Source organism: Paraferrimonas sedimenticola, assembly GCF_002282855.1.
Lineage (GTDB): Bacteria > Pseudomonadota > Gammaproteobacteria > Enterobacterales > Shewanellaceae > Paraferrimonas > Paraferrimonas sedimenticola.
In genome coordinates, this window is the sequence record NZ_NRIR01000013.1 from 1 (window position 1) to 57,671 (window position 57,671).

The following is a 57,671-nucleotide window of genomic DNA, read 5'->3' on the forward strand; positions in this document are numbered from 1 at the left end:
CAGCGAACAATGGCAGACCGCCATTACTGGCGGCCTAACTTCTACTTTTAACTTCGGTTAAAAATGGGAGGATTACCCAACCAAACCTATACTAACGGAAAGCCATTACTCCCCTCTTTATCTACCGAAGATTAAAAGAGGGGGCTACCGGACATCGAATAAACTTTGAAGCTTAAACTAACGTGTTATTTTGAGCAGAAAAGTTACCGGCAGCTATGGGCGTCGAACCTCTGAGCTCTATCCTCAACTCAGATGGAAGGGTTAGCCCCACCCTAACTTCTTTGTTGCGCGTCTGATTGCTCAGTTAGCTCTTTAAACTTTGCTTCAGACGAACACCACACAAAATGGCCGAACAGCATGCCGCCCAAGGGAAAGAGCACCAAGGCTATCAAGGGTCTTACCCACATTGGTTCGATTGGTTGAGCGAAATGCATGACGATTATCCAAAGGATTGCCGTCGACAAACCCCAGTTAAGAACTCCATGCTTAAATATGAAGTGGCGTTTGCCTTTTAATCTGTTAACTTTCCATTTTTCCGCGTTCATCTCGATTCCTTTCGTACCGAACTAAGTTATTTCCCTTAAAACCCCTGCTCTTTGCGAGTAAGCTGACAGCACCTAATTAGATTCGATGAGCAAGGTATAGCCTTTGACCCATCCGAAGAAGTGGCAACAAGGTGTCACAGTTAACACTCGCCACCCTTCGCTTTCCATCTCTTCAATCTGCTTGTTCAAAAGTTCTAAGTCGATACTGCCAAACAAAAATTTGGTTTTGTTAAATCGGACTACGCGTCTCATCAACTGATTTCCCTATTTTATTGAGTGTTTCCTTACTTGCTACCCTCACCATATCGTTAAAAGCATTCTGTTGCACTTCAGCAGAGAGACGACTTTAAGCCTGTTCGAATTTCAATAGGTATAACTCCCGCCAATATGTCAACTTCAATCGACATAATCTAGATTTCGCCAGCCAGATATTTCGAAAAGTCAGCGTCCTGCCGCAGCTTTAGGAGTGCATTAACTAACTCGATATCAAGAATCGATTCCCTCTCTTCGTACTCAACACCTTCGATATAGCTAACTGCGTTGTATCTTTCGATCGCGTTTACATCACGCTTAAACTCGGCTGCATTTGTGTCGTCAATGTCCCAAGAAATGGTTTTTCCATTGTCCACCCAGCCTGTGGAGCTTGTGTAGGTGTGGAATCGGACTTCGCATTTCCCAGGTACGAAATTACCTTCAGAGTCGATGCTTGATTTACACAGCTCATACGGCGTTAAATCCGGTGGCATCAGAATAATATTCATGCTTTTGTCAGTCCTGATCCATGCAGTTAAACCCGCCGTTGTTTCTCTCCATTCGTTTTCCCAAACATACTCGCCGATGACTGAAAAACGGACCGACCCCGTGTCTTTATTCTCTGGTCGACCAATTTCTAGTGCTCGACTTTTCACACCAGGCCAGTTTTGCATGTCGTACAGTGCTTGTGGGTCCACGCCCATTCGCTGCGCCGCCAACTCAGTGTTTTCCCAACTCTGCTGGTAGTATTCTTTTTGTGACTCTGAATCATCCAACTCAAGTTCGCATCCCGCCAAAGCGAAAACACAACTAAAGGCGACCAAGGCTCTTTTTGTTTTTCTCATAACCCGTTGTCTTAAAGTTAAAAACGTGTAGCAGAGAATAACTTTGATACCGGATTAAGCAGTGCGCAGAATCACAGTTCCTCATATGCAACCGAAGGGATCGTAGATTCGGTGAACTAGGTAGAATTTAAACCGCGCCACATCGCAAAATACCTTGTCTATCCGCGCAACAATGCTGAATTTGCAGCTATCACTCGTCAATCAGACGTAACTGGATTTAGCTCAGATGTTAAATTACCTCTCGTTTTTCAACGGACAGCTGAGTACCGTCTGCACCAGTTACAACTATGGTATTAGTCCCGGGCTGCACGAAGACAGATGTAGGTTCGCTATTTCCATTTAGGATAATTCTATCGGTCGGAGTCTCGTCCAGTTGATATTGAGAGAAAACTTCGACTAGACAAGGCGCTTTGCTTTTGCACGCTGTGGAATCTAACTCTATGGACTGACGGCCTAAGCCCGCCCACTCCGGTCGCCCATTCACCAAGCGAGTTCTTGGCCAGAAAACTGATACATCGCAGGCTTTGTCTTGGGCACACCAAAGCTCACTGCCTTTTGCGAGCACCATGGGCTCACCAAACGATTTCTGCGCAACATACTGATAGATTGGGCTTTCTAGGCCTTGACGACTTCTTTCGATGTAAGAGGTTTGGTTAATAGTAAGAGTTTCTAGACCTGTGGTTTTGGTCAACTTTGCTGCGAGCCAATCCTTTTCATTAATGTGCGCAAAGCCAACGTGAATAATGACCTTAGCGTTAGGGTTTTCCAGAAATACCTTACGTTGAATGACCGAAGCCGCGTTGGTTTCTCGCTCATTTGTGGTGTTGGTGATATTTGGTAAATCCGAGTCATAGGATAAGACTTTAAATCCCATATCCAAGGCTTTGCCAATGAGGTTCGCAAATATAGGCTCTTGCGGGTAAAGCCCACAGTTAGCCGTGACATAGCCTTTATTCAGCTCTTGTTCGCACTCTGGGGTTAACGCCTCCGCCGCGAAAAATCTGAACCCTTTCGCCCAAAGTTCGTCAAGCAATCGATAGGTCAGCACTCGGTGTTGTGCATTATGATGGGCTTCATTCACCATCACTATATGATAGTCGCCGGCAAGCTCTAGCAGCATAGGGACCGCTGGTTTCGCGACATAGTCTTTTAGTTGGCTGATCTCTCCCTTGTCTTGACCAAACGTTGCATCCATTGCCTTTATCGCTTTGTGGTGAAGGCCCGCGCGTGAATAACGCCAACTCAGATCTTGGGTTAGCATGCTGAAGACAAAAAAGTCATTCTCGTGCTGCTTTGATAGATTTTCAACAATCGAGATTTGCTCGACCAAGCTCTTATCTTTGGTCAACTGGTGAGTTTTAACGAATAGCTCATTAGCCTGCTTTAGACGCGAGCTTCTATCACTTTCGTCACTGTCCTTTTGTTCGACACTTTTGCTAAAGGCGATTGAAGTACCAATTAACGCAAATGCCAAAAGCGCTGCGCCTAGCTTGAATAGTCTCATCGAAAACATCCTTGTCTTAGTCACATATTCCAAAAGCGTACCAGCGGCGTAAGTGACTGAAAAAGCGAAGAACATGACGCGCCGCGGCCTTCTCCCCCACTGCTTGTAACTAGCCTGCCATTTTCATTAGAAAGGCGATAAAACTCACCACCAACACCAAACCCACAAGTATCATGATGGTCAGAGTTTTTGATTGCATCATCGACTTTACGAGCTCGACGATGGTCAGTGACTGAGCCGCCATGAGAGCATTGTTTTTTAGTTCGTCTTTCTTTTTGTTATCCACGCTAACTACTCCTTGTTAGTTGTAGAGTGATCGCGGTCCTGTAATAAAAGGAGCCAACACGGTAAAGCCAAGAGGTTGCACGTCAGAATTAATACCGATGGCGTAATTCCTTCACTTGAGTTTTCTGTGGTACTACTCTTTTGGCTCAGGTTGGCCAATAACATTAACCACTAAAACGTTATCGTGAAGTAGCAATTCAACGGCCTCAGAGGCTTTGAAGTAACTCTCTTTTTGCGCAGAGTTCATTTTGGTGGGGTGGCCATTGGCTAGGAACTTAATGGTATTGAAGCTATTTTGAGTGAGATTGTTGTTATTCAAGTAATTCACAAGCAGGTCACTTAGCGATGCTAAATTCTGCGCTTTCAGTGTTGCTTGATCATACTTAGTAACGCCGCTAACAGCCTCTGTTGCACAAGCTCCATAAGTCGCGCCAAACAGCACAATAGCTGGTACAAAATTCTTCAAATCGAACTCCCTTCGTTTTGCCTGAAATTTTATGACTGAACTTAACAGTCTGTTTCCTCTAATATTCTTCAGAGGTTTAACGAAGTTACTTTATGGCCCGCTAATATTCAATAGCGTATTAAAATTCCTTCTAGCTACTTTTTATTTCACCGCCATCCCATAGGCTTTCGAGACGAGCTTTTTGTATTCCTCTAGCGCAGGCATTCCCAATTCAGCCCGTCGCTTGTCCACATTTTCAGGCTCAAGTAAAGGTTTAACCTCTATAATTCCGTCCAAAATATTCAATTGTGTTCCATAGAGCTGCTTCTCTCCACGATGAATCAAAATTCGGTCGGTAAGCAACGCAATATCTTGCCCTTCAATGCCCTCGCCTCTGAGGTAGGATTGCTTGAGAGTAGGAAGCATCTTTGCTTTAAACTCATAGTCTGGTGAGTGCTGAATGACTAAAAAGGCGGCAGAGACACCGCTGCTGCCAACTAACTGTCGAGTCGGCCAAGCATGCCTGTCTATGATTTGTTTTAGCTTTCTCGTATTTTCGGAATCAATACGATTCATTCGCTCTAAGAGGTCTTTGGGCGGATTGTGCCAGCCTAATTCACCAATCTTGCTCCTAATTTCCTGATCCACTCTCACCATTTGCTCGAGCTCCCTTTTTAGATCGGGGTTGGAAGCCGCAAGACTAGGATTGGAAATAAAAACTAAACAAATCACCGTATAAAAAAAGCGCATCGCGAAACTCCTTATTCTCCAAACTTAGTGACCCCTTTGGTGGGAGCCAGGACTCATATGCCTCTCCCAAATTAGCCAAGCGTTCAACCACTGCACGCCATTTTAGACTGTGCAACGCAGCGCGCTTTGGCCTCCTCCAAAGTGCTTCCACCCATACAAAAATCGAGTCGTATGAGTTTCTCTTCTGCCACAGGGGTTTTACCTGCAACAAGTTGCCAATCCCATTGTTTTATGACTTTTGTCGCCGGTCGTTTTACCGCTCGCTTTGGAATGGAGCTAACAAGCTCAATCGCTTCAGTTTTACCTTGTTCGTTGATCGTTAGTTTAAACACCCCACATCCTGCGGTTCCGGATTTAGCGAGTTCTAGAGGATAACGTGGTGTTACCTGCTTCGTTCTGACCCAGGTTGCTTCAGATACGGTCGGCTGTAGGTGAGTTAAGTGCACATCGGCGTAGAAGGTTTTGGCGTTCGCTTGAATTGACAATAGAGTGATGGCCGCTAACCCAGCCAACTTGATTGGATTGTTCATCGTTACCTTCCTTGGTGAATAGTACAAAACTATAGATGCTTCATTGTCTCCTAATTTGTTCTCGTTGCAAGTCTGCTGTTATCGACCGATCTCCATGACTTTCTGCAAAAAGAAATCGGCGGCCATGGATAGTTGGTCTTCATCTTGGTAAATACACTCGGCATTCCACTGATAACGCGAGCCACCTTCGATAGAAACTTCAACAACCTGGTCGGTGCTGGTCCAAAGATTGACCGAAAGGTCTGGCACCAAACTCCAACCCATACCTTGTTCTACCAGCCCTATGACCTGGGTTAAGTTATTGGTAATAACAACCTTGTCGCTGATGATATGCGGCTTATCCAAACTGATATCGTAAACGGTTTCATAAACCAGCTGGGGCAGTGGCTGTAATTGCTCTTCTGAGATGACCTCACCTACTCGAAACACTGAAGCTGGCGCGATATTCAGTAAATCAAAACTGAAAACCGTCACTATGATGGCGTTCTCTACCTGTTTTAACGTCGAGATCCTCAAGCCGATATCGACCTTACCCTGTTCTACCCAGTCGGTTACTTCTTTTGTGGTGCCAATGATAATTTGTATGTCTGTTGATGGATATTCTTCTGCCACCGCCCGACAACACGCATTCACCTCGCGGCTTTGCAGGTAATTGTCGATGCCTATCACCAGCTTGCGCGACAAGCCTGAATCGATACTTTTGAAAAGCGATTCAAGCTTAATTGAGTCGCTGAGAATTCGCTTGGCCGACCCCAACACTCGAGCGCCTTCGTCGGTTATTTTCAGGCTCTTAGCGGTTCGCTCAAACAAAACGACGTTACAGGAGTCTTCTAGCGCGGCAACCAACTTAGATACTGCTTGAGAGCGTTTGTTCAGCTTAACGGCCGCGGCTTTAAAACTACCGGTTTCGGCAGTAGTTACAAAAGCTTCGAGTTGAGGAAGGGAGAAATTCAACGATATAACTCTCTGACTTAATAATCGATTGATTATATAACTAAAAAGGCCATTCAAGAACTAACTTGAATGGCCTGCTACTTAAGAGTTTTATTCGAAACGAAAAAAGTCTTATTGCGAGAGCTTACATACCATCTCTGTGAGTAAACGCACCGCCAAGCACTGTGCCAACGACCTTGCCTTTCTCAACCAAAGAAGACGGGTCCTGTTCTGCGATTTCGCGTAAGTTGTTCTCAAAAATGGCCATATCCGCCAGTTTACCGACTTCTAGCGAACCCACTTTTTCTTCGATGTGCATTTGCCACGCCGCGATGGTGGTATGAGCTTTCATCACTTGGTCAAAAGTCATGTTCTGTCGCCAACTTGGGAAGGGATTACCGCCCGCCACTGGATCTACCCCTGTCATTGCCGCCTGCATATTGTATACAGGGTAGGATTTTTCAATTGGGAATCCCGGGCTGTCACCGGATAGCGACACATTGTCGTATTGATGAGCCAAATCTGGGTGTCCGCAGTACGCATCCTTTGAATAGCCCTCATCAATGGTCGAGAACAAGAGCTCACCACCCTCACCCGCATCAATCTCATTACAGAAACCCGGTGTCGCATTGACTGGGATATTGTATTGCACCATGCGATCACGGTCTGCCTTCATGGCAAACTGAAGGTGCTCAAAACGATTTCGCGCTTCAGGATAAAGCGCCTGCGCTTCCAAATAAACATCGGTCAACCGCTTCACGTTACGCGCGCCATCAACGTGGGTATACACGCTAAAGCCGGCCTTATTAGCGGCGTGAACCACCTTGTGAGAAAACTCAACTGGCAGGCCATACTGGCCAAAGTTGTCTAACCCGTCCTCGCCTTTGGTTTTATAAGGCACTAGCTGAGTTGCAGCACCCACCTGCCACCCTGCTTCTGTGTGCAGTTTAAAGCCGGCCACCCACTGCATATCACTATCGTACTTGTCAGACACCTCTTTACCGACAGCAATGTACTCGGCGATATCAGAGTCTGGCAGTTTGAAAATAGGCATGTGACCAAGACGCATCTTAGCTTCACCATTATCGATACGCTTTTGAAGAATCTCGGCGGTTAAGCGATATTCTGCAATAACAGCATCACCACTGATAATAACCGCTGGGGTCATCACCCCAGGTGCAACCGCTGCGGTAACGCCCTGGGTGGCCAAGTAGCCTTGCAAGTAGTCAGACGCTTCTGGAATATCTCGCTCGGATACCCAAGCCCCCATATCAACATAAGCTTGTGCCCACTGGCCTTCGATAGCTAAGCCGGTTGGTTTGCCAATCTCATCACGCTCCCAATAGATGAGGCCTGGCTGAAGATCTTCCACCGTATCTAAATCGACACCTGCCTTTTTCAAGCCCAACGAATTGAAAACAGCGTCATGACAGTAGTTACCGACAAGCACCATTGGCTTGTCAAAGCCCATGCTATCCATTAGCTCTGTGGTGAGTTCAAACTCTAAGTTGGGATACACCCAACCATTACCAATGATCAGTTCTTCTTCTGGGTGAGCATCAACGTGGGCTTTAATAGTGCTCTTGAGGTCTTCGATAGTGCGCACGGCGCTCAGGTCAATGCCTTTTGCCATCCAGGTCGAACCAATGACGTGGTTGTGGGTTTCAATGAAGCCTGGCGTGACGTACTTGCCTTGCAAGTCAATCACCTCGTCTGCATCGTTAATGAAATTTTTGGCGCCAGCCTGATTTCCTACGTAAACAATCTTGCCGTCTTTAACCGCTAGCACTTCAGCATTGGGTTGGGCGTCATTCATGGTTTCAAAAACACCATTGGTGAACACGCTATCGGCTAATTCGCCAGCTACTGCACCACCTGCACAGGTAGCGCCAAACGCGCTGGCTAAAGCTAATGCCAATACGGATTTTTTCATCTCATAACCTCATCTATAGAAAACAAAACTCATCCAAGAGCAAGTCGCTTTCCTTGCGTTCGGTGAATATTATTCTCGTACTTTAGAGGTATGTGGAATTGCTAAGGACAGCTTCAGCCTGTGCTAGTTCGAGTGGACATTTTTATGGTTAGAGTCAAGGGTGCAAAAGTTATGACAGCGCCATGATCCGCTGCAAAAATACGTCCGCTGGCAAAGATAAAGTGACTTCATCGCAATAGACACACTCCGCCATCCATCGGTCTCTTTGGCCGCCCTCCATGGATACTTCGACTAAATCTCGAGTGTCTAGGTTAGCTTGAACCGCAATGTCTGCCATCACACACCAACCCAGACCTTCTTCGATTAAGCTTATGTTTTGCATAACGTTATTCGTTACAATCAGCTGGTCGCTAACTAGGTAAGAATCGTCAAACTCAATGTCGTGAATAGCGTCGTAGACGATTTGAGGCAGTGATTGGAGCTGCTCTCTTGATACCACTTGGCCGTGACGAAAAAGGCTTGCTGGGGCTATATAAAGCAGATTAAAACTAAAAGCAGATACCAAGGTCAGTTGATTGGTCTCCGCAACTAAGGCTAAACGCAATCCGATGTCGGCTTTGCGCTCTTGCACCCACTGAGTGACTTCATGAGTGGTGCCCACAAGTACCGTTATTTCGATATCGGGATATTCGGCTTTGACCGCACTGCAACAGGCTATAACTTGCTTGCAGTGTAAAAAGCTATCGATGGCCAAGGTGAGTTTGCCAACCGAACAGGCGTCTATCGATTCAATCAAAGATGCCAGTTTTTCAGCGTCTCCCATCACTCGTTTAGCTGATGCGTACAATTGCCTTCCGACTTCAGTAATGCACAAACTCTTTGCTTTTCGCTCAAACAATACCTGGTCGCTACAATCTTCAAGGCTTGCCACCAAACTCGAGATAGTTTGCGAGCGTTTGTCGAGTTTAATCGCGGCACCTTTAAAACTGCCGCATTCTGCTGTAGCGACAAATGCTTCGAGCTGAGGGAGTGAAAAGTTCATCGCAGTGTCCTGCTTCTAGCCTATGTAGGGTTTGGCACGTTTGAATAGCTGCTGTCTGTCGCCCAGCTGACCCACATCCTTGTGGGCTAGCTAAAGCGCAAACATGCCCCTTAGTCGGGTGTGACTATTTTGGTGTTGGCAATAGAAAGGACTTTTTTCACTGTCTGTAGATACTCTTTGTTGATCAAGTCCAACGAGTTCTGTGACTGTTTAATCTCTTCCGATCGCAGACGAAAACGCTCCATTTCACCCTTGGTCTTTTCCACGGTATCGGTGGCGTAATTGGACTGCTCCAACACGTATTGGTTAGCGGCAATTTTGGCCGCTGAGACTTTCTGAGTGCGCTCCGCAATCGCATCCTGCTCCAACTTGCGCTTTTCCGCTGGCGCAATTTGCAGCTTGTCGAATTGAAGGCGGATGCTTCGCGGTGTTTCTAAGCGATGTACCAGAATCGAGGTGACATTCACACCAGCGTCAAACGCTTCAAGCTCAGCCTGAACCTTTTCACGCACTTCCTGTTGCAATAAGCTTCGACCCGAAGTCAACAAGGGTTCTAGCTCTTGCTGCGATACGTAATTGATCAGCTCCGAGGTAGTGATGTACTCAATCAAAGCTGGCATATCATCCGCCGAGTTAAGGTAGCTGGCAGGGTCTGAAATGCTGTATTGAATTTCAAACGCCATTTCCGCCAAGTCACCGCGGCGTGTGATCATCTCAGGTTGCAAACGACCATCCCGTCCCTGCTGTGAAAAAGCCACATCAGACGACTGCAACTCGACTTGCTCAACAATTGATACGCTATCCACCGGCCATGGAAAACGGTAGTGCATTCCCGGTGGTACATTGTTGTTTATCACAGCACCAAAGCGCGACAGCACACCGCGCTGCTCCATTTCGATCGAATAAAACCCGCTAGCCAGATACACCAATGGAATGCCGATAAGAGCTAACCACTTGGCTTTGGGCCAAAAATCTCGCCAAATGGCGCGCAAGTCTAGACTGACTGAAATACTCATTTCTTCACCTTTGGAGTCTCGAAGAACTGCTCAAACAGTGGCAAATCGGTCGGTAGAATAAGTGTCGCGTTATCCTTTAGAACTTTCTCGTAAGTCTCCATGTAGCGCGTGAAGGTAAAGTAATCGGCATTGCTTTGGTAAGCATCAGCATACGTGGCCGCTGCAAGCGCTTCACTTTCACCGCGAATGATTTGACCGTCGCGATAAGCTTTAGCCTCAATCTCACTGACCAAGCGGTCGGTCTCTGCGCGAATGCTGGCCGCTAGTTCTTCACCCTCAGCGATGTACTTCTTCTCTAAGTGCTGCCACTCAGACTCCATGCGGTTGTAAATCGACGCAAGGCTTTGAATCGGGAAACCCAGTCGTTTGGCTCGCAATGAAGTCACCTCGATACCAAGCTCTCGTTGCGCTTTGGCATCGACCTTCGTTGTGATCTCAGCGAACAGAGATTTAACGCTTTTGTCCTGCTCAGCCATGCCAAACAAGGTCGGCAAGTTCACTGAGCTAATGGCGATACCTACTTCGGCATTTACCAGCGCCGATAATCGGGTTGAGGCGACTTCTTTGTTACCTACCGACGTCAGGTAACGAATCGGGTCGGCAATCTTCCACACAATGAAGTTTTCAACCACCAAGTTACTGCGATCCGAGGTGCCGTATTCGTTGTGCGGCAAAGACAATACCTGAGCACGACTGTCAATATGAGTCACGGTTTGCACAGGCGTTGGCATCTTGACCACCAGCCCTGCTTGGTCGATAACTTTCACTGGACTGCCAAACTGACTGATAACCGCTTGTTGGCCTTCTTTTACGATGATCAAACTGTCAAATGCCAGAAACCCTAGCCCTACAACAGCTATCGCGGCCCATTTCACTTTGGTCGATAGTAGGTTTGTCATGCTCATGGTTTTGCGCTCCAAATTCGGTAGTCGTGTTTGTCAAATCTCGGATCAGTGATGGTGAGTGGCTGCCCTGCCAAAGTGCTCTGTACAGTTTCGTTCTGTCGTTTTAGCTTGAAGGCTTCCGGGTTGTTGGTGTAAGAATCGGCCAATAGATTCAGGCGTTTCACATCGCCCTGAGTTCTCGCGTCCACCGAGTGAGCGTAGGCGGTGTCTTGCGCCAAAATCTGCACCGCATTTGAGCGCGCTTCAGACAATTGAAACACCTTTTCAGTCGATGCTTGGTTGACTAAATCCTGCTTGCGCTGGCGTGCTTGGTGCAGCTTGCGATAGGCCTTAACCACAGGCCCAGGAGGTTGAATGCTGTCAAATGAAAATGACACCAACTCTACTGGGTAACTCATTCGAGTAACGTCGTTGCTAATGCTCATAAACAACTGGTCAGCTAGTACCTGACGATCCCCTTGAATGAGTTCTTGATAGGACTTTCTTCCCACCAGCTCCCACAAAGCGGCATTGGCCAGTTCGGTGATCATGACATCCAGTTCTGGATAGGCATTCATCGCCTGAGTTGGTGATGTAATTTTGTATAGCAGTTCACCGCTGGCAAAAATTAGATTTTGGTCGCCAGTGTGAAGGTATCCAGCGTTGTCTTGCCCGCGAGTACGTTCTGAAACGCCAAACCAAGCGCCGTCTGACACCCGTTGCGCTACCGCTGATGGCTCCAAGCCAACTTTAGCCAACTGTACTAGCCCTTCCCTGAGAAGTGTCATCTCGCCCATCGGCCAGGGAGCGTGCACATAAATACCTGTGGGTACATCCTCCGCAGTTTGCTTACCCAAAAAGGTTTGTTGCCCCACAAAACCCAAGGGGACTAGGGTTACCGCGGTGGACAAATAAGCGATGCCAGCGCCCACGGCAAACCAGTAGCGCAAGCAATAAAAGTACTGAGAAATAGCGCGAATAGCTTTCTTTAGACTCTCGGCAAATGGAATTTTCGCCAGTTTCGAGCCACACCACTCCACTAGAGACAATTGATCGAAGGCCTTGCTACTTAGCAAGCTTCTAAAGCCAGAAATCAGCAATTCGACACCAAGCAGAGCCACCATAGCAGCGATAATGACTGCAAGTACTCGGTCTAAATGAATACCGGCTAGAGTGCCAATCAGTGACACCAATACCGCACCCGAGGTAATCATGTCCGCTTTACTGTGGTAACCATCAGCTTCAAGGGTCACCGAATTGGTTTCACGACCTACCCTTTGCTTGAGCTTGGCCAGGAAATAAAGCACCACCATGACAATCGCAGTACCGACAATCGCGATCCACAGGTTCTCAATTTGCGGTGGCTCGCTTTTGTACAAACGATTAAAAATAGCGATGGCAGCGGCCAGTACGGCCACGGCGGAAAATATAACTGCGGAAGATTCGATGCGGTTGACAAAGCGCTCGCTAAATCTTTGTTTGTGGTCGTTCGATACTCGCAGCATGAGTACCAAAAACAGTACTAGCGAAATCCAAACATCACTTAGGGCGTGAACACCATCTGCGGTGAGCGCCAAACTGCCGGTTATCAGAGCGAGTGCAACGCGGAACGCACCGAGCGTCAACTCGGTAACGACACAAATCGCGGACGCTCTTAAACGTCTGTCTTTAAACATATCAATCTCTTTCAAAGAAACTGTTATCAATCAACCCTTTCGGTCAACTGACAAAAACAATGAAAATTTCAAAGTGACTGTATTCACTTTGAAATTGGTATCGTTCGACACTACTTTGAGATTGCGCGTTTTGAGACTGAAAAAAGAAACCTAACCCGCTCTATACAGCGCTAGACGCTATCTTGGGGACAGTGTCTTCTCTCAGACCGCAATTTATAGCGTCTCAAAGAAGCGATCGTCATTCGCTTGACGACTCTTTACGTCTTGAATCCCTTTGACGAGTGGTTGTTCTATCTTGAGAAAAAATACTGCCCTACAAAAAGCGCAAGACAGTGTTAATAACTAGAAGTCGATTGAAAGGCCATTCCAGGGGATGAATGGCCTTATTTATTACTCTAAAGCAGAAAGAGTAACTATCGACTAAGCGTGGTTACATGCCTTCGCGGTGAGTGAATTCACCACCTAGGACAGTACCCACAACCTTACCTTGCTCAACTAGAGAGCTTGGGTCTTGGGCAGCAACGTCACGTAGGTTGTTTTCGAAGATGGCCATATCCGCCAGTTTACCCACTTCAAGCGAGCCCACTTTTTCATCAATGTGCAGCTGCCATGCAGGGATAGTGGTGTGAGCCTTCATAACTTGGTCAAAAGTCATCGACTTACGCCATGTTGGGAATGGGTTACCACCAGCAGTCGGATCCATACGAGTCATAGCTGCTTGCATGTTGTATACCGGGTAAGCCTTTTCAATTGGCATACCTGGTGAGTCACCAGAGATAGAAACGTTGTCGTAACGGTGGGCTAGATCAGTGTAAGAACCGTAAGCGTTCTTGATGTAATCATTGTCCATCGCTTCAAACAACAACTCACCACCTGGGCTGGCATCGATTTCGTTAGCAAACGCAGGAGTTGCGTTGACACCGATGTTAGCTTCAACCATACGGTCACGGTCAGCTTTCATTGCAAAGTCTAAGTGCTCGAAACGGTTACGCGCTTCTGGGTACAAAGCTTGTGCTTCTAGGTATACGTCAAGTAGACGGTTAACCATACGTGCACCGTTTACGTGAGAGTAAACACTGTAGCCACGCTTGTTCGCTTCGTTCACTACTTTGTGTGAGAAGTCGATTGGTAGGCCGTACTTACCGAAGTTATCTAGGCCGTCTTTGCCTTTAACGCGGTAAGGTACCATCTGAGTTGCGCTGCCATCTTGCCACGCCGCTTCGGTGTGCAGTTTGATACCGGCAACCCACTGCATGTCGCTGTCGTACTTAGCAGAAATCTCGTCAGCGGTATCCATATACTCAACAACGTCTGAGTCTGGTAGTTTGAAGATCGGCATGTGACCAATACGCATGGTCGCTTCGCCATTGTCGATACGCTTTTGCAGAATTTCAGCCGCCAAACGGTACTCTTTAATTACTGCATCACCGCTGATGATAACCGCTGGAGTCATCACACCCGGTACGATCGAAGTGGTTACACCTTGAGTGGTCAAGTAGCCTTGTAGGTAATCAGATGCTTCTGGAATGTCAGTTTCTGGGTTCCAAGCACCCATATTCACATAGCCCTGTGCCCACTGGCCTTCAATCGCCAAGCCGGTTGCACGGCCGTTCTCGTCGCGCTCCCAGTAGATAACGCCAGGTTGCAAATCTTCAGCGGTGTCTAAGTCGATACCCGCCGCTGCAAGGCCTAGGCTGTTAAATACGGCGTCGTGGCAGAAGTTACCAACTAGAACCATAGGTACAGGAATGTCTAGGCTGTCTAAGAATTCCGCGGTCAGGAATTTTTCTAAGTTACCGTAAACCCAGCCGTTACCCACGATCATTTTTACATCAGGATTAGCAGCATAGTAGTCTTTAAGAATCTGACCCAGCTCAGCAGTTGACTTAGCTTGGCTCAAATCGACACCAGAAGTCATCCAAGTTGAACCGACTACGTGGTTGTGGGATTCGATGAACCCAGGAGTCACGTATTTGCCCTTCAGATCAACAACATCGTCTGCGTCTTTAATGAACTCTTTTGCGCCAGCTTCATCACCGACATAAACAATCTTGCCGTCTTTAACCGCCAGTGCTTCTGCTTCTGGCTGCAATTCATTCATGGTTTCAAACACACCATTGGTGAATACGCGATCGGCCAACTCACCAGCGAATGCAGTACCTGCATAGCTAGTGGCAAAAGCGGTTGCTAGGGTTACCGCCAATACGGATTTCTTCATCTCTAAACCTCATTTATAGAAAGTGGGCACATTCCATGTGCGAATCGCTCTCCATTTCAACGAGGCGGAGTATTTCAGCAAAGCCGGAACTTTAATACTCGCTAAGAACAACTTTAGGTTGTCCTCATATTTCATTCTCTGAAGTTTCCCAATTAAACTGCTGGCTCGTTTTTAGGTAAGAGATACATGAGCGTAACGCGAGGTAACCCAATGAAACGCTTAGCACTGTGCTTTGCGGCGGTCGTCACTTTAATCAGTAGCGAAGCGACAAGTCGTATCAGTCACAGCACAATTGTGAACACCGCCAGGGTTGTTTCTGAGGATGGCCGTGCGGTCTGCTTATCACAGGGCGAATCGTTAACTGTGATGGCCGCGGAGATTGAAGACGCGTTGCGAAAAGGTCAACAGGCTAGGTTTGCCATTGCCATTACCAATCACACCAAAGAGAGTATTTTGGTTTCTCCCGAGGCAATAGAAATCATGGATGGGGCAAACAACCTTGGACTATTGGGCTTCCGAGAACTTATGGAAAAATACAAAAGCGAGCCCATGGTGGCACAACAAGCCATCGCGGTATTGCAACAGCTCAAGATGCTGTCAATGTTCAACATTACCAGCGATGATGTTTTTGCGGCAATGAACGCATCCAAGCAAAACCAACCGCGAGAAGATGCGCCACCGCCGCCGGATTTCGACGTATTTAGCGGCGCCTCAAAACTGCAAGCGGCAAATGGAGCGAGAATTCGGGAGCAGTCCAAACTCTTGTACGCTTGGCGGGCGTATTGGAGCAAAATAGCGCATACCATCCCACCTGGCGGGCAATTTGTGGTTGAACTGCACTCCAAACTAGCGATGACAGCTGAAAGTAATACTCCACTTACCTTATCCATCAATTTGGCCGAGGAAAAACACGATTTTCGTTTCGATAAGCGCACTTCTAGCGAATAAAGGACAAGTCTTTATTGAGGACTCGTCCTTATCCGATAGCACTGCTAGGAGTCTGCTTAGCAATTCGTTTTAATCGTCACTCGGACTCAGCCAGCGAAATTAACTGTTGCTCCAGCCCTGAATCACGCTCGGTCGCTCGAGTCACGCAAGCTCTTAAAACCGTCTCTGTCGCGTATAGACTCACTCGCTTCTTAGCCCGTGTAATCCCCGTATACAACAGCTCTTTGGACAAGGTCTGACTTTGGTTTTCGGCAATGGGCAGTGCAATCGCTACTTGAGCGAACTCTGAGCCTTGCGACTTGTGGATGGTCATGGCAAAGGCGCTGGTGTGCTCTGGCAAACGGCTAGGATGGTAGAAACTCACCGTGTTATCAGGCTGCAAGAAGCCGACTTTGGGCTGCCCTGCTTCGTCCAATAAGCACACGCCGATATCACCGTTGAACAAGCCTAAGTGATAGTCGTTGCTTAAAATCATCACAGGACGACCCACGTAAAAGCTTTGACTGGCGTCTTTAAGGCTGAGGTTTTCTAGCTCCTTTTCAATCGCCAAATTTAGAGTGTCGGCTCCCATCTCGCCTTTGCGAACAGCACTTAAAATTCGATAACTGTCAAAATCTTTGATCAACTCGGCGGCGGGCTTTATACCGGCCTGACAGTCACGAACCCTAGCTTGGTAATTAGCCAAAGCGTCTTGTACCAGACGATGGTTGTTTACCGGTGCGAACCAGTCGACAGGACTGTCAATCGTAAGACTTTGCAATAGATTGGATACTAAGCGCCAATCACATTGATTTACCCCAGTGGCAAGCTCACCAATCAGACCACCGAAACGCCAACTCTTTTGCAGCATCACCAAAGATTCGCTCATCGCGCTTGCTTGCGAGTTCACGTGTGCCTGTAAATCAAATCCGGTTAGCCTAGTTAGAGTTTCGGCACTTGGCTGGCGATAACTCATTAGCGTCTGCCCGGCCTGGTAACGCACCCCAGCGCACAAATCTCCCATCACAGCTCCGGCTTCCACTGAGGATAGCTGGTCTTTGTCACCCAGCATTATCAAACGACAACCTTGGGGCAGCGCATCCAGCAATTTGGCCATCATGGGCAAATCCACCATGGAGGCTTCGTCCAGTATTACCAGATCCGCGCGTATCGGTCGCTGCGCGTTGTGACGAAAATCAATAGAGTTGGGAATGGTTCCGAGCAAACGGTGGATGGTGCTAGCTTGCTCTGGAATAAGCGCTTTTAAGTGCTCATCTAACACCAAATCGGCTTTGGCGTTGCGAATTGACTCGCTCATGCGAACCGCGGCTTTACCCGTGGGCGCCACTAGCTTAATCGTTAGCTCTTGTTGCATCAAAAGGATCGCGAGTAGACGGATTACTGTGGTGGTTTTGCCGGTGCCCGGTCCACCTGTGATAATTGCCAGTTGGCGCTGTGCAGCCAAAGCACAAGCCACGATTTGCCAATCTACCTCTCCATTCAAGTCCTGGCTGGGTTTGATTTGACAAACCTGCCTTAGCGATTGACCAAGTGATTCGAGTTCCACTGGGTAGTTGTGACTGGCGCGTTGCAGCAAATCCTTTGCAACCTGATGCTCGTAACGCCAATAGCGCGCCAGATAAAGCCTAGCCTGCGCCCCATCACCGTCAATTACGATAGGCGTCACTTGAGTAGAATCGCCGGCACTGCTAAAGCCAGGATGCGCCAATAAAGAATCGAGCAAGGCATGTACTTGAGGTAATCGCCCGCTACGTTGTTGCTGGCAAATCTGCGGCAATGGCATATCGGCCAACTTAGCCAGAGGTAAACACACGTGCCCCTGGCTTTGCGCCTGACTTAAAAGCAAAGCCACCCAAAACTCATCACTGTGCTCATCACCACAGAGATTTTTAGCAAAGTAATAATCCAGTGCGCGTAAGCGATTAGCTTTAATGGCATCGGTCATTTGGATTGGACTTAGCATGGCTCTACCTCCGCGCGTTCACCCAAGAACAAAACCTCAAGGCTCTCGATAAGTTCACGCTCTGGCTTGGCGTAAAACACCCCAGAGTGGGGATCGCCAGGCTGCATGCCGCGCAAGAACAAGTACACGCCGCCGCCGTGATGGAGGTCGTAATCGTAATCGGGAATGAGCTTTTTAAGGTATAAATGCAACGCCAGACAATACAGCACCAATTGCGCATCGTATCGATGGCTGGCCATCATGGCTTGCATGCTGTCCTGATTGTAATTGCCAATGCTGTCACCTAAGTGATTCGACTTGTAATCGCATACGTAATAGCGGCCTTGATGTTCAAAGGTTAAATCGATAAAACCTTTGAGCAAACCGCGAAAACTGTCAAAACTCAGACGCGCTAATGCTGCTGGATTCACCGTCAACACGGGATGCTCGAGCAATAAGCGGTTGAAACTGTGCTCGTTAACTAACTCGCTTGCAGCGATAAAAAACTCCATCTCGGGTAGCGCTTGATTCGGGTCTAGCTCACCTAAACTCACCGCTTCACCCTCGCCCATGGCAAATTGGCAGGTCAGCACTTCGTTCATCCAATCGGTCACTGACTCGACCCACTCCGGAGCCTCTTCAATGGCATAGCGGTTGAGTTCTGATTCAACCACTTGAGCCAACTCATCAGGCTGGTTGGCGGCAAAGTGTTGGTTTTCCAGAATGCCGTGCAACGCGGTACCTGGGTTTGCGCCTCGAGGAAAGCTAAATCGATTGCGCACAAGCGCACTAGGCTCTTCCGGAATTGGAATGGGTTGGGGTGAGTCTTGGCTAGTGTCGTTTTGCGTTGTGATCTCGTCGATTTTCTCTTCGCCGTCTTGGGCGTAACGCTTGTTTTTGGACAAACCTGAGTAACTAGTGATCCGCCAACTCGTATCCACATCACCAGCAAACCGCTGCGGCTCTATCGCCACAGCGTCCGACTCACTTTCATCTGCAACTAGAGTTAACTCGGGCTGGTAGTCTACTGTACGAATGCGCTCCTCAGAGGCTTCAACCAAGGCTTCTAGCTGTTGGGATAGCACTCCGCTTGAGTCGGCCGCGCCGCACAATAAATGTTCAATGGCCGAAGTGGCATTGTGCGATTTACTGCGTCGAGCCAAACTCACAAAGCACGCATACGAAGCACGAGTTAGAGCCACGTATAACAGTCGAACATCCTCGGCTAGACGCTCTTGTTCAGCCTGCTGAAGGTGCAGCTCACTTTGAGTAAAGTCCATTCGAGTTTTGCCATTGCCGTGGTAAATCGCAGTCTTCGCCTCGCGACCCACTAAGCCGTACGGCAGCATAACAATTGGATATTCCAGCCCTTTACTAGCGTGGATGGTGACAATTTGCACCAAGTCTTTATCGCTTTCCAAACGAATGCGTTGGCTATTTGAGTCAGAACCACTGCCGCCAATTTGCTCGCTAAAATAGCGTAACAGGCTGTAGTGTCCGTCCAACAACAAGGCCTGAGCCTGCAGCAGCTCGGCGCAATGGTTGAGATCCGCTAACGCCCGCTCGCCATTAAGCTCGTCGCTGAGTAAGCGACCCGGCACACTGTAGTCGTACATCCACGCCTGAATAGCGGCCAGTACGCCGCGATATTGCCAGCGCTCTTGGTAGCGAAGGAATCTTTCCTGATGATTCTGCCATTGGTTTTCATCAAGGTTAATTTGGTCAATTTGCTCGGCACTCAAGCCTGACGATTGACAGCCAAGCGCTGCCATCAAATGACGTCTGGATTTCGGCTGGTGGATGGCCAGCAAAACACGGTACAAATCTGCGGCAATCTCGCTTTCAAACACGCTTTGGCGGCTTAAAAACACACTGCGAACTCGACGCGCTCTTAGCGCCTTTGCCACATCGCGGGCCTCGTTGCGATCCCGCACCAATACCGCGATGTCCCCGGGCTTCACCGGTTTTTCACCAATGAGCGCTTGGCCGACACGGGCTTTATCCAGCAATTGCGCGGTTTGTTCGGCCACGTACTCAGCACCGTGATGCCCAGCGATATGCTCGTCATCAAACAGGCATAGGGTCATAGCGCTAACCGCTTGCTGATCGACCACCAGTCTCCCTTTACCGCCTTGATCCGCAGAATTTACTGGCTGATAGCCAATCTGTTCATCGAGAAAGGTATTGCTGCTGTTAAAACGAAAAAGATCGTTAACCGCTTCAACCATGCTTTGCGACGAGCGGTAATTTTTATCCAAGGTATAGTGGCGCTCGCTGTGAGTGCCGCGCTTGGCTTGGGTATAGGTATGAATATCGCCACCGCGAAAGGCGTAAATCGATTGTTTAGGATCGCCAATCATCAGCCAACAATGAGGGCCTTCGGCTTGGTAAATGGTTTCAAACAAACCGTATTGGATGGGATCCGTATCCTGAAACTCATCAATCAGCGCCACCGGGTACTGCTGCTTTAATCGAGTGGCCAACTGAGCGCCCATGGCAGAGGTCAATCCGGCGTGGAGCTGGCTCATCAAATCATCTGGCGCCATCAGATTCAAACGAGTCTTTTCTTCAGCAAGGCGCGCCTTAACATATGCCAATGCCTGAGACATTAGACCCGGCTGCAAATCCGAATCTCGCTGAAAGCGCTCAACTGCGGCCACAAAGGCATTGGCCTTCGCAATATGACTGTTCTTTTCGGCTTTTTCCGCAACGTATTTGTAAGAGGTTTTCGGCAGCGCAGTGGCCTGCTCACCCGCTAGCCAGTTGCCAAGGATGTTAATATGAGGCTCAACTTTAGCGGCACTGATCCTAGGTAAAGAAGCCAGCTCTTCACCAATATCAAATAGCGCACCGCGCTGACTCCATTGCAGCTGTTCCCAAGCAAGCTGCTGTTGCTGCAGCATCTCTTGTATGGCTTGTTCTAAGGGCTTGTCGCTTGGCAGCGGTTCGCACACCAAAGACTTTCTTGAGAGCAGCCCGCTTAGGCGTCGCGCTAAAGCGTCTGGCGTTGCTGACTTTGGTCCAGGACCGGCATTCGCGCCCATCGCGGCCGCCACCGCTCGCCACTGCTCGCCTTGCAAGGGGTAAAGCGCCTGACGCCAAAAGTCCTCACAAGCGGATTCTACCAACTCGCTTTCATCCTCAATCATTTGCGCATTAAGGTTGGCATTGGCGTCGATGGCATTGTAATTAAGCGCGCGCTGACAAAAACCGTGGATGGTAAAGATTGAGGCGTCATCCATGCTCTTCTCTGCAGCGTACAAGCGCTTTAGCACCTGCTCAGCCTCATCCTGATGGGCTTCGTATAAGTGTTGCAGTACTAAGTCATCACCAGCACCTAGCCCGCGAAAGCACAGCACGGCTTGATGCAGGCGTTGGCGAATCCTGTCTCTAAGCTCAGCGGTGGCTGCGCGTGTAAAGGTTACCACCAACAGATTTTCTGGTTTAAGCTCGACTCCCTTACTCGTTGAGTAATCAAACAAAGGTTGCTCGACGATAAAGCGCAAATACAAGCTAGCTATGGTATAAGTCTTACCGGTACCCGCCGAAGCCTCGATCAATCCGGTGCCGGTTAGCGGCACACTGCATGGGTCTAAACGGATCATAGGTCTTCCTCCAGCCCAGCAAATAACTCCGAGTGCTTTAATTGGTACTTGTCGCTGCGGGCGCGTTTCGGCCGGCGCAGATCCGCCGCTTCCAACACGGGCAATAAATACTGCTCGCTGATAGCCATCACCTCTGGCAATCTGGCGGTTAGCTCGCCAAAGCAGCGGGCCAGATAAGGATCGCTCAGCTCAAAATTCTGGCTAAAGGGGTCGGGAGTCCAGGACTTAATCAGTTTGGTTTCAATCTCACTGGGTTCTTTGTTAAACAACATCATGTCCGCGGCCATAAAGCCCGAATCAGGTATTAACAACACAGGTTGGTCGTGGGCGCTGCGGTACAGTTGATACCACTTAGTCAGCTCCTGATTGGCGGTTTCTTTGGTGACAGGATTCCAGCGTATGCCCTCTTTCTGGTCCAGCAGCACATAAGGCAAGTCTTTTCCTGATGCACAACACAGCATGTGGCGCAACCAAGCGCGCAATATGTCTTTGCCCTTAATACTGCCGGCTTTAAGTTGCAATTGAAGTCCATTTACCGATGTGGGTAGCTCGCCTTCGATACGCACTGGACCTTGTTCGGTGGCGATTTCTACCGATACAAACTGGCTCTCTAATCGTTTTGGCCAATGTTCTCCAAGGTGTTGTTTTAGTGACTGCACGCCCTCCCAGGCGCGTTCGATCTCTTCGAGCCCCGCCTGACCAAACGGCATATCGCCACTGCTTTGATGGGCCAGCTCAAATCGCTCAAACTCGATGCCTTGAAGCGCATCAGTCATCGCATCTTGCTTTAACTGCCAAGCAGTTAACGAATCCAGAGTAAAAGGCTCAGTGTCGATAAGTGCTTGCTCGACCTCTTCTAAGTACACCCCTAAACGACGCTCCATAAAGCCTCGACTCGGGTGGACTAAAAAGGATTCGAACTGTGCAAAATTTAATTCGCTCATCTCACTGTCGTCGCTAAACAAAGGCGCACCGACAAAAGCGGTGAGATTATCCGTTTGCTTGGCATCGAGTAAGGCTTGAGACCAAAGGCTGGAGTAACTTGGAGTGGCGTTGGCCACCTGGAAGTAACTGGGGTTAAAGCCCTGCAGTGGATGCTCATAGGTTAAATGCCGCAACACCCTCTCAGCAGCCAATTTAGCATCAAGCGTCTCATCGCCCGCTAAAACCCAGGCTTCAGCAATATAATCGCGTAGCTCAGAGACCAGTATTGATGGCGGTATTTCGGTGTCATCGCGAATATCTCGGCCAACCCAAGAGATATACAAGTGTTGTCGACACGACAGTAAAGCTTCTAAAAACAGATACCTATCGTCCAATCGGCGAGAGCGATCGCCGCGACGACGCTTAGCCTGCATGAGGTCAAAACTGATGGGATCGGCTCGTCGTGGGAAGTCACCGTCATTCATTCCCAACAAAGCAATCACCTTAAATGGAATCCCGCGCATTGGCATCAGACTACAAAAGTTGATAGAGCCTGCGCGAAAACGCTGACTGCCGGTTTGCGCATTCAGACTTTGCGCCAGTTGCTCTCGCACCAACTCAAATGGCAGCAGCTCAGCAAACTCGACCTCTTGCGCTTGGCTGGTCAGGCGCTCCACCGCTTCACTGACCTGCTGTAGCACCCGAACCTCTTGCTCCTCTGCCGCAAAAAAGTCGTTGAGAATGGTGTTTACCCTTTGTACCCAAGCTGACGCAGGCGCATCTTCAATCAGTTGCTCGCGTACCTCAGACAAACGCTCGACGAAGTGAATCAGCTTACCCAATGCCGCTGCTTGCGCGCCTTCGATATGGCGAAAAGGCTGAGTCCCCTGGTAGTAACCTTGTTCGGGATGCATGGCGTAGCCCAGCAACAAGCGTTGCAAGCCGAAGTACCAAGAGTTTTGCTCAAACGCACCAACCCCCAGTTGCTGCCTGTGTTCGGCGTCCAGCCCCCACCGCACAGCGACTTGCTCGAGCCAGTGTTTAATGCAGTCAAACTCTTCTTCGTCAATGTCAAAGCAGCGCAACACCGCTGGTACTTCAAGAATCGACAGTACTTCGCTAATGGTTAATCGACTTTGAGGGATACCGAGTAAATGCAGCAAAGACTCGATGATCGGTGATTGCTGGCGAGACGACAGATCGTTAATGCTGTACGGCAGTCTCGGCTCATCGCCAACACCACTAAACACTGCATGTATGTAGGGCGCGTATAGCGCCACGTCCGGCACCATCACCATGATGTCATTGGGCTCAATGGAATTATCTTTTTGCATCAAACCCAGAAGGTGGTCTCTTAGACTCTCCACCTCACGCATGGCGGAATAACAAATATGAAACTGAAGATTGCACGGCTTATTTGCATCCAGTACCAGCTTGTCGGCATTAGTACTGAGTTGCTCGGCGCTTAACGCCTCAAATTGGCCTCGAGTGTGTAGCTGGCGGATCTCATTTTGCAGCAATCCCAAGGCATTGCACGCAGGGTACTCGGTATAATCCTCTATCCAGTCAGCGTCCAAGGTTTCCAGCATCAAGGACAAGTGCTCACGCCCCAACTGACCAAAAGCGCCCAATAGTGGGTTACCGACGGTGAAATATCTGTCTTCGGTTAGGCTTTCGACGTGAGAATAGTCATAACGAGCGGCTTTCTTAGCCAGCGTCTTTTCATCGACAATATCCAACCAATAAGTCTCACAGGGGTTTACTTGGAACCAATGAATATCCATGTGTCGTGCCAACGCATTGAGTAGCAACATACTTTGCTCTGGCAAGCTGACGATCCCAAACAAGCTCATACGCGACGGCAGCTTGTTAAAGCGAATACTGCCTGGTTCAGCTTGTTCGAGAATTTGAATCGCGTTCTTGAGCAAGGCGCCACGGTGCATGGAATCAGCGCTGGCCTCTGCAGGTGCCAAACTCTCAACCAAAGCCCGCCAAAGCATTGGTTGCCAGTTGTGCTCTGCGGGCACCTCTGTCCCCTGCTCTCCCGCCTCCCATTGGGCAATCCAATCGGGGCGATAAATTAAGTATTGGTCAAACAGATCGGCAATACTGGCGCACAACTGGAAACGCTTTAACAAAGACTGAGCGTGGCTGCCCTCTTGATTCGCTTCAAAGTAATCTTTCGCCCATGCAAACTCACTTAAGGACAGCATTCGCGGTATGAGCACCATTAATTGCCAAGTGATTTGCTCCTTGCCAAACGGAGAACGCTCAGGCAAATGGGGAAACAACTCTCGAAATACCTGCCAAACAAAGGACGACGGCATGGGAAATTCCACATTGGCGAGCACGCCGTGATATTCCGCCAGTTCAATTTTCAACCATTGCGCCATGTCCGGGTTTTGCACCAGAATCATATCGCTTTGCAGCACTGGCATATCGGTAGGACGGTCGGCCATCACAGCCGCTAGGGCTTGGGTCAATTGTTCGGTGAGATTGTGTTGATATATCTTGAGCATAGCCGTTGAGGTCTTATTGTTTGGCACAGGAAAACAGGCAGTCCCCAGTATACCCAGAAGTGAACTTTTGGCTGCTATTTTTCTGTCTAATCCAGACAAATATCACTTGAGAGCTCAATTGCTTAACTGGTAAAAACTCGCTTTCTTACCTTAACTTACAAGAGTGTCATTTTTTGTTTTGGGGAAGTTATGCTGCGCATCGAACACATCAATTTAGTTGTGGAAGACCTAGACAGAGCTTTGCTGTTTTACCGAGCCGCTATGCCACACTGGCGGGTAAGGGGCAAAGGCTCAGATACTTGGCATGGTAAGCCGAGAAACTGGCTGCACTTTGGCGATGATTACCAGTACATCACTCTAAATGACAATGGCGAGGGGAATCCTAGAGATCTCACCGGCCACAGCTCTGGTTTGGCACATTTCGGTATTGTTACCGATAATCTCGACGCGCTCATTGTCAGAGTTACCGAAGCGGGTTTTCCAATCCACAAACCAGGCTCTGATGAACCCCACAGAAACAATGTGTATTTTCTCGACCCGGACGGCGTTGAAGTCGAGTTCAGTCAGTACACTAGCGACTTACCTGAACTGCGAAACTATTATCCAGACTAGCCTGGCCATTCCGGCTAGCTGGCTAAGGCTTTTCCTAAGCTCACTTGTTCGGTCAAATAGGCTTCAAAGGATTCTTGATTGAGAGGCTTTGAAAAATAGAAACCTTGTACCATTTGGCATTCGGTTTGGCGCAGGTATTGGAACTGCTCCTGCGTCTCAACCCCTTCAGCGACCACTTCGAGTTGCTTCCAGCGCGCCAAGGCTAAAATGATGTCGACCACAGGTGGTCGCTCGCCGTCGCCCTTGCCCAATTCGTTGACAAAGCTGCGGTCGATTTTTAGACAGTCCACCGGATAGTCCAACAATTGATTAAAAGCGGTATAGCCAGTACCGTAGTCATCCAGCGACAATCGCACACCTAAGTTTTTGAGCTGTCCCAGCAATTCCATGGATTTTTGCGAAGAGTCCACCATGCTGGTCTCAGTGATCTCGATTTCAACTTTGGAAGGGTCAACCCCAAAGCGATAAATCAGACTACCGACATTGGCAGCAAACAAGTCGTTAGAAAGTTGAGACGCGCTGATATTGATACAAAAGCGTCCCTGATAGCCAAATTCTCTTTGATAGTACACCAAGCGCTCAAGCGCTTGCTCTATCACGTTCAGATCGATCATACGAATCAACCCAGTCGACTCGGCGACCGGAATAAACTCATCTGGTCCTATCCCTTCAGCACTCAGATGTGGGCAACGAAGCAGCACTTCTACAGCCTCTATACGTTGCGTTTGAGTATTTAGGATTGGCATGTACGCCAACTCAAAAGTTTGCAATGCCAAGGTATGATTGAGTTTTTGTTCGATTAATTGGCGTCTATCGAGCGTGTCCGCGATGTCTTGATTAAACAGCTGAACCCGGTTTTTACCCTGATTTTTGGCACGATACATGGCGGCATCTGCGTAGTGTAATAACTTGGAGGCATCTTGGGCGTGTAAGGGGTAGCAGGCGATGCCGATACTGGCTTGTACGTTGTGAGCAATGCCATCAACTCCAAAGCCGTCTTTGAACATGGCTAACACTTGTTGTGCCAACTGCATGATCAAGGCGAAATCGCGAATGTCTTCAACCAATATGGCAAACTCGTCACCGGCGAGTCTAGCGGTACCCTTTGCGGCAATTTTTGGATTTAAGCAGCTTTGCTTTAACGATTGTTCCAAGAGCTTTGAAAACTGAGCTAACAGGCGATCCCCTGACGCATGACCATAGTTGTCATTGACCTGCTTAAAATTGTCTAAATCTATGTAAAGCAACCCAAGTTGGCTATCGTTTTCTGACGCTAGGGCAATACTCTCTCTCAAATACTCGTTAAAAGCCCTACGGTTGGCAAGCCCGGTTAGCGGATCACAGTTGGCTAAGGTCTGTGTGTGGGTCAGCATGTCGATGTAGGCGTTGTTTAAGGTCGCTATCTCGGTGCCATCAGTTTGTACTTTTAGCTCAGATATCGAGTCCTTATTGCGAATGCTCTTTACCAGTTTTTGTATTGGAGACAACACCTTACGAGCAATAAGATACTTGAGAATCGCTATGCTGAAAAAGGCGCAAAATAGCACCACCAGCCCCATCCACCACAGCTTGGGGGCCATGATGTAATTGACCTCGGCATCTAAATCCAAGTAGGTTTTTAAGCGGTAACTGTCCTCAATAATGTTGTGGACCGTATGGCGCCCTTCCTCTTTCTCTAGCTTGGGAAACTCGCCTCCTAGCTTCCACAAGTGCTCGGCTCGAAAACTCGCGTAGATATTACTGAGAGTTTTAAATCTTCTGGCTTTCGGTGAGGGAAAACTTAGCCAAAGTACATAGTAAGGGTGAGTGGTTTGAAACTCGTATTCAGGCAGCTGATAAGGCGAAAAAGCCATCAGTACGATTAATTCATCGCCCTGCTCCATAGGCCTTGCGGTCCCCAAGACATTAGGCGTAGATTCCAAGAAATCGATGTAGCGCTGCACCAAAGCGTTTTTTTCTAGTTCCGCTGGGGTGTTGGGACTTTTTGCAGAATTGGTACTGACCATCTTCTGTGCAGTGTTGCTATAGATCGCTATTTCATCGATTTCTGGCTTTAGGGCGTGATGGCGCTCAAGCAGCTGATAGACAATCCCTAATTGGGTCGGATTCGATGATTTATCCGCCAATCGCTCGACGCTTTCGGTGAGTTCTCGGCTTTGAACCATCATGTTGGCAACGTTCTTCAGTCGTTCAACGGCCTGCGTATAAATGGCATGATGCCCAGCCGTGAACAAAGCCATATTCTGCTTCACTTGACGCTCGGTGAGCTTTCTATACTCCTGAAGCCCCAGAATGCTAAAGCCCAAAAAGACAAATAAAATTGTGGGTGTCAGAATCCACTGTACGCGGCTAACCAAGGTCACTTTGAAAGTACCTCTAGATCATTTAACGATTGCACCCGCTCTTCGATTTGCAGTGCATTTAGGCCAGACACTGAGTAGCGCTGCGTTGATTTTGGAGGGTTAATATTGTTGGGTACGTAGCGAGGTAAGCTTCGCAACAGAGCGGACAAATCGGGAGTGAGCTGCTGCCCCTTTGGAACGACTAAGCACTCATAAAACTCTACGACCCCCTCTTTTGGAGCGACAAACTGCCAATTGTCATCTCCAGATTGGGACTTTAATGACTCAAGCTGATTGGGGTAGCCAATAGTTAGGTTCATCTGCCCTTTTCCCTGGTAGTAAGGCGTGCCGTTAGCCAGCAAACTTGAGCGCGTGTTCTTGAATAGCTCGCGCAATGCTTTGTGTTGGCTCTCCACCTTTGAGTATGGGTGATAGCCCAGGGCCATTAGCCCTGCACTGACCGTATCGTAGCTGTGCAAAGGCAGCACGAGTCGATTGACATAGGCTTCGGGTGGATTAAAAACTTGACGCCAACTGACAATCTCTGGCGCGGCTTCGATGGGGTTAACCAGTATTCCCAAGCGATTAACGACCAAAGGCACGCCATAGACACCACACGCATTGAAACTGTGATTCGCAAGTACCTGTTGGGGCAATGGCTGAAGCAAATCGAGTTCGGCCACTAAGCGCGTCATCAAATGGTCCATAACAAACATTTGATAGTGGGCCAAACGACCACTGACTAACAGTCCGTCTCGTTGGTGTTCGCTAAAATAGTGAATGAACTGTAGATGCGCACGACCCTCGCTAGAAAATCGTTGTGCTATACCGGCTTCATCGACTAGGCCTGGAGCGATTCCAATAGTAATCCTCTGCCCGTCTGCAAAAGAATTACAGTGAAACAACAGCAAAAGTAGAGCGCTCAGCAGGCGAATCAAAACCACACAATCCGGAAGTATTTTTCACCGATTATGCGTAAACTTACACTGGGTGCAAGCACAAACTTAGTGGTCGGATGCTTGCGGTTCAATTCTGAACAGAAGCGGAACAAAAAACGCCTCTGGAGCAGAGGCGTTTGGCTGGGTATTACTGCCGATTATCGGAAAAACAGCTGACTAAAGGGGTTTAATAAGCTAGCAAAACCCGAGGTGAAGTGCAGCGGCGATTGCAGCATGGTCAAACACAAACAGTCCTGACCTGCTTTGGTCGCTGGAGTGTGGGTATGTTGTCCATCTTGAATAATAAAATCACCAGGACCGTACACTCCGGTCTCATCAACGAACTCTCCATCCAGCACTAACGTAATTTCAGTACCGGTATGCGTGTGCTCGGGCAAGCGGCTGTCTTCATCCATATAGATAAAGTTGATTTTCTCAGTGCCACCAGTAGTCACACTAGCTCGCTGAAGCTTGCCTGGCAATCGGCTCCAAGGCCCAATTTTATCGGTGTGGTCAGCTAGCACGCGCGGTAACCGGTACTGCTTACCATTGAGCATCAAAAACTGCGGAGAGTACGCTTGTGGCACCGCTTCCTCCACTGGCATCTCCATGATGGAACTCATCATGTCCGCCAAACCGTCGGGTAGCGATTCTGCCGCCTCAACTTTGGTTTCTACCAGCTCAGCGGCTTGTTGTGCTTCGATGTGTGCAACTCGAGCCTGACACACTGGGCATAGCTCAACGTGTGCACTTATCATAATGCTGTGCGCCGGGCCTAAATCGCCAGTGGAATAAGCCAACAGCAAGCTGTCATCTGGATGGTGGGCTGCTTTAACCATTAAGCGCCTCCTTCATTTTCGTTAACGCCAAACGCAGTCGGCTTTTGACCGTCCCCAAAGGAACCCCAAGAACGTCCGCCACTTCCTGTTGAGACGATCCTTTCAAATACACGAGGTCAACCACCTGTGCTTGTGCTGTTGGCAATGTTTCTATCAACCGCCTCAGCTCTTCGGACACCAGCGCTTCAAACTCTCGCGGCAACTTTTCGTCGTCGCGGGGTTCTTCTAACACTGGCCACAGGTCATCACCCTGAATCCAATCGTTTTGATGCTTTAAACGACGCAGAATGTCAAACTTGGCGTTACGGGCAATGGAATAAATCCAAGTTAGCCCTGCACCTTTACTTTTGTCGTAGAGGTGAGCCTTGGTCCACACCTTGAGCATGGTCTCTTGAACCACGTCCTTTGCCAGCTGCTCGTCGTTCGACTGCTTGCGGACAAAGTTTAGAAGGCGTGGTGCCACGTGAGTAAAGAGTCGTTGGTAACTAGCTTGGCAGCGATCGTTCGCTACCTTAACTACCAAGACGCCGACATCGAGTTCCGTTTCATTAGCTATCATGGATGTTCTAACTTGCTGAATTTTCGCGGTCATATCCATTAGTCTAGCAGTTCGTCTATTACACCTAAACCCTATTACGGACTTGTTTACTATTTAGATCAGCCTTTGCAAGAAATTGATTGAGATACCGAAAAATTAATCCCAAGTCCTCGCTCTTCAATAGGTTTTGCTTTGTTGTTTTGGCCAAAGGCAATATCTCCAGCCAACGCAGACACAGGTCCAATGAAGTTAAGGTCGCGGTCGTATCAATAGTTTCAAAGGGATACTGCAAGGCATAAGCTCGACGCCAATGGATTAGCTCCCGTAACAAAGGCTCCTCCGGAGTTATTGCTTCGGCTTGGTCTTGCCAGCAAGACTTAGCTTCAGCACTGCATCGACGTTTGTTGGCATCGAGCCCGGACAATAAGCCCCACTGCGTGACGTCTAGAGTAACTGTGACATCAGAGCCGCTCAACCAGTCCACTTCTACGACCTCTGCCAAGCTCACCACCTCGCCCTCTTTCGGCGCTGCACACTCATCGACGTCTGCCATAATTAACCAAAGGCGACCGCTTTGCTGAGCATCGCGCATCCACTGGTTAAACAGCAGACCGCTCCCCTTCAAGCGATATCGGCTGCCTGGCAACGGAAATTCCGCTAGTACTTGATAAGGTAAAGTTAATGATTGTTCCAAAGTTTGTGCCATCCCATCATCCTTCATGAGCAAGGTTTGCCCTAAGTACGCGGCAAATTCGAAATTGGATGACTCAAGGCGAGCTATAGTTGATCGAATGACCAATCATTAAGGCAATTAGGGAGTACCCATGTTAGAAAACGACTCGGGCTACGTTCGTGCCAATCCCAAAATCTACCTGAGTGGCGTCACGCTAGCCTGGGCTCTTGCGACTTTGCTGGGGCCTGCGAGTACTTGGTTTATCGCAACCCTACTGTTACTGCTGATTTTCGATGTGGCCCGGCGCAAAGATCAGGAACATTTGGTTATTGCTGCGGGTTACGCCTGCATTGGTACCACACTAGACGCCACGTTAGCCAAGGTGGGTCTTCTTAAATTCGACTATTCACCGATGCCGGTATATCTGATGCTGTTCTGGTTACTCTTGGCCATTTGCCTGCCGTTTGTGATTGCCAAAATGGGGAAATTATTTGGCTTGAGCCTGACGATTGTCGCTCCGTTGAGTTATTGGTACGCCGTCAGCGCCGGATATTTTTCTTTTGGCGTTGAAAGCCTTACCGCCGTTGGGATCCTGGCGCTTTGCTGGTTTGCATTTGGTCAACTTTGCCAACAAATTTTGATCCGATTGAAAAATCCTCACGTTTGATGGTTCAGCCAATTTTGAGGAGGGCTAACCAATGAAAACTAAGTTCACACTTGCCGTATTGTCCGCAGCGCTCATGGTCAGCGCTTGTCATGATGACGACAACAATGATGGCCCGGTGCAGTTGCCGGCCGACACTCCACCGCCGGCGGCTGAAGAAGCCGGTATGAGCTATGTCCGCGTAACCCACGCCAGCGCCGACGCACCCTTAGTGGCTATTGCTGTTAACGGAGCGGTAGTCGAAGGGTTAGAAATGGTCGACTATCAGGTCGGTACCGGATTACTAGAGCTTGAGTCTGCAGCGTACGACATTGCGGTGAACGCCCTCCTAGCTGATGGAACCAGCGCCCCTGTTATTGAAGCCAACCTAGACTTCGCACCAGACATGCAGTACGACATTATTGCATTAAATTATGCTGCCAACATCGAACCTGTGGTTTTGGCGCGTGATGCCATGGGTCCTGGCGACGGCGAGATTCGCCTAGACGTACTGCACGGCCACCCTGATGTGGGTGCGGTGGACATTTACCTGACAACCGCCGAATCAATCGACGCTGAAGGCGCAGCGATTGAGGGCCTAGAATTTAAAATGGATGCCGACGCGCTTCCAGTAACAGTGCCTGCCGACACTTACCGCATTCGAATTGCCCCATCAGGCACCAAAACCGTGGTGTTCGACAGTGGCAACCTGGACTTAGCCGGCGGCTCTGACTTGATGATCACAGCAGTACCCAATACTGACGGTGCTATGACTGCTCCAGTTAACCTACTCGTCGGTGACGGGACCTCGGTAGGCGTGTTGCGCGATGCTAACGAGCAAGCTCGAGTACGAGTGGTACACGCGGTAGACGATGCGCCAGCGGTGGACGTATTGGCCTCCGACACACCAGTCGAAGGTCTGACTATGATTCCGTTTAAAGAATTCCGCAGTATCGATTTACCTGCAGCCAGCTACGATCTCAAGGTTGCCGCTAGCATGGACAACAGCATAGTAGCAATCGATGCACCAGGCGTAGAATTTGGCGCCGGTACCACCACCAGTATCTACGCGGTCGGTAAGCTAAACAGCATTACAGACAACACCATCGAGCCTTTGGTAATTGCTGAAGACCTGCGCTCAGTAGCGCTGTATGCCAAGCTGCGAGTGGTGCACGCCAGCCCCACAGCCGGCAGCCTTGGTCTAGTGGACATCCACGCCAGTGCCGATGGTAACTTTAGCGCGGACACTAAGGTGCTCGAAGGCGTAGACTTTAAGGGCAACGCGACGCTGAACGTTCCAGCGGGTACCTACTACCTAGGCGTAATCTTGCAGTCTGATGACACCTTCACTCCAGCAGTGAGTGCCATGGCAACCGTTGAAAACGGCGGCGTCTACTCAGTAGTCGCGACCGACGACTTCGATAACGGCCTATTGCTAAACGTTGACTACATGAAGATGATGGAAGAGATGTAACAGACTTCTTTCTGCCTACAAAAAACCCGCGTAATCGCGGGTTTTTCTTTTATTACATACCGTACAGGTAACTCGATTGAATGCCCAACGGAATGCCCAACGACCAATACAAGAGCAAGAAGGCAGACCAACACACCAACAAGGTCAAACTAATCGGCAGCATCAAAGCTATCAAGGTACCAATACCAGTGTTCTTCACGTAGCGCTGGCAATAAACCACCACCAGTGGGAAGTAAGGCATCAGTGGAGTAATAATATTCGACGCCGAGTCGCCCACTCGATAACCCGCTTGAGTCAAATCTGGACTGATGTTGAGTTGCATCAACATGGGCACCAGAATCGGGCCGATTAAGGCCCATTTAGCCGACGCTGAGCCGACAAATAGATTCACAAAAGCGGTCAGGAAAATCATTCCAACAATGGTAACGCCCGGTGCCAAACCGAGCTCACGCAAGTTGTCTGCGCCTTTTACCGCCAATAAGGCACCGAGGTTAGATTGGCCAAACGCGGCGATAAACAAAGCACAGAAAAACGCCATGACGATGTAATAGCTCATACCGTTCATCGACTTGGTCATTGCGGCTATCACGTCACCTGATTTTTCAAAGGTACCGACCATATAGCCAAACACCACACCAGGAATGACAAACAGTAGGAAAATCAGTGGCACAATGGATTGCATCAAAGGTGCGGAGAAGTCCGCTAAGTTTCCGCTTTCTGAACGGAGCGGACTGGTTTCTGGGGCGCTGACCACAGCTAGCAGTACTAATCCAGCCAACATCACTAGGCTTGAGATGCGAAAAGCCGACGATTCTTTGGCGGTTAATTCGCCAAACTGGGGGATTTGCTCTGGGTCGCCATCCACAGGCGTTTGCTGCAGACGCGGCTCAATCAATTTATCGATGAGCAACCACACCAACACGGTAATCAACAAGCTTGAGGCTGATGCGAAGAACCAGTTGTTAAGCGGGTTAACTTGAATACTTGGATCGACAATTTGCGCAGCGGTTTGGGTAAAGCTCTGCAACAGTGGGTCAATCGCCGATGGAATAAAGTTGGCGCTAAAGCCCCCACTAACGCCGGCAAAAGCTGCGGCAATACCGGCTAGAGGATGACGCCCGGCTGCGTAGAAAATAACGCCCGCCAGCGGAATTACCAATACATAGCCAGCATCGGTCGCGGTATGACTGACAATAGCTACCAGCACAATAACTGGGGTCAACAAGCTCTTAGGTGTTATTTTGAGCATGGATTTAAGCGCGGCATTAATGTAGCCACTGTGCTCAGCCACCCCCACGCCCAACATAGCAACCAATACCACGCCCAGAGGGGCAAATCCGGTAAAGGTAGTGACCATGTTAGCCATAAACTCAGCCAGCTTGTCACCGGTTAACAAGTTAACTATGGTAATCGGGTCGCCGGTTCTAGGGTCGATTTCAGTAAAAGATACGCCCGAAAGCACCCAAGACAACACCCATACAAACATCAAAGCCCACAAAAACAAAATAGCGGGATCCGGTAGTTTATTACCAAGAACTTCGATTCGGTTAAGAATACGCATCACCGCGGACGGAGAGCTAGTTTCAGACATACGGTCTACTCGCTTGAAGTTAGAATTATCAATAAGTTCTTGCTAATAGTAGCGATTGCTGAAGTGTTTGTAGAGTGCCAAGGACACAAAAAAGCCCGCTAAGCGGGCTAAAAAAGGACGATTTGATTACGCAGCGACCGTTTGACTTTGACTGCGAGGAAGCGGCTGCAAGCGATTGTTCATCACTTTGATGACCTCAAACTGCTGCAACGACTTTTTGTGGTTCAGTTCTAGCTGAGGCGATAACAGCATCACCAGTGAGGCTTGAATCCCAGCGTCAACCACAACAGCGAGCGCCTTGCCCTGCTCCGTTTTCAATTGAAAACACTTGCCGACTTCGCTGTATACCAACTGACTACTCTCGGCGAAAAACCAAGACTTAGGCATTTGAGGTTGAAGCATGAAGTGTGCGGCGGTGGCGTTGAGGGCCATTTGTACTTTAGCGGCGTCCGATGCCCGTACTTTGGCGATACGCTCGATAAACTTTTGGTAGAAGGCCGCGTGATGAGCATCAAACATGGCGGTTCCGAGGGCGTCAGGAATCAACACCTTGTTGTGATATGGCGTGGCAAATTCCAACTCATCACCCAACGACAGCATGAGCAATTGTCGCTGTTCATTATATTGCCATTGCCAACTTCCATTCGGCACTAATAACATAATGTGGTCTCGGTATTATTCGAAAAGTTTATTTATTGTTACATTGCATACTAGAACATAATTTAAGCAATTACAAAGAAATATTTAAAAAAGGTGCGCTTAATCATATTGAGAAAAATAGATCTTATTTTAGATCTAAAATAATAAAAAAGGATCGCAAAATTAAGTTTGCGATCCTTTTTAGATCCGATTTTTAATTATTTAGATCAATTAAGCTCTTTGGTAATATTTGCTATTAATTCAGGGCCTTCGTAGATAAATCCAGTATACAACTGCACGATACTCGCCCCTGCTTGGATCTTATCCTTTGCGTCTTGAGCACTGTGGATCCCACCAACACCTATGATTGGGATCTCCCCTTTCAATGCTTTGTGCAATTTTTCGATCACTACAGTTGAAGAAGAAGTCAGCGGCTTACCGCTCAAGCCACCCGCTTCGGTGTGCTCGGGAAGGTGTTTAACTGCTTCGCGGTCTAAAGTGGTGTTAGTCGCAATAGCGCCATCAATTTTGTTTTTCAGCAAACACTCGGCAATGCTCTCAATTTCTTCGTCGCTTAAGTCTGGAGCAATCTTTAATGCCAAAGGCACATATTTATTGTGCTTGGCTTCTAATTCCAATTGTTTGTTCTTAAGTGTTTGTAGTAGTTCGTCCAATAATTCACCATATTGAAGACTACGTAAACCGGGAGTATTTGGCGACGAAATATTGACCGCAATATAATCGGCCACATCGTACACTTTATCCATACAGATCAAATAATCGTCTTTACCATTCTCTACTGGCGTGTCTTTATTCTTACCAATGTTGACACCGATAACCGCTTCACGCTTCGACGCCTTAATATTGGCAACCAGGTTGTCGACACCTTTGTTATTAAAACCCATGCGATTAATGATCGCTTTAGCAGGTTTTAGACGAAAACTGCGTGGTTTGTCATTACCCGGCTGAGGACGAGGTGTCACAGTGCCTACCTCAATATGACCAAAACCCATGGCGGCAAACGCATCAATCGCTTCGCCGTCCTTATCCATTCCGGCGGCCAAACCCACTGGGTTTGGAAAGGTCACACCCATCACTTCAAAAGGCTTAGATTCGATGCGCTGCTTGTACAAGCAATTGAAAGGTGTGGTACCTGTAAGGCGCAAATTGGTCATCGCGAAGTTATGCGCAGTTTCAGCATCCATTTGAAACATGAATTTTTGCGCTAATTTGTAGAACATCTTGGTAAGTCCCCAGCAATAAAAAAGCCCCGGAAAACTCCGAGGCTTTTAACTAATAATTCGGTTTAGCTCTGCTCATCACAATGTTGGATTAGCAGCACTAGTTCGCGTAAAGCCACAGAGAATTTTGCAAACTCATGACTTGATGATGTACGGAAGTCCGCCAACATGCTGAACCAGCGATTCAGCACTAGCTGGTGTTGCTCAAGGAAGTGGTGAATGATGCTATCCGCTTCACACACACCACCTGGGCAATTTCTCAGTACCACCAGAGTCAAAGAGCGTTGCTGCCAATCCAACTCTTCGCGGAATGCAGCACGTGCCAAGGCTTGCCAATGGTTGCCCACTTCTTGGGCATTAATCTCAGACAAGAACCAGTGCAAATCGATTGCAGCGCCTAGCTTAAAGTAAGTTTCACTCACCAAGCTAACCGGTTTACCATCGGCTTCGCAGATTTGAGCCACATCCAAGCTACTAAACAGTGTGCTCAAGTATGCAATATTGTGCGCCAGTGGTTGTGGAACCCCCTGTTGCATGTACAGGCTAGCATTGCTGTCCAACTCGACTTTTTCGTCGGCTACCATGTACTCGCCAGCGTGCTCTTTTAGCTCCAGATATACTGGGCGGTAGAACGCGATGGTCTGCTCAATAGTCAATGCGCGGTTTCGACGGCGCAGGAACCAACGACAGGCGCGACGAACGTTTCGGCGCAGCTCGTACAGCATTCGGTTCTGTACATCGGCGGACACAACGCCATTCAATTCAACGATCTGTTGAGTGACTTGACGCATGCCAAACACCTCGGCGGCGATAGCATAGCATATCGCAACCTCGGAAACTGCCGCTCCGGTCTCATCTTGCAATCGCTGAATGAAATTTAGCCCCATGTCATTGACCATGTTATTGGCCAGGCTGGTGGCAATGATTTCACCGCGCAGTGGATGTTGCGCAATTTGAGCCTGATACTCTTGCTGTAGCGTCTGTGGGAAGTACTCCACCGACAAGCGACCTAAGAACTCGTCACCTGTGATTTCATCAACCACTAGATCTTCTTTCAGCACCATTTTGGCGTAGGCAAACAGCACGGATAGCTCTGGGCGAGTCAGGGTTTGCCCGGTTGCGCTGCGCTCGTGTAGCTCTTCGTCGTTAGGCAAGAATTCCAACTGACGGTCGAGTTTGCCTTCTCGCTCCAAGTACTGGATAAAGCGAATTTGCTCTTTGAGCTGACGCGCACCTTGGGCTTGAGTGACCGATATGGCACGAGTCTGATCGTTACAATCTGTCAGTACAATATCTGCGACTTCGTCGGTCATTTGCTCAAGCAACAGGTTGCGCTGTTTGACGGTTAAGTCACCCGCATCCACCAAACCGTTCAGTAGAATCTTGATGTTTACTTCGTTGTCCGAGCAATCCACACCACCGACGTTATCGATAAAGTCGGTGTTGATACGACCGCCATTGGCAGCGAATTCGATGCGGCCCAATTGGGTCAGACCCAAGTTACCGCCCTCGCCCACGACGCGACAGTTAAGCTCGTTGCCGTTAACGCGCAGTACGTCGTTGGCGCGATCGCCGACATCCGCATGAGTCTCGCTACGAGCTTTAACATAGGTACCAATACCACCGTTCCACAACAGGTCGAACTCCATGGTCAGTAACTTTTGAATCAGCGCATTAGGCGTCATGCTGGTTTCGCCGGTGTTCAACATTTGCTGAATCTCAGGGGTCAGCTTGATGGACTTAGCTGAACGCTTAAAGACCCCACCGCCTTTAGAGATGAGCTTGGCGTCGTAGTCTTCCCAAGAGCTGCGCGGCAGTTCAAACAAACGCTTGCGCTCGTCCCAGCTGCTAGCGGCGTCTGGATTCGGGTCGATAAAGATGTGCATGTGGTTAAATGCAGCCTGCAAGCGAATGTGCTTAGACAGCAGCATACCGTTTCCAAATACGTCACCGCCCATGTCGCCAATGGCCACACAAGTGAAATCTGTGGTTTGGCAATCGATGCCCATTTCCCAGAAGTGGCGTTTCACCGACTCCCAACCACCGCGAGCGGTAATGCCCATTTTCTTGTGGTCGTAACCGTTAGAACCACCTGAAGCAAAGGCATCACCCAACCAGTGGCCGTACTCTTCGGAAATCTCGTTTGCGATATCAGAGAAAGTGGCGGTTCCTTTGTCCGCAGCCACTACCAAATAAGGGTCGTCTTCGTCGTGACGCACCACTTGTTTTGGCGGCACGATTTGGCCTTGGCTAATGTTATCTGTGATATCCAGCAAAGCGCGAATAAAGATGCGGTAACACTCTTGGCCTTCTTTAAAGAAGGCATCGCGACCGCCTTCGGTTGGCAGTTGTTTACAAACGAAGCCACCTTTTGCACCCACTGGCACAATAACCGTGTTCTTAACCTGCTGGGCTTTCACCAAGCCCAAGACTTCGGTACGGAAGTCTTCGCGACGGTCTGACCAACGCAAGCCACCTCGAGCGACCTTGCCACCGCGCAAGTGAACCCCTTCAACTCGCGGCGAATAAACAAAGATCTCGAACTTAGGCATTGGCAGCGGCATTTCTGGAATTTGCTCTGGGGCAAACTTAAACGAAATGTAGCTCTTGGCTGTGCCCTGCTCGCTATCTTGGTAAAAGTTGGTACGCAGCGTGGCGTAAATCAGGTCCAGGTAACGACGAATGATGCGGTCGTGGTCTAGGCTCGCCACGTCTTCAAGCTTAAGCTCGACTTGGTTGATCAATTTAACCAAAGTACGGGTCTTAAGTTTCGGATTGAACTTGCGGCTGAACATGTTCACCAGCAAGCCGGCAAAATGCGGATAGCTGGCAAAGGCTTCTTCGATGTAAGACTGCGAGAAAGTCGCATCGATTTGGCGCATGTACTTAGCGTAACCACGCAAAATAGAAACTTCGCGACCGGTAAGACCTGCGGCCAATACCAGACGGTTAAAGCCATCATTTTCCAGCTCGTTGTTCCAAACGTTTAGCATGGCTTCTTGGAAGCGCTCATGACTATCGGCTAGCGCCTCTGATGGCACGCCTACCGCTGTCATCAAGAAGTCGAGGATCCAGTATGTGGCTCCTTCTTCTGTGGTGATTTCGTACGGACGCTCGTTGATCACGCGCAAGCCAAAGTTCTCCAACATCGGCATTACGTCCGACAAATGAATTGGCTCATCTTTGTGGAATAGCTTCAAACGCACTCGCTGTTGATTGTGCGCGTCTTCTTGCGGCTGATAAAACAGCATGCCCAACTTGTGGCTATCGTCCAAACGCTCAAGCTGTTCGATATCAACTACAGAGGATGATGGCAGGACTTCTTCTTTGTAGCTGCGAGGGAACGAATGGGCATAGCGAGCCGCCAATTCACGGCCGCGCTCTTCGCCAAAGCTCTCGTGCAAAGCCACGTCCAGCTTATCTTCCCATTGGCGAGCGGCTTCAATTAGATTGGATTCAATTTGCTTCACGTCGATGTCCATATTGTTATTATCCACCTTCACCAAATAGTGGGTGCGCGCGAGAGTCGATTCTGAGAAATAGGTGGTGAATTCCACCGGTTCCTTGGTCTCAAAGTAATCGGCCAGCACTTTTTGGGTATCGATACGCAATTTGGTGTTATAGCGCTCTTTAGAGACGTACACCATGCAAGACAGGAAACGTCCAAAGCAGTCACGACGAACAAAGATCTTCAGCTTGTCGCGGTCTTGCATTTGCAGCACGCCATTGGCAATTTTGCCCAGGTCTTCTTCCTTACCCTGAATGATTTCATCCCTTGGGTAGGTTTCTAAAATGTGCAGCAAGGCCTTGTAGTCATGGCTGTTAGGCGTTAAGCCAGAACGGTCCATGATGCGCTGCACCTTGTTGCTCAAGAATGGGATTTCGCGAGTTGAGCGGTTGTACAGGTTTGAGGCGTACAAGCCAATAAAGCGGTCCTCACCAACGACATTGCCTTTCTTGTCAAAGCGCTTCACACCCAGGTAATCAATGTGGGCTGGACGGTGAACTCGACTCTTCGAGTTACTCTTAGTCAGAATCAACAGGCTGTCGTTCAGGGCCTCTTTGCGAGCACTCGCTGGCACGCTCGACAGTAGCAAGCTGTGCTTAGAGGTAGTCGAGCTGCGCTTCATCAGACCCAGGCTTGAGTCCATGTTTGCGACTAACTCGAGATCACCCTTCACTTTTTTCAAGTCATAGCTGCGATAGCCCAGTAAGGTAAAGTGGTGGTCTTTTAGGTAACTTAAGAAATCGATGGCTTCAGACTTAAGCTCGGCATCGCCTGGATACGGCGCTTTTGGCAAGGCATCAATAATCTCGCCCAGCTTTTCGGTCATTGGCTCCCAATCGTTTACTGCAAACTGCACGTCTTGGCTGACCGACTCGATTTCGCGCTCAAGCGCTTTAATCTCTTCTGGCTTGCTTAAGCGATCAATTTCAATCAGGAAAATTGCAACAGCATCGCCGCTGTTCTCGTCCTGGTCTATGTACTTAACCGAGGTGATCTTGTCTTTGTCATCACGGGTTACACGCATTGGCGTGTGCAGCGACACGTGAGCCGTATAGCCTAAGCGATTGAGTAGCATGGCAACGCTATCGGTCAAAAACGGCATGTCCGGCTGAATGATTTCTACCACTGTGTGGTTCGACTGCCACCCGTGCTTGGTTTGCTGGGGGTTGAACACACGAATGAAGCTGCCACCGCGCTCCAAGGCATTCAACTGATTCCAAAGACTTAAGCCTGCGCCGTACAAATCGCTGTCGTTGCGATCTTGTAGGTCATCTTCTGGCATGTGCTCGTATAAAGTGGAGACAAAACTTTCGACCAATTCGGCCGAGGATTCGGGGAGTTTTGAGCGGATCAGCTTGACGACATTCTCTAACAAAACCGAGGGCTTTGCATGGTTTCGTGGCATGGGGGGTTCCTTCAGCTGTTTTCTTGTTTTATTAATGGTTAGTAGCGTGAGCCAGCTCACGCCCTAACTTGCCGAAAGTCTATAACTAAAATGCGGTTTTGAGTAGCTTTAAATAGCAAAAAATGCAGCGATTGAGGTCTGTCCTGTTGCAAATAAAACAGGGCGTTAGCAATGGTTGGATTAAAAATGCAGCAAGTTTGAATAGACGCACCAAAACCACAGGTTTTGGTGCGTTTTTAAGCGTTAGGCTTTTTTGCCTTGATTGCGCCAGAACAACCAGGTCAACGCAGGCAGAACAGTAATTGCCGCCAGCATGTTCACGAAGAACATAAAGGTCAGCAAAATTCCCATATCCATCTGGAACTTAAGCGCAGAGAAGAACCAGGTGCTTACACCAATTGCCAACGTAAATCCGGTGAATACCACCGCACTGCCCCGCTCGACTAGCGCATCGGCGAAGGCCCGCTGTACCGGCAGTCCCTGACGTAGCTTGTGGTTCATGGTCGACAGTATGTAGATACCGTAATCCACACCAATACCCACACCTAAGGCAATCACAGGTAAGGTACTTACTGTCAGGCCGATTTCGAGCTTGGTCATCAGCGCCTGCGCCAAGGTACTCACCACATACAGAGGAATGATCACTGCAATGGTGGCTTTGAGCGAGCGGAAGCTCAACAGACACAAAATAAATACAGCACCGTAGACGTAAATCATCATAGGTACCTGAGCACCCGATACCGCTTCATTGGTGGCAGCCATCACGCCTACCGGCCCCGAGGCCAGCTTGAAAGTCAATTGCTCGTCGTTAAACTCGCTTTGCAGTTGCTTAACCGCGTTGACCACTGTTTCAATAGTCTCGGCTTTGTGGTCCTGTAAGAACAAGTACACCGGCATGTTAGAGCAATTGTTGTCCAATAGGCCGGAAGTGGTTGGTACTCGGCCTACCGCCTGTACTAGCGACGCGGTCGTGCGAGGTAATACGCTCCATTTAGGGTTACCTTCGTTAAAACCGGCGTTAACTCGCTTAGCCACCGAGGCCAAACTCACCGCCGATTGCACACCTGGTACGTTTTCCATGCGCCATTGGAAGCGGTCGATTTTGTCCAACACATTGTGATAGGTGCATGCTTCAGGGAAACCTTCGACTATCACGCTAATTACATCAGTAGTAATACTGAAGTTCTCTTGAATAAAGAAGGTGTCTTGGTTGTACACCGAATCTTGGTGCAACGACGGCGCGCCGGCATGCAAGTCGCCTATTTTCATGTCTTGCGATACGAAATAACCCAACGCAAACAGGCCGCTGGCCAGCAACAAGGTTGGAATCGCAAATTGCTTTGTGGCGAAACGGCTAATGGACTGCCAAATCGGATTTGGCGTCTGGCTCTTGTGCGCTTCGCTTGGTTTAAAGCGAACAAAGCTCAGCAACAGCGGCAGTAACACCAAGTTGGTGAAAATAATCACCGCCACACCCAGCGAGGCACTGATGGCCAGCTCGCGAATGATACCAATATCGATAGCCAGTAAGGTTAAGAAGCCAACGGTATCGGACAACAGCGCAATACCACCAGGAATCAACAGCGCGGCAAAGGCCGCTTGTGCAGCAGTAAGCGAGCTCATACCCTCGGCCACGCGATGCGCCACCGCATTGATCATTTGCACCCCGTGACTGACACCGATGGCAAACACCAAAAACGGCACCAAAATCGACATGGGGTCTAAACCAAAGCCCACCAAGTGCAACAAGCCCAACTGCCAAATAACCGCGATTAGGCTACAAGTCAGTGGTAATAGGGTTAAAACCACAGAGCGTGCAAACCAGTACACCATCAAAGCGGTAATCAGAATCGCGATTGCGAAGAAGAACACCACGTCCTTGGCGCCATCGGCCACATCACCCGCCATTTTGGCAAAGCCGATGATATGGATTTGAATGTGCTCGTTTTGGAATTGGCCGCGAAGTTCATCTTCAAGAGTGCGAGCAAAGGCCAGAGTATCTAACGGTTTACCAGTGTTAGGGTCGAACTCCATTAATTGAGCCGTCACCATAGCCGCGCTGTAGTTTTCAGCGACCATGCGACCGACAATACCGGCTTTTTCGATGTTGCCGCGAATGGTTTCTAGTCCAAATTCCACTTGCGCCATCGCATTAGGATCTGGCTCTGCGCCGTCAAGGCCCAACACTCGGTCGTTAATCACGAAATCCGCTGGAATAACCGGGCCACCGGCAAAGCCGTCTTCGACAACTTCAGTGAATCGAGTTGACGGAGAATACAGAGACTTTACCTGCGAACGGTCAACGCCTGGAATAAAAAACAGTTGATCGTGTACGCCCTTAAGAGCGGCAAAAAATCTGGGATTAAAGATATTACCGCTGCGGTCTTGTACCGCGACCATGATGTTATTCGCCCCACCAAATTGCTTTTGATGCTTGAGGTAAGTCTGCATGTAGGGGTGGTTTAGCGGAATATTTTTTGTAAAGGCCGCGTCTAGGGTCAGCTGGGAAGCCACCCCGGCTAGCACCACTGTCAGTAACGCAAAGGCTCCAATCACCACACGACGATAGCGAAACAACCAATACTCGAGCTTAAGCGCGTCGTTCATTTTCATGGAGTAACTTCCTTGATTAACTGTGCTTGGGTTTGCAAGCCTTGCGAGCCCGCTAGCCACAATTCACCCTGAGCATCCTGCGCCAAACTAATGAGATCTTGCCCCTTTTGCAGCGCAATCGCTTTAAAACCAGCCCCTTGCTGCCAACGCAGTAACTCACCACCATTGGCTACCGCAAGCATTTCTCCTTGCTCAGTGGCCAGTAGTTGATTGATGTTGCCATCAGTTTGCGCCACTTCTGCTTGCCAATAACTCAAGTTATTGTCTGTGCTAAAGATATTGCCTCTAAGGCCAGCAACAAAGATTTTACCGTCGGCGTTTTGCGCCGCGGTAAAGAAGCTGCCCTCATAGGGAGAGTCAACGCGCTCAAAAGCGCTTGCGTCTTGGTTGCCAATGGCGACAAAACCCATCTCACCGACCAACAACAGGCGTCCGTCTGCAAGCCGAGTTATCGCATTAAAGTGCGGCAAAATGGCGGCGCGTTCAAATAGGTAATCTTCTTCTGATTCTGCGCGCACCTCATCGAGGTACTCTTTATCTTCGGGATACAACAGCTCTTCTCTGAATTCCCGCTGCCAGGTTTGACCCGCATCACGACTGCGATAGAACAAGCCATAAGCACCAACGGCAATGATGTGCTGGTCGTCGAGCATAAACACGTCTAACAAGGGGTTTTCTAGCTCTGGGTCAAAATTGCGCAATTGCCAAGTGCTACCATCGTCGCTACTCACAATGCTGGCATCGTGACCGACGGCCATGGCGCGTTTTCCCTCGCACCGGACCTTAGTCAACAGCGCATTAACTGGGCTGGTTTGCTGCTTCCAGTCAGTTTCGTGAAGTAATATTTGACCGCGCTGACCTACCGCCAGCATGTGGCCGTTGCAGCGAGCAATAGAAAGGGTCAGCGACTGTTGCGCTAAAGGTTGCATCTCGCTAGGAGTGGCCTGGGGCGTTTGCGCCGCCGCCGTGCTTCCCAAAGCGCAGATACATGCTCCGGCGAGCAATGAAGGTTTCAACCACATAATGAATTCCGTATAAAAAGGGGCCACATCTGCGGCCCCCTAATTTCACCCTAGCCTGTTGCTTGGGTGCTAACGATTAACGACGGCCCGAACGTCGCAGAGCTTGTGGCGTGTAACCACTGTCTGGCAGCTCGGCGTTGAAGTCGTACATTTCGTCTTCGTTGTCCAAGCCCATGGCCAAGTAACGACGCGAGCTCAGGTCGTGGAATACTTCCAGCGTAGTCCACAAGGTCGGTACGTCGTAGTAGTTGACAATGTGTGCCTGTGCCACACGGTACAACTGGTCGCGGTTGTCGTAGATATCCGTCACGGCAATCTGCCAAGAATCTTCGTCAATATAGAAAACGCGCTTCTTGTAGATGTGGCGCATATCGTCTTTTAAGGTCGCTTCTACCACCCACACTCGGTGCTTCTCGTAGCGAACTAAGTCGCTGTTGATGTGGCCTGGAGTCAGAATCTCTTCGTAGGTCACTTTATCCGAGTGAAGCTTGTAGTCATTGTACGGAATGTACAATTCTTGCTTGCCCTTCAGTTCCCAGTTGTAGCGAACTGGAGAACCATTGAACATATCGAAGTCATCGGTGGTACGCAGACCGTCCGATACGGTTCCCGGAGTATCAAAAGCAACGTTTGGCGCGCGACGTACGCGACGCTGACCCGTGTTATAGGTCCAAGCCTGACGAGGTTGCTTGAGTTGGTCCATGGTTTCGTGAACCAAGAGCGCAGTACCGGCCAAACGCGCTGGCGACTTAACGACCTGCTTAAAGAAGAACAGAATGTTTTCTTTCTCGAGTTGCTCGGTTGTGATGTCAGGACGGGTGTAACGGAAGCTAATGTCTTCGTCCAGCTTGATCAGCGTATAGCTACCACCGGCGGTAGGCGCTGCCTGACCACGACGGTTTTTCATGCTTACGCCACGAAAACGCAGAGTATGATTCCAAATCGCTTCTAAACCATTCTGCGGAATTGGGAATGGCACACCAATTTTGGCGTTTTTCAGACCATTACCACCGTCGACCAGCTCTGCCGTTGTGGCATTAGCCTTAGTGGCGTCTAGCACATACTGTGGGTAAGAGGCACTGCGTCGAGTCGGATATACCTTCATTTTGAAGGTGTTTGGATACAGTTCAAACAAAGCCAGCTGACCTGGAGTCAGGTTGTCCTTGTATTGAGCCGCATTGCTCGCATCAATCACAAATTCCACTTTATCGTCGGCAAACGGGTCTAAGTGGTGCATACCCACTTCATAGCCCGCAGGCGCTTGAGTAATACCGCCCTCGTAAGCAGGGATAGAACCGTCGGCGTTACCGGCTTTTTCGGCACCCATAATAGTCAGCTCAGCGCCAAGCTTGGCGGCTTCCTCGGGTGACACCTTAGCGAAAGCTGGGGTAGCGCTAAGCGCTACCACCAAGGTGCTTAAAATTAGGCTTCTTTTTTTCATCTTGTGCCCTGCCTTAAATTGAGTACTTGAGGCTAACTGAAACGTAATCGCGGTCTTTAAGCTGGTTGGTCGTTCCCACGCCACCCATGAAACCGTTGTAGCTTACGTCAAAGCCCCACTTGCTTTGGAAGTCAAAGTTAATGCCCGCTGAAACTTTTTTCGTGCCTTCAGTAAACAGGAACATTGGGTCTGGTGTTATACCCTTAACATCGTGCGACCAGATCACTCGAGGCGCTACGTTAATACCGGCAAAGGCGTTGTTAAAGTCCATTTTACCCACCAAACGATAGCCCCAAGCGCTGTCAGTTGGGAATGGGTTGGTTTCAGGACCATTGTGCAGCGCTTGAATAATACCCGGCATATCAGGGTTGCCGCCGCTTCGTGCAGTACCAGGGCCGTTTAGGCGCAACTCGTCAAAACCTGGCATATCGTGGATCCACACACCACCCACTTCGGCAAGGAAGGTGAAGTTGTCGGAGCCAATGGTAGGACCAAACAAATGAGTGAAAGTCACCTGAGCTTGCGTGGTATCACGACGGATAAAGCCCTCAGCGTATTCACCAGGGTTGATCACATCCATTTGTGAGATACCGTCTAGGTCAGGTCGCAAACCGGCATTGGCCAACTGTTGTGGCATGGCGGCAAACAACAACTCAACGTCATCAATTTGCAAAGGCTCATCTTGGCGGTGAGCAATTTCACCGGCAACCGAGGTGTTACCAATGTTGGTGTTGAAGCTAAATCCGTACAGTTTGATGTCTTCTGGATAGACAATTTGAGCTTTGGAGAAGGTATTTAGGCTAAGCATCACATCGCGGTCAATACTGCCCGCGTTGGCCGCCAGCGCGCCGATGTCGGCACTGATAGCCTCTGCTCTGAAGTCTGATACGGTACCCGAAATCAGCGGACGGCGAGAGTGATAGTTCATGAAGTACAAACCAAACTCGGTATCAGCTAATTGCGGTGCGTAGTAAGCCAATTTCAAACCGTACTGGCCATCATTACGCGCTTTGGATTGATCTTGAATCAAGGTGGCTTTGGTGGAGTAAGCCAACATCATATTGCCCAAATCTGCGGCCGATACTTGACCAGACAGAGCTGCTGCACCAATTTTTTCCATCTCACTGATGATGAAATTCAAGGTCAAATCTGGGTTTGCGGTGAAACCGAGCTGAGCGTTGTTAACGTAACCACCATAACCGGCGAAATCGTTAGTTGATAGGAATGAACCCGGCGCAGGCACCCAAATCGGTTCCCACTCGTACTGATAGAAACCTTCAAGCGACAGCTTTTCGGTAATTCCAATCGAGGTCCAGAACATACCTTGTGGGCGGAATGCTTCCTTAAGTTCAGCACCCGGTTGATTCAGAATGTTTAGATCCACAGGGTTAATCACACCGATACCGTGTGGAATCAGAGTGCTTTCACCCCAAGAGATTACTTGGCGACCCAAACGAACCGATACAGGGTTGTAACCGTCGTTAAAGTCCCAATCGGCAAATACGTAGGCATCCAGTAAGCGCACGTCCTGACACTGCACTTCTTTGGCCTGCTTGTCAGCACAAGGGTCAAACCTCTCGCCTGTGACAGGATTGCCGTAGTCGAACTTGGCGTCGTTTAACTTCTTGTCGTAGAAATACATGCCACGGGCAAACACACCGAAGTTGTTGTAGACCAACTCCAGTTCGTGCACACCTTTGAAGACCTCTGAAGTGGTATCGCCTTGGCTATACAGCAGGTTACTTAAGTCACCGTTGGTTGAGTAGGAACCGGGTTGTGCCCAGATCTCAGACGAGCCGTACAAAGGGTTATTAAAAGCACTGTAGCCGGTCCAGTCGAACTGCGGCTGATTGGACTTACCGATTAAGTTGTCCCAGTCGCGTTTTTCTGTCCGCCAACTAGCGCCCAGCGTCCATGTAGAGTCAAAACTGCCCTCCACGTCTCCCCAATTAAAGGTGACCGCTTGGACCGGTGCACATAGAGTTAAGCCCATCGCGGCCGATACGCTTAACGCCAGAGCTGATTTGGTAAAACCCGCTGCTCTGTGTTTCATGATTGGTTGTCTCCCTAACCTGCGCATTATTGTTTTCATTAGGCTAACAAATACATAGCCCGCAGCTAACATCATTGTTACAAGAATAGGCCGCTTAGAGCAAGCATGAACAGAACTAAATTGACTTTAAATAGAGGGGGTTAGCAATAAATAGGAAAAAAGAGGCCCCAAACGCATTTGAAAAACCAAAAACTGATTAGACCAGTTACCATCTTTAGGCACTAAGCGCCTGTAATTGTGGGCTTTAAATAATTTTTGATGTGCAACCAGATGTGTTGCAAAAATCAGCAGGCGTTTTAAGTAAATGCTCTAACTGGAAATGCGCTGCAGGCTTAAAAACTCACCGTTTTCACTGAGTTGTATACGAAATAAGCCCTGAATACCGCTTGGGGAGAAATAGCTTCTGAAGTGTCTGGCGTGAATGTGAAGTACCCGGCCCAAACGGTCGCGTACTTCGACATGCTGCAGGCTGCCCTGATAGTAGGGCAGCATTTGTTGATAGCTTAGATTGATGTAAAACTCGGTTTGCATGGGGCTAAGCGTCGAGTGCTTTACTCACCTTCTCATAAAGGTCTTTGGCCAAATCTGGCATGGCCAACAGTCGTGACAACTCCCCTTTCATCAGCTCCTGTCGCTTGACATCAAAGCGCTGAAATTGAATCAGAGGCGTGATAAGGCGTGACGCTACTTGCGGATTAAGTGAGTTCAACTCGATTAACCGCTCGGTTAAAAAGCGATAACCACTACCGTCTGCCTTGTGGAAGTTAGCAGGATTGCGGTTGGCAAAGCTGCCAATCAAGGAGTAAACCCGATTGGGATTGCTCATACTAAAGGCTTGGTGGCTGCACAGGTATTCCATGCGCTCAAGCACATCTTCGTCGTTGCGACTGCCCTGCAAGGCGAACCACTTATCCATCACCAAAGGTACTTTGACCCACTTTTGTTCAAACTGCTTTAGCATCTCATCAGCACCTGGCACCTTGTACAGCGCTACGGCGGCCAATGCCGCCAAGCTGTCAGTCATATTATCCGCTGAATCAAACTGCGACTGACACAATGCTTTAGCTTTGGGCACGCCTGCGGCAGCTAGATAACTCAAGCACTGATTCTTGAGGGCTCGACTCGCTGGTGTAGGCGATTGCTCGTTCGCTAGATTTGCATAGGTATCGGCTAATACCTGCTGGATCTGTGCGCCAATTTGTTCACGATGATAGGCTCGAGCTTCCAGTAAGGCGTCCACGTCTGCCTTACCACTGGCGTCAACTAGTGCGGCAAACTCAGGCGTGGCGATGCACTCGGCGACGAACGCTAAATCTGCATTGGTTTGCCCAAGTAAGCCCTCAAAAGCGCTAATTAGATCCTTTGGTGGCTGACACGCTTCGCCACCTTGAAGTCGAGCAACATTTTCAAGAATCAATTTGGTTGCCAGCGCTTGCGCCGCATCCCAGCGACTGAATTCATTACTGGCGAAGCGAATCAGGTGGGTTAACTGCGCTTCAGAGAACTGGTAATCCAACTTCACAGGAGCTGAGAACTCGCGCAACATGGAAACCACTGGTTCACAGGGTACTTGGCTGAACACAAAGGTTTGCTCGCTTTCGCAAAGGTTCAAAACGCTATTGATTTGTGCGCCCTGCTCGTCTCGCAATTCGATGGCCTTGCCATTACCATCCAGAAGCTCGATATCAAAAGGAATGTGGAAAGGCAGTTTGGCCGAACCGTCGGCGGTGTCTGGCGTTGATTGAGACAAAGTTAACTCAAAACGCTGCGACTTAGCATCATAACTGTGGCTTACCGCTACCGTTGGAGTACCGGCTTGCGAGTACCAACGGCGGAACTGGGTTAAATCCACGCCGGATGCGTCTTCCATGGCCGCCACAAAGTCGTCACAGGTCACCGCCTGCCCATCGTAGCGTTCAAAGTAGAGCTTCATCCCTGCTTGGAAGCCACTCTCACCCAACAAGGTGTGCATCATACGAATCACTTCCGCACCCTTGTTGTACACGGTAACCGTGTAGAAATTGTTCATCTCGATTACGGATTCAGGACGAATCGGATGGGCCATAGGACCTGCATCTTCGGCAAATTGCGCGTTGCGGATGGCTTTAACCGCATCGATGCGATTAACGGTGCGCGAGCCTAGGTCAGAGCTAAACTCCTGGTCGCGGAATACGGTGAGACCCTCTTTTAAGCTCAACTGAAACCAATCGCGGCAAGTGACGCGGTTGCCTGTCCAGTTGTGAAAATACTCGTGGCCGATAACTGACTCAATGCCGTGAAAATCCGTATCGGTAGCTGAGGCTTTATCCGCCAACACATACTTGGTGTTGAACAGGTTTAGCCCTTTGTTCTCCATCGCGCCCATATTGAAAAAGTCGACAGCGACAATCATATAGATGTCCAGGTCATATTCGAGATCAAAGCGTTCTTCGTCCCACTTCATCGAGTGCTTTAGCGAAGCCATAGCGTGATCCGCTTTGTTGAGGTTGCCCTTGTCGACAAACACTTGCAACGCCACTTCACGGCCACTACGAGTGGTAAAGCTGTCGTTGAGGCAATCAAAGTCACCGGCTACTAGCGCAAACAAATAGCTCGGCTTTGGAAACGGGTCTTGCCACTCGGCATAGTGTTTGTCACCGTCCAAGCTACCTTGTGCAATCAAGTTGCCGTTACTCAACAGATAGGGAAAGTCGCTAAGCGGTGCTTCGACACGCACTTGATAGCGAGCCAGCACATCCGGCCGGTCTAGAAAATAGGTGATTCGGCGAAAACCCTCGGCTTCGCACTGTGTGCAATAAGCACCGTCTGATAGATATAAGCCCTCTAGCTTTGAATTGGCCTTAGGGTTGATTTCAGTCACGATTTCAAGCTCGGCACTGTCGACAGGTAGCGGCAGCTCCAGGCCTGAGTCAGTGGTTTGATAATCGTTGCAAGGCTTGCCATCTATCGATACCGACAAGAGTTTTAGCTCATCGCCATCAAGGGTTAATTGAGTCGCTTCAGAGTTTAGGCGGCTAACGGTCGAACGCGCGGTGACTCGCGTGCGCTCTGGGTCAAGTTCAAACGTCAGGTGAACGTCGCTAATGGTGTAGTCTGGGGCACGATAGTCTTTTAGATGGCGCGCTTGCATATCTGTCATTGTGCTTCTCTTCGCTTCTGTTTTTTTCAGCCAACAAAAAAGCCAGTCATAAGACTGGCTTTAGGCGTTATTTCACTTATTTTTTAACGTAAAGATTCGACTGGCTCATGTCCAAAGTGATGGCCACAGTCTGGTCTAGGAATAAGTCTGGACTCTCCAGATCATCCGGTAAGTCGTCTAGGCTTTCTACTGCCTCTTTGCCTTCATTTTTCAAACGGGCATTGGCGCGAGTTAGTGCCTTTTTGTCGTCGGCGTCGCGTTCGGCTAGTCGCTCAGACTCTACCAGAGAAATCGACTTGTCTTCATGACGAGCCTTGTATTCCTGAATGTCTTCCATCACATACACGTATTCAGGGTCTTTCACCACACGCTCTTGGTAATTGGCATCGAGTGACTCCACCAATTGCGGCGTGATCCAACCTTGGTAGCGATAGTTGACCTTGGCAATCTTATCCCATGGCAACGGGTTGTCTTCATCCGCTTCACCATGCTCACCCGCTTCATAGGCGGTTGGGAATGCGATGTCCGGTGTCACACCCTTAATCTGAGTACTGCCGCCGTTAATGCGGTAGAACTTGGCAATGGTGTACTGCAGATTGCCTACTGGCTTCTCGTACATGTCGTACATGCGGCCTAGGCTGGTGTGCTGTTGCACAGTGCCTTTACCAAAGGTGGTTTCGCCAACCACTAACGCGCGACCATAGTCTTGCAAGGCGGCGGCGAAAATCTCTGATGCCGAGGCGCTGTAGCGGTCAACCATGACAACAAGCGGGCCATCATAGGCTAGTTTGCCGTCGCGATCTTCGTTTTGGCTGATGCGTCCGCTGGCGTCGCGAATCTGTACCACAGGACCGCGCTCAATGAAGAGTCCAGTTAGCGCTGTGGCTTCAGTTAGCGCGCCACCACCATTGGTGCGTAGATCGACGATGACGCCCTTGATGTCTTGGTCTTCAAACTCGGCGAGTTTGGCAGCCACGTCTTGAGACACGTTCATGTAGAAACTCGGGATTTCGATAACCCCAACTTTCTGACCTTTGAAGGTGCCCTCTTTGGCTTCGATGACCTTGCCTTTAACGGCGCGATCTTCAAGGCGAATTTTGTCACGAACCAAGGTCACGTCAACAGCTTTGGCGTTAGCACCACCTTTTTTCGGTAGCACCTGCAACACCACTTCTGAACCCTTCGGACCCTTGATTAAATCCACCACGTCGTCGAGACGCCAGCCGATAACATCCACCAACTCTTCGCCTTTTTGGCCAACCGCAATAATGCGATCATCCGGCGACAGCTTTTCGCTCTTGGCCGCAGGGCCGCCGCTTACTAAGCTGCGAATAGTGGTGTAGTCGTCTTTAATCATCAGCACAGCACCTATGCCTTCAAGGGACAGATTCATGTCCTGCTTGAAACGGTCGGCGTTGCGCGGCGATAGATAGGAGGTGTGAGGTTCAATGGTTCGCGCCACCGCATTCATTACGGTTTGGAACACATCTTCGCTGTTGGTTTGCGACAAGCGCTTAATAGCGTTGTTGTAGCGCTTAGCCAGCATTTCGCTGATTTCGGGCCACTCTTTACCAGTAAGTTTAAGATTCAACGCATCGTACTTGACCCGTTGACGCCATATTTCGTTGAGCTCAGCTTCGTCCTTAGCCCACGGCGCTTCGCTGCGATCGTAGTAGTAGGTGTCACCCTTCTGCTCAAAGTCCATCTCTTTGTCGAGTAGCGACAAAGCATAGCTAAAACGCTCGAAACGGCGTTTGCTAATGGTGTTGTAGATTTCGTACGCAGTCTGCAACTCACCCGACTTAATCATTTCGTCGAACTCGTGCTTGTGCTTGGTGAACGCCGCTATGTCCCCTTGGGTCAAGAAAGCGCGGTTGTAATCCAACAGCTTGAGGTAGCGGTCTAGCACCTGCTCGGAGAATTCGTTATCTATGCTAAAGCGTTCATAGTGTTCGCGGGACAATTTACCGGCGACACGCTTACTGGCGACTTTGTGCTGCGGTTCTTGCTGCAACAGTTCTAGGTCATCCGCTGACAAGGTAGGCTCGACCGCTTGTGCGGATAAGGCTGTTACACAGCTAAATACCACGCCTACGGCGATGGCAACCGTATTTTTACGCATTAAACAAACTCCCGGTGACACAGTTCACTAGACTTGAATATGCTCTAAACGCACCTTGACGGTCAAACCGCTGTCTAGTTGAACGTTAACTTCTTGTTTGACTATTTCTAATACTTGACCAGAAACCGCCGACTTACCAAGTTTGACCTTAACTTTTTGCTGAGGTTTCAATTCAGCAAGACTTTGTACTGGAGTCCCTTCTTGCTCAACCTCGCGAGGTTTGCGAGCTGGCTTGTCGGCACTCTTAGCAGGTTTACGGCCTTTTGGCATTTGCGCACGAGCGTTGCGTTTGCTGTTTTTGCGAGCCTCTGCGGCTTTTTCAGCGCGCATGGCTTTGGCTTTGGCTTGGCTTTCTTCCAGCGCCTTCGCTGCGTGCTCAACGTGCTCTTCTTCCAACACACCACATGGGTTGCCGTCCAAATCAACACGCTCAACGCCAGCTTTGATGCTTTTTAGATAGCGCCAAGAGTTGGTGTAACGACGGATCGCGACACGCAACTGAGTCTTAGAGACTTTAGGATCTTCGGCTAAACGCTCGGCCAGTTCTTGAAAAAGACCGATTTTTAGCGGTTTTGTTTCACCAGTCGCGGTAAAACATTGAGGGAATTGTTGAGCTAAATACTCGATAACCTGGTTAACGTCAGTTAACTTTTCGGTTTGTTCCATTATGACTTCCAAATAAGAAATTAAAGCTTAAGCCCAGACCACTAGCTTTCAACCTGGCTATACAGCCAGTCGACAAAGGCGTCTACTTCGTCTTCGTCTAACTCAGTCAACCCGGGGTTGTGTTGCCAGTAGCTCCAAACAGCTTCTAACAACTCTTCCAACAAGCCAGTGTCTATATCCTCATCGGCGCGGGCATAAACCGTATGATATATGCGGTTTAAGATATCGGCGGCAAGATCTTCCTCGCCATCCCAATCACCAATATCGAGAGGTGACACCAAATAGCTTTGAATTGAGATGAATTCTTTCATGGTCTAGATAGAGTAATTGATGCTGGCATTATATGCCGCGACTCCCACCAAGTGCCAATGCTTTTGTTTAATTAGCGGCAGATTGATTGGCTAACTGCGACAAAAGTTGCGCAATTGGCGCCAATCCATCCTGATCGGCTTGGCTAAATCGACTAAATTCTGGACTATCGATGTCGAGGACCGCCACGACTTCGCCATCAACCTTGATTGGGAGCACAATTTCCGAATTGGAGGCCGCATCGCAGGCAATGTGCCCTTCAAACTGGTGCACATCGTCAATGCGTTGGATTTCGCCGGTACGAGCAGCCGCTCCGCAAACCCCCTTGTCAAACGGGATTCGAATGCAAGCGACTTGCCCTTGAAATGGCCCCAGTACCAACTCACCGTCAACGACTCGATAAAACCCAACCCAGTTAAGACCTTCAACCTGATTAAAGATGGCCGCCGATACGTTGGCCATATTGGCCACCCAATCGGTTTCGCCATAGGTGAGTCCCGTTACTTGTTGCAACAGAAGTTCGTAATCGGTGTTGTACTGCGCCATTGTCGCTAAATCCTGTGGTTATTGATTGGACGCTGGCTTGAGTTCTGTTACGGTCGCCGCGTCAGTCTTTGACTTTTTTGGGGCCGGCTTAGCGCTTCCCCCTTTCAATAGACGGCTTAAGCTATCTTTTTCTTGGGCCAAATAAAAGGCCAAACGCTCGATGGCATCGCTATCGTCGATTATTTCACCAGCCTGCAGAAACGGAACCAAATTATCGGCAATATCTAACATCTTGTCGTAGGCATCGGCTTCCTTCTTGGACGTAAAGGTCATTTTTTCTACTCCGTCTCGAATAACGACAAACCGGGCTTCAACCGCCATGGTAATTCTCCACTGTTAATTTATACAGTATAGACTGGCATAAACCTCACCATCTGTGCAACAATGTTTTCCACAAAACATGAAACTGTCGTGGCGTTTTCAAATAAACGGTTCCAATGTCGGATAACATCAAGCAATCCAACACTCTAGCTAATGAGCAAGTGCTCTTGTGCCGCAGTTGCGACAAGGTACTGACTGTCCCTACTTTGAGTTCAGAACAAAGGGCCTATTGTCCTCGCTGTAAGACTCGAGTTCTCGATAATTCAGACTGTCCGATGCACGCCTTGCTGGCGCTATCGCTAGCCTCTTTGGTCATGTTCTTCCCCGCCAACTTTTTACCTTTGCTCGAAGTGCACTTCTTCGGAAGTATTCGCGAGGCGACCGTTACTCAAGGTGCGCTTAGCGTAATCGACCTAGGTTACTGGTTGGTCGGGGTTTCAGTTTTGATATGCGCGGTGGTTGCGCCTGGGCTGCTAATACTGTCATTGATAACTCAGGTGTTATTGATCAGTACCAAAAGGCCGCTGTCGCCGTGGCGAAAATCCCTGTTGTTAAATTTATTGCGAACACATGGGGCGCTAACTCAATTCACCATGCTTGAGATCTACTTAATCAGTTTCTTTGTGTCCGTATTCAAGCTGACGGATTTCTCCGACGTCTATTACGGGGTTGGTACCTATAGTTTTGTCGCCCTTTTTGTCTTCTTGTTTTATGCGCAAAGGGAGTACAACCCAGAACTGTTTTGGAGGCGTTACCATGAGCAATGCGGCTAACGGGCAAAGCCAAAGCCTAAAACTCTGTGTGCTGTGTCGCGCCACCAATCACGGTGACCACAGCCACTGCTATCGCTGCAAAACTCCTTTGTACTACCGCAAACCCGGCAGTTTACAAGCCAGTTGGGCGTTTTTGATCACGGCCTTTATCCTGTTGTTTCCAGCTAATTTTTTCCCCATTACTCAGCTGACTAACCAGGGCAAAGTCACTTACGACACCATTTTTACTGGGATTATGTCACTGGTCCAATCGGATATGATCCCCATCGCGATTATCGTGTTCATCGCCAGTATATTGGTGCCTTGGCTTAAAATTTTTGGGATTTTTGTAGTACTCTTAGCGATACAGCTTAAATTACCTTTATCTACCAAACAGTTAGCAGCCGCATTTAGAGTCATCGAATGGATAGGACGTTGGTCTATGTTGGACTTATTTGTTATTTCCATCATGGTAGCCATCGTCAATATGGGGCAATTACTGGACGCTAAACCAGCACCAGCAGCCACGGCCTTTGCAGCAGTAATTTTGTTTACGCAGTTGGCTGCCAAGTCGTTGGATACGCGTTTGTTATGGGATCGCATGGAAAATAAGAATGATTCAAACTGACACTCCCCAAGTGCAAAAGAAGAAACTGATCTCCCCTGTTTGGCTATTGCCAATTCTCGCTCTGATCCTCGCAGGTTACCTCGGGTTCAAAAGCTATAAAGAAGCCGGGCACCAGATCCGCATTCAGTTCCCTTCTGCTGACGGCATGGAAGTCAACAAGACTCTGGTCAAATACCAAGGTCTCACTGTAGGCAAAGTGGTAGATATCAGTTTGGCCGAAGAGTCCGGCGTTAATGTGGATGTCGTCATGGACCACAGGGTCGACGACCTACTTAACGAAGGTACAGAGTTTTGGCTGGTCGCTCCAAAGGCATCGATTACTGGGGTAGAAGGTCTGGACGCCCTCTTTTCAGGTAACTACATTTCTATGCTGCCGGGCGAAGGCAGTTCGGAAAGCTTTTTTAAAGCGCTCCCAGAAGCACCGGCTCTGCTGCCAAGCGACAACGGCATCTATGTTCGCCTGCAAACTGACCGCTTAGGCTCGATTAATATCGGCTCGCCCATAGTGTTCCAGCAGGTGCCCGTAGGACGTGTGGTCAACTATACCTTGACCTCCAAGCGCGACGTGGTGATTACCGGTTTTATCGAGCTTAAGTACACCCACTTAGTGCGCCAAGATTCGCGTTTTTGGAATGTCTCTGGAGTGAGTGCCAAAGCCGACTTGGGTGGCATTGAGGTAAAAACTGAAAGCTTGAGTACCATACTGGCGGGCGGCATCGCCTTCTCTTCACCCACAGACTCCGATTTGTACCTGCCAGCGCTGCCAAAGCGCTACCGCCTGTTTGAGAGCGAGCAAGAGAGCCTAATTAGTGGTGAGATA

General features: G+C 49.2%; 45 protein-coding genes (1 of these 45 running past the window's edge). 8 read left to right on the forward strand and 37 right to left on the reverse strand.

Features of this window, described 5'->3' with window-relative positions; all coding sequences use genetic code 11:
* Window positions 1-344: 344 nt before the first annotated feature.
* The gene (locus tag CLC93_RS17775) at window positions 345-515 is read left to right on the forward strand and encodes a hypothetical protein (RefSeq protein ID WP_169903102.1); all 171 of its coding nucleotides are present in this window, start codon (window positions 345-347) and stop codon (window positions 513-515) included.
* A gap of 102 nt (window positions 516-617) precedes the next feature.
* On the opposite strand, the gene CLC93_RS16795 is transcribed toward CLC93_RS17775, so the two are convergent.
* The 14 genes from CLC93_RS16795 to CLC93_RS16855 form a co-directional block, all read right to left on the reverse strand.
* Window positions 618-797: a hypothetical protein gene (locus CLC93_RS16795; protein WP_095507153.1), complete on the reverse strand. Its 180-nt coding sequence runs from the start codon at window positions 795-797 to the stop codon at window positions 618-620.
* A gap of 158 nt (window positions 798-955) precedes the next feature.
* Window positions 956-1,642 carry a hypothetical protein gene (locus CLC93_RS16800; RefSeq protein WP_095507154.1) on the reverse strand — a complete coding sequence of 229 codons (687 nt, stop codon included), beginning with the start codon at window positions 1,640-1,642 and terminating at the stop codon, window positions 956-958.
* 229 nt (window positions 1,643-1,871) lie between these two features.
* Complete coding sequence (locus CLC93_RS16805; RefSeq protein ID WP_095507155.1) at window positions 1,872-3,146, reverse strand: hypothetical protein; 1,275 nt, start codon at window positions 3,144-3,146, stop codon at window positions 1,872-1,874.
* A gap of 109 nt (window positions 3,147-3,255) precedes the next feature.
* A complete protein-coding gene (locus CLC93_RS17780) occupies window positions 3,256-3,432 on the reverse strand; it encodes a hypothetical protein (RefSeq protein ID WP_169903104.1) in 177 nt (58 codons plus the stop codon).
* Window positions 3,433-3,564: 132 nt separating this feature from the next.
* Window positions 3,565-3,897, reverse strand: coding sequence for a hypothetical protein (locus CLC93_RS16810; protein ID WP_095507156.1), 333 nt, complete (start codon window positions 3,895-3,897; stop codon window positions 3,565-3,567).
* Between the two features lie 141 nt (window positions 3,898-4,038).
* Window positions 4,039-4,626, reverse strand: a complete 588-nt coding sequence (locus CLC93_RS16815; protein WP_095507157.1) for a DUF6624 domain-containing protein — start codon at window positions 4,624-4,626, stop codon at window positions 4,039-4,041.
* 83 nt (window positions 4,627-4,709) lie between these two features.
* Window positions 4,710-5,156 (reverse strand): energy transducer TonB, encoded by a 447-nt coding sequence (locus CLC93_RS16820; RefSeq protein ID WP_095507158.1) that lies wholly within the window; start codon window positions 5,154-5,156, stop codon window positions 4,710-4,712.
* Window positions 5,157-5,234: 78 nt separating this feature from the next.
* A complete protein-coding gene (locus tag CLC93_RS16825; RefSeq protein WP_169903107.1) occupies window positions 5,235-6,110 on the reverse strand; it encodes a LysR family transcriptional regulator in 876 nt (291 codons plus the stop codon).
* A 124-nt stretch (window positions 6,111-6,234) separates the two neighbouring features.
* Window positions 6,235-8,022 (reverse strand): amidohydrolase, encoded by a 1,788-nt coding sequence (locus CLC93_RS16830; protein WP_095507160.1) that lies wholly within the window; start codon window positions 8,020-8,022, stop codon window positions 6,235-6,237.
* Between the two features lie 169 nt (window positions 8,023-8,191).
* Window positions 8,192-9,064: a LysR family transcriptional regulator gene (locus CLC93_RS16835; RefSeq protein WP_095507161.1), complete on the reverse strand. Its 873-nt coding sequence runs from the start codon at window positions 9,062-9,064 to the stop codon at window positions 8,192-8,194.
* 110 nt (window positions 9,065-9,174) lie between these two features.
* A complete protein-coding gene (locus CLC93_RS16840; RefSeq protein WP_095507162.1) occupies window positions 9,175-10,080 on the reverse strand; it encodes an SPFH domain-containing protein in 906 nt (301 codons plus the stop codon).
* On the reverse strand, window positions 10,077-10,985 hold the full coding sequence (gene hflC / locus CLC93_RS16845; RefSeq protein WP_095507163.1) for a protease modulator HflC: 909 nt from the start codon (window positions 10,983-10,985) through the stop codon (window positions 10,077-10,079). The genes CLC93_RS16840 and hflC overlap by 4 nt, the downstream gene beginning before the upstream one ends.
* Window positions 10,982-12,640, reverse strand: coding sequence for a cation efflux transmembrane domain-containing protein (locus CLC93_RS16850; protein ID WP_095507164.1), 1,659 nt, complete (start codon window positions 12,638-12,640; stop codon window positions 10,982-10,984). Before CLC93_RS16850 ends, hflC begins: the two co-directional genes overlap by 4 nt.
* A gap of 430 nt (window positions 12,641-13,070) precedes the next feature.
* On the reverse strand, window positions 13,071-14,858 hold the full coding sequence (locus CLC93_RS16855) for an amidohydrolase (protein WP_095507165.1): 1,788 nt from the start codon (window positions 14,856-14,858) through the stop codon (window positions 13,071-13,073).
* A 186-nt stretch (window positions 14,859-15,044) separates the two neighbouring features.
* Here CLC93_RS16855 and CLC93_RS16860 point away from each other — a divergent pair, with 186 nt between their 5' ends.
* The gene (locus tag CLC93_RS16860) at window positions 15,045-15,806 is read left to right on the forward strand and encodes a hypothetical protein (RefSeq protein ID WP_141237419.1); all 762 of its coding nucleotides are present in this window, start codon (window positions 15,045-15,047) and stop codon (window positions 15,804-15,806) included.
* A 76-nt stretch (window positions 15,807-15,882) separates the two neighbouring features.
* Here the strand turns inward: CLC93_RS16860 and recD are convergent, their stop codons facing one another.
* Genes recD through recC form a run of 3 tightly spaced genes read right to left on the reverse strand, consistent with a single transcriptional unit; the run spans window position 15,883 to window position 24,796 of the window.
* A complete protein-coding gene (gene recD, locus CLC93_RS16865) occupies window positions 15,883-17,769 on the reverse strand; it encodes an exodeoxyribonuclease V subunit alpha (RefSeq protein ID WP_095507167.1) in 1,887 nt (628 codons plus the stop codon).
* Window positions 17,763-21,353 carry an exodeoxyribonuclease V subunit beta gene (gene recB, locus CLC93_RS16870; protein ID WP_095507168.1) on the reverse strand — a complete coding sequence of 1,197 codons (3,591 nt, stop codon included), beginning with the start codon at window positions 21,351-21,353 and terminating at the stop codon, window positions 17,763-17,765. Before recB ends, recD begins: the two co-directional genes overlap by 7 nt.
* Window positions 21,350-24,796 carry an exodeoxyribonuclease V subunit gamma gene (recC, locus tag CLC93_RS16875; protein WP_095507169.1) on the reverse strand — a complete coding sequence of 1,149 codons (3,447 nt, stop codon included), beginning with the start codon at window positions 24,794-24,796 and terminating at the stop codon, window positions 21,350-21,352. The genes recB and recC overlap by 4 nt, the downstream gene beginning before the upstream one ends.
* 189 nt (window positions 24,797-24,985) lie before the next feature.
* Here recC and CLC93_RS16880 point away from each other — a divergent pair, with 189 nt between their 5' ends.
* On the forward strand, window positions 24,986-25,408 hold the full coding sequence (locus CLC93_RS16880) for a VOC family protein (RefSeq protein WP_095507170.1): 423 nt from the start codon (window positions 24,986-24,988) through the stop codon (window positions 25,406-25,408).
* Between the two features lie 14 nt (window positions 25,409-25,422).
* Here CLC93_RS16880 and CLC93_RS16885 read toward each other — a convergent pair whose 3' ends face one another.
* The 5 genes from CLC93_RS16885 to CLC93_RS16905 form a co-directional block, all read right to left on the reverse strand.
* Complete coding sequence (locus CLC93_RS16885; RefSeq protein WP_141237420.1) at window positions 25,423-27,660, reverse strand: putative bifunctional diguanylate cyclase/phosphodiesterase; 2,238 nt, start codon at window positions 27,658-27,660, stop codon at window positions 25,423-25,425.
* A 107-nt stretch (window positions 27,661-27,767) separates the two neighbouring features.
* On the reverse strand, window positions 27,768-28,688 hold the full coding sequence (locus CLC93_RS16890) for a type 2 periplasmic-binding domain-containing protein (protein ID WP_169903108.1): 921 nt from the start codon (window positions 28,686-28,688) through the stop codon (window positions 27,768-27,770).
* Window positions 28,689-28,846: 158 nt separating this feature from the next.
* Window positions 28,847-29,527, reverse strand: coding sequence for a ChrR family anti-sigma-E factor (locus CLC93_RS16895; protein WP_095507173.1), 681 nt, complete (start codon window positions 29,525-29,527; stop codon window positions 28,847-28,849).
* A complete protein-coding gene (locus tag CLC93_RS16900; RefSeq protein WP_095507174.1) occupies window positions 29,520-30,086 on the reverse strand; it encodes a sigma-70 family RNA polymerase sigma factor in 567 nt (188 codons plus the stop codon). Before CLC93_RS16900 ends, CLC93_RS16895 begins: the two co-directional genes overlap by 8 nt.
* A gap of 64 nt (window positions 30,087-30,150) precedes the next feature.
* A complete protein-coding gene (locus CLC93_RS16905; protein ID WP_095507175.1) occupies window positions 30,151-30,771 on the reverse strand; it encodes a hypothetical protein in 621 nt (206 codons plus the stop codon).
* 118 nt (window positions 30,772-30,889) lie between these two features.
* Between CLC93_RS16905 and CLC93_RS16910 the strand changes: the two genes are divergently transcribed.
* Both CLC93_RS16910 and CLC93_RS16915 read left to right on the forward strand, forming a co-directional pair.
* On the forward strand, window positions 30,890-31,405 hold the full coding sequence (locus CLC93_RS16910) for a DUF2878 family protein (RefSeq protein WP_095507176.1): 516 nt from the start codon (window positions 30,890-30,892) through the stop codon (window positions 31,403-31,405).
* Between the two features lie 31 nt (window positions 31,406-31,436).
* Window positions 31,437-32,855 (forward strand): DUF4397 domain-containing protein, encoded by a 1,419-nt coding sequence (locus CLC93_RS16915; RefSeq protein ID WP_095507177.1) that lies wholly within the window; start codon window positions 31,437-31,439, stop codon window positions 32,853-32,855.
* A 52-nt stretch (window positions 32,856-32,907) separates the two neighbouring features.
* Here CLC93_RS16915 and CLC93_RS16920 read toward each other — a convergent pair whose 3' ends face one another.
* The 15 genes from CLC93_RS16920 to CLC93_RS16990 form a co-directional block, all read right to left on the reverse strand.
* A complete protein-coding gene (locus CLC93_RS16920) occupies window positions 32,908-34,446 on the reverse strand; it encodes an AbgT family transporter (RefSeq protein ID WP_095507178.1) in 1,539 nt (512 codons plus the stop codon).
* 126 nt (window positions 34,447-34,572) lie between these two features.
* Entirely contained in the window at window positions 34,573-35,106 is a 534-nt protein-coding gene (locus tag CLC93_RS16925; protein WP_095507179.1) for a cell division protein ZapC, read from the reverse strand.
* 206 nt (window positions 35,107-35,312) lie between these two features.
* Window positions 35,313-36,326: a quinone-dependent dihydroorotate dehydrogenase gene (gene pyrD, locus CLC93_RS16930; protein WP_095507180.1), complete on the reverse strand. Its 1,014-nt coding sequence runs from the start codon at window positions 36,324-36,326 to the stop codon at window positions 35,313-35,315.
* A 65-nt stretch (window positions 36,327-36,391) separates the two neighbouring features.
* Window positions 36,392-41,239 carry an NAD-glutamate dehydrogenase gene (locus CLC93_RS16935; RefSeq protein ID WP_095507181.1) on the reverse strand — a complete coding sequence of 1,616 codons (4,848 nt, stop codon included), beginning with the start codon at window positions 41,237-41,239 and terminating at the stop codon, window positions 36,392-36,394.
* A 243-nt stretch (window positions 41,240-41,482) separates the two neighbouring features.
* Window positions 41,483-43,846, reverse strand: coding sequence for an efflux RND transporter permease subunit (locus CLC93_RS16940; protein ID WP_095507208.1), 2,364 nt, complete (start codon window positions 43,844-43,846; stop codon window positions 41,483-41,485).
* A gap of 2 nt (window positions 43,847-43,848) precedes the next feature.
* Window positions 43,849-44,874, reverse strand: a complete 1,026-nt coding sequence (locus CLC93_RS16945) for a WD40/YVTN/BNR-like repeat-containing protein (RefSeq protein WP_095507182.1) — start codon at window positions 44,872-44,874, stop codon at window positions 43,849-43,851.
* A gap of 76 nt (window positions 44,875-44,950) precedes the next feature.
* On the reverse strand, window positions 44,951-46,315 hold the full coding sequence (locus CLC93_RS16950; protein ID WP_095507183.1) for a DUF1329 domain-containing protein: 1,365 nt from the start codon (window positions 46,313-46,315) through the stop codon (window positions 44,951-44,953).
* A 13-nt stretch (window positions 46,316-46,328) separates the two neighbouring features.
* Window positions 46,329-48,368, reverse strand: coding sequence for a DUF1302 domain-containing protein (locus tag CLC93_RS16955; protein ID WP_095507184.1), 2,040 nt, complete (start codon window positions 48,366-48,368; stop codon window positions 46,329-46,331).
* A 309-nt stretch (window positions 48,369-48,677) separates the two neighbouring features.
* The gene (locus CLC93_RS16960) at window positions 48,678-48,899 is read right to left on the reverse strand and encodes a DUF2835 family protein (protein ID WP_095507185.1); all 222 of its coding nucleotides are present in this window, start codon (window positions 48,897-48,899) and stop codon (window positions 48,678-48,680) included.
* A 4-nt stretch (window positions 48,900-48,903) separates the two neighbouring features.
* On the reverse strand, window positions 48,904-51,507 hold the full coding sequence (gene pepN / locus CLC93_RS16965) for an aminopeptidase N (RefSeq protein WP_095507186.1): 2,604 nt from the start codon (window positions 51,505-51,507) through the stop codon (window positions 48,904-48,906).
* Window positions 51,508-51,583: 76 nt separating this feature from the next.
* Window positions 51,584-53,629 carry a carboxy terminal-processing peptidase gene (prc, locus tag CLC93_RS16970; RefSeq protein ID WP_095507187.1) on the reverse strand — a complete coding sequence of 682 codons (2,046 nt, stop codon included), beginning with the start codon at window positions 53,627-53,629 and terminating at the stop codon, window positions 51,584-51,586.
* Between the two features lie 27 nt (window positions 53,630-53,656).
* The gene (gene proQ, locus CLC93_RS16975) at window positions 53,657-54,295 is read right to left on the reverse strand and encodes an RNA chaperone ProQ (RefSeq protein ID WP_095507188.1); all 639 of its coding nucleotides are present in this window, start codon (window positions 54,293-54,295) and stop codon (window positions 53,657-53,659) included.
* A gap of 41 nt (window positions 54,296-54,336) precedes the next feature.
* Window positions 54,337-54,606: a hypothetical protein gene (locus CLC93_RS16980; protein WP_095507189.1), complete on the reverse strand. Its 270-nt coding sequence runs from the start codon at window positions 54,604-54,606 to the stop codon at window positions 54,337-54,339.
* Window positions 54,607-54,673: 67 nt separating this feature from the next.
* On the reverse strand, window positions 54,674-55,150 hold the full coding sequence (locus CLC93_RS16985; RefSeq protein WP_095507190.1) for a GAF domain-containing protein: 477 nt from the start codon (window positions 55,148-55,150) through the stop codon (window positions 54,674-54,676).
* Window positions 55,151-55,168: 18 nt separating this feature from the next.
* Window positions 55,169-55,471 (reverse strand): YebG family protein, encoded by a 303-nt coding sequence (locus tag CLC93_RS16990; protein WP_095507191.1) that lies wholly within the window; start codon window positions 55,469-55,471, stop codon window positions 55,169-55,171.
* A gap of 116 nt (window positions 55,472-55,587) precedes the next feature.
* On the opposite strand from CLC93_RS16990, the gene CLC93_RS16995 reads away from it, so the two are divergent.
* The 3 genes in view from CLC93_RS16995 to CLC93_RS17005 are tightly spaced (each overlapping or abutting the next) and all read left to right on the forward strand, a layout consistent with a single transcriptional unit that may run on beyond the window.
* A complete protein-coding gene (locus tag CLC93_RS16995; protein ID WP_095507192.1) occupies window positions 55,588-56,244 on the forward strand; it encodes a paraquat-inducible protein A in 657 nt (218 codons plus the stop codon).
* A complete protein-coding gene (locus CLC93_RS17000; protein WP_095507193.1) occupies window positions 56,228-56,851 on the forward strand; it encodes a paraquat-inducible protein A in 624 nt (207 codons plus the stop codon). The genes CLC93_RS16995 and CLC93_RS17000 overlap by 17 nt, the downstream gene beginning before the upstream one ends.
* On the forward strand, window positions 56,838-57,671 hold the beginning of the coding sequence (locus tag CLC93_RS17005; RefSeq protein WP_095507194.1) for a PqiB family protein. It continues 1,794 nt past the right edge of the window; 834 of the gene's 2,628 nt are visible here — the first part of the coding sequence; it begins with the start codon at window positions 56,838-56,840; the stop codon falls past the right edge of the window. Before CLC93_RS17000 ends, CLC93_RS17005 begins: the two co-directional genes overlap by 14 nt.

Coding starts and splice junctions, on each gene's coding strand:
- CLC93_RS16960 (WP_095507185.1), bottom strand. CDS start 48,899: ATGCAAACCGAGTTTTACATCAATCTAAGCTATCAACAAATGCTGCCC.
- CLC93_RS16835 (WP_095507161.1), bottom strand. CDS start 9,064: ATGAACTTTTCACTCCCTCAGCTCGAAGCATTTGTCGCTACAGCAGAA.
- CLC93_RS16840 (WP_095507162.1), bottom strand. CDS start 10,080: ATGAGTATTTCAGTCAGTCTAGACTTGCGCGCCATTTGGCGAGATTTT.
- recC (WP_095507169.1), bottom strand. CDS start 24,796: ATGCTCAAGATATATCAACACAATCTCACCGAACAATTGACCCAAGCC.
- proQ (WP_095507188.1), bottom strand. CDS start 54,295: ATGGAACAAACCGAAAAGTTAACTGACGTTAACCAGGTTATCGAGTAT.
- CLC93_RS16925 (WP_095507179.1), bottom strand. CDS start 35,106: ATGTTATTAGTGCCGAATGGAAGTTGGCAATGGCAATATAATGAACAG.
- CLC93_RS16940 (WP_095507208.1), bottom strand. CDS start 43,846: ATGAACGACGCGCTTAAGCTCGAGTATTGGTTGTTTCGCTATCGTCGT.
- CLC93_RS16910 (WP_095507176.1), top strand. CDS start 30,890: ATGTTAGAAAACGACTCGGGCTACGTTCGTGCCAATCCCAAAATCTAC.
- CLC93_RS16985 (WP_095507190.1), bottom strand. CDS start 55,150: ATGGCGCAGTACAACACCGATTACGAACTTCTGTTGCAACAAGTAACG.
- hflC (WP_095507163.1), bottom strand. CDS start 10,985: ATGAGCATGACAAACCTACTATCGACCAAAGTGAAATGGGCCGCGATA.
- CLC93_RS16820 (WP_095507158.1), bottom strand. CDS start 5,156: ATGAACAATCCAATCAAGTTGGCTGGGTTAGCGGCCATCACTCTATTG.
- CLC93_RS16995 (WP_095507192.1), top strand. CDS start 55,588: ATGTCGGATAACATCAAGCAATCCAACACTCTAGCTAATGAGCAAGTG.
- CLC93_RS16895 (WP_095507173.1), bottom strand. CDS start 29,527: ATGGTTAAAGCAGCCCACCATCCAGATGACAGCTTGCTGTTGGCTTAT.
- CLC93_RS17775 (WP_169903102.1), top strand. CDS start 345: ATGGCCGAACAGCATGCCGCCCAAGGGAAAGAGCACCAAGGCTATCAA.
- pyrD (WP_095507180.1), bottom strand. CDS start 36,326: ATGTTCTACAAATTAGCGCAAAAATTCATGTTTCAAATGGATGCTGAA.
- CLC93_RS16795 (WP_095507153.1), bottom strand. CDS start 797: ATGAGACGCGTAGTCCGATTTAACAAAACCAAATTTTTGTTTGGCAGT.
- CLC93_RS16805 (WP_095507155.1), bottom strand. CDS start 3,146: ATGAGACTATTCAAGCTAGGCGCAGCGCTTTTGGCATTTGCGTTAATT.
- CLC93_RS16905 (WP_095507175.1), bottom strand. CDS start 30,771: ATGGCACAAACTTTGGAACAATCATTAACTTTACCTTATCAAGTACTA.
- CLC93_RS16800 (WP_095507154.1), bottom strand. CDS start 1,642: ATGAGAAAAACAAAAAGAGCCTTGGTCGCCTTTAGTTGTGTTTTCGCT.
- CLC93_RS16935 (WP_095507181.1), bottom strand. CDS start 41,239: ATGCCACGAAACCATGCAAAGCCCTCGGTTTTGTTAGAGAATGTCGTC.
- CLC93_RS17000 (WP_095507193.1), top strand. CDS start 56,228: ATGAGCAATGCGGCTAACGGGCAAAGCCAAAGCCTAAAACTCTGTGTG.
- recD (WP_095507167.1), bottom strand. CDS start 17,769: ATGCTAAGTCCAATCCAAATGACCGATGCCATTAAAGCTAATCGCTTA.
- CLC93_RS16980 (WP_095507189.1), bottom strand. CDS start 54,606: ATGAAAGAATTCATCTCAATTCAAAGCTATTTGGTGTCACCTCTCGAT.
- CLC93_RS16880 (WP_095507170.1), top strand. CDS start 24,986: ATGCTGCGCATCGAACACATCAATTTAGTTGTGGAAGACCTAGACAGA.
- CLC93_RS16850 (WP_095507164.1), bottom strand. CDS start 12,640: ATGTTTAAAGACAGACGTTTAAGAGCGTCCGCGATTTGTGTCGTTACC.
- CLC93_RS16815 (WP_095507157.1), bottom strand. CDS start 4,626: ATGCGCTTTTTTTATACGGTGATTTGTTTAGTTTTTATTTCCAATCCT.
- CLC93_RS16900 (WP_095507174.1), bottom strand. CDS start 30,086: ATGATAGCTAATGAAACGGAACTCGATGTCGGCGTCTTGGTAGTTAAG.
- CLC93_RS16915 (WP_095507177.1), top strand. CDS start 31,437: ATGAAAACTAAGTTCACACTTGCCGTATTGTCCGCAGCGCTCATGGTC.
- prc (WP_095507187.1), bottom strand. CDS start 53,629: ATGCGTAAAAATACGGTTGCCATCGCCGTAGGCGTGGTATTTAGCTGT.
- CLC93_RS16855 (WP_095507165.1), bottom strand. CDS start 14,858: ATGAAGAAATCCGTATTGGCGGTAACCCTAGCAACCGCTTTTGCCACT.
- recB (WP_095507168.1), bottom strand. CDS start 21,353: ATGATCCGTTTAGACCCATGCAGTGTGCCGCTAACCGGCACCGGATTG.
- CLC93_RS16945 (WP_095507182.1), bottom strand. CDS start 44,874: ATGTGGTTGAAACCTTCATTGCTCGCCGGAGCATGTATCTGCGCTTTG.
- CLC93_RS16920 (WP_095507178.1), bottom strand. CDS start 34,446: ATGTCTGAAACTAGCTCTCCGTCCGCGGTGATGCGTATTCTTAACCGA.
- CLC93_RS16990 (WP_095507191.1), bottom strand. CDS start 55,471: ATGGCGGTTGAAGCCCGGTTTGTCGTTATTCGAGACGGAGTAGAAAAA.
- CLC93_RS16950 (WP_095507183.1), bottom strand. CDS start 46,315: ATGAAAAAAAGAAGCCTAATTTTAAGCACCTTGGTGGTAGCGCTTAGC.
- pepN (WP_095507186.1), bottom strand. CDS start 51,507: ATGACAGATATGCAAGCGCGCCATCTAAAAGACTATCGTGCCCCAGAC.
- CLC93_RS16955 (WP_095507184.1), bottom strand. CDS start 48,368: ATGAAACACAGAGCAGCGGGTTTTACCAAATCAGCTCTGGCGTTAAGC.
- CLC93_RS16830 (WP_095507160.1), bottom strand. CDS start 8,022: ATGAAAAAATCCGTATTGGCATTAGCTTTAGCCAGCGCGTTTGGCGCT.
- CLC93_RS16860 (WP_141237419.1), top strand. CDS start 15,045: ATGAGCGTAACGCGAGGTAACCCAATGAAACGCTTAGCACTGTGCTTT.